43 protein-coding genes and 2 pseudogenes (1 of these 45 running past the window's edge) are annotated in these 57,671 nt (G+C 75.7%); 13 read left to right on the forward strand and 32 right to left on the reverse strand.

Annotated elements, in window-relative coordinates; all coding sequences use genetic code 11:
• Nucleotides 1-24: 24 nt before the first annotated feature.
• The 5 genes from C593_RS0113370 to C593_RS0113390 form a co-directional block, all read right to left on the reverse strand.
• Nucleotides 25-1,176, reverse strand: coding sequence for an XdhC/CoxI family protein (locus C593_RS0113370; RefSeq protein WP_018847796.1), 1,152 nt, complete (start codon nucleotides 1,174-1,176; stop codon nucleotides 25-27).
• Between the two features lie 105 nt (nucleotides 1,177-1,281).
• Nucleotides 1,282-2,763, reverse strand: coding sequence for an NCS2 family permease (locus C593_RS0113375; RefSeq protein ID WP_018847797.1), 1,482 nt, complete (start codon nucleotides 2,761-2,763; stop codon nucleotides 1,282-1,284).
• Between the two features lie 250 nt (nucleotides 2,764-3,013).
• Nucleotides 3,014-5,419, reverse strand: coding sequence for a molybdopterin cofactor-binding domain-containing protein (locus C593_RS0113380; protein WP_018847798.1), 2,406 nt, complete (start codon nucleotides 5,417-5,419; stop codon nucleotides 3,014-3,016).
• A gap of 5 nt (nucleotides 5,420-5,424) precedes the next feature.
• A complete protein-coding gene (locus tag C593_RS0113385; RefSeq protein ID WP_018847799.1) occupies nucleotides 5,425-6,051 on the reverse strand; it encodes a (2Fe-2S)-binding protein in 627 nt (208 codons plus the stop codon).
• 2 nt (nucleotides 6,052-6,053) lie between these two features.
• A complete protein-coding gene (locus tag C593_RS0113390; protein WP_026277657.1) occupies nucleotides 6,054-6,944 on the reverse strand; it encodes an FAD binding domain-containing protein in 891 nt (296 codons plus the stop codon).
• A 380-nt stretch (nucleotides 6,945-7,324) separates the two neighbouring features.
• Between C593_RS0113390 and C593_RS0113395 the strand changes: the two genes are divergently transcribed.
• Nucleotides 7,325-9,055, forward strand: a complete 1,731-nt coding sequence (locus C593_RS0113395) for a PucR family transcriptional regulator (RefSeq protein ID WP_018847801.1) — start codon at nucleotides 7,325-7,327, stop codon at nucleotides 9,053-9,055.
• A gap of 218 nt (nucleotides 9,056-9,273) precedes the next feature.
• On the opposite strand, the gene C593_RS0113400 is transcribed toward C593_RS0113395, so the two are convergent.
• Entirely contained in the window at nucleotides 9,274-9,525 is a 252-nt protein-coding gene (locus C593_RS0113400) for a hypothetical protein (RefSeq protein ID WP_026277658.1), read from the reverse strand.
• Between the two features lie 802 nt (nucleotides 9,526-10,327).
• Between C593_RS0113400 and C593_RS0113405 the strand changes: the two genes are divergently transcribed.
• Nucleotides 10,328-12,646 carry an ATP-binding protein gene (locus C593_RS0113405; protein WP_018847802.1) on the forward strand — a complete coding sequence of 773 codons (2,319 nt, stop codon included), beginning with the start codon at nucleotides 10,328-10,330 and terminating at the stop codon, nucleotides 12,644-12,646.
• Here the strand turns inward: C593_RS0113405 and C593_RS0113410 are convergent.
• The 13 genes and pseudogenes from C593_RS0113410 to C593_RS0113470 all read right to left on the reverse strand — a co-directional run bounded on the left by C593_RS0113410 (nucleotide 12,606) and on the right by C593_RS0113470 (nucleotide 30,117).
• A complete protein-coding gene (locus C593_RS0113410) occupies nucleotides 12,606-13,037 on the reverse strand; it encodes a response regulator (protein WP_018847803.1) in 432 nt (143 codons plus the stop codon). The genes C593_RS0113405 and C593_RS0113410 overlap by 41 nt on opposite strands.
• Nucleotides 13,034-14,974 (reverse strand): SpoIIE family protein phosphatase, encoded by a 1,941-nt coding sequence (locus tag C593_RS29595; RefSeq protein ID WP_018847804.1) that lies wholly within the window; start codon nucleotides 14,972-14,974, stop codon nucleotides 13,034-13,036. The genes C593_RS0113410 and C593_RS29595 overlap by 4 nt, the downstream gene beginning before the upstream one ends.
• 538 nt (nucleotides 14,975-15,512) lie before the next feature.
• Nucleotides 15,513-17,174 (reverse strand): ABC transporter ATP-binding protein, encoded by a 1,662-nt coding sequence (locus C593_RS29600; protein ID WP_106434655.1) that lies wholly within the window; start codon nucleotides 17,172-17,174, stop codon nucleotides 15,513-15,515.
• Between the two features lie 680 nt (nucleotides 17,175-17,854).
• Nucleotides 17,855-19,591, reverse strand: coding sequence for an ATP-binding cassette domain-containing protein (locus tag C593_RS0113425; protein ID WP_018847806.1), 1,737 nt, complete (start codon nucleotides 19,589-19,591; stop codon nucleotides 17,855-17,857).
• A complete protein-coding gene (locus tag C593_RS29605) occupies nucleotides 19,591-21,135 on the reverse strand; it encodes a hypothetical protein (protein WP_018847807.1) in 1,545 nt (514 codons plus the stop codon). The genes C593_RS0113425 and C593_RS29605 overlap by 1 nt, the downstream gene beginning before the upstream one ends.
• A 17-nt stretch (nucleotides 21,136-21,152) precedes the next feature.
• Nucleotides 21,153-22,556: a YcaO-like family protein gene (locus C593_RS0113435; protein WP_018847808.1), complete on the reverse strand. Its 1,404-nt coding sequence runs from the start codon at nucleotides 22,554-22,556 to the stop codon at nucleotides 21,153-21,155.
• Nucleotides 22,553-24,172, reverse strand: a complete 1,620-nt coding sequence (locus tag C593_RS0113440) for a CocE/NonD family hydrolase (RefSeq protein WP_018847809.1) — start codon at nucleotides 24,170-24,172, stop codon at nucleotides 22,553-22,555. Before C593_RS0113440 ends, C593_RS0113435 begins: the two co-directional genes overlap by 4 nt.
• Entirely contained in the window at nucleotides 24,169-25,089 is a 921-nt protein-coding gene (locus C593_RS0113445) for a hypothetical protein (RefSeq protein WP_018847810.1), read from the reverse strand. Before C593_RS0113445 ends, C593_RS0113440 begins: the two co-directional genes overlap by 4 nt.
• Nucleotides 25,090-25,193: 104 nt before the next feature.
• The gene (gene amiA, locus C593_RS33755) at nucleotides 25,194-25,328 is read right to left on the reverse strand and encodes a streptamidine family RiPP (RefSeq protein ID WP_018847811.1); all 135 of its coding nucleotides are present in this window, start codon (nucleotides 25,326-25,328) and stop codon (nucleotides 25,194-25,196) included.
• Between the two features lie 69 nt (nucleotides 25,329-25,397).
• Nucleotides 25,398-26,211: pseudogene (locus tag C593_RS29610) on the reverse strand (ABC transporter ATP-binding protein).
• Nucleotides 26,212-26,468: 257 nt separating this feature from the next.
• A complete protein-coding gene (locus C593_RS0113460) occupies nucleotides 26,469-27,458 on the reverse strand; it encodes an iron chelate uptake ABC transporter family permease subunit (protein ID WP_018847813.1) in 990 nt (329 codons plus the stop codon).
• A 569-nt stretch (nucleotides 27,459-28,027) separates the two neighbouring features.
• Nucleotides 28,028-28,981 (reverse strand): iron ABC transporter permease, encoded by a 954-nt coding sequence (locus C593_RS29615; RefSeq protein WP_037745809.1) that lies wholly within the window; start codon nucleotides 28,979-28,981, stop codon nucleotides 28,028-28,030.
• Nucleotides 28,982-29,127: 146 nt separating this feature from the next.
• Nucleotides 29,128-30,117 carry an ABC transporter substrate-binding protein gene (locus C593_RS0113470; protein WP_018847815.1) on the reverse strand — a complete coding sequence of 330 codons (990 nt, stop codon included), beginning with the start codon at nucleotides 30,115-30,117 and terminating at the stop codon, nucleotides 29,128-29,130.
• A gap of 124 nt (nucleotides 30,118-30,241) precedes the next feature.
• Between C593_RS0113470 and C593_RS0113475 the strand changes: the two genes are divergently transcribed.
• From C593_RS0113475 to C593_RS0113485, 3 genes and pseudogenes are all read left to right on the forward strand, one after another.
• Nucleotides 30,242-31,621: a hypothetical protein gene (locus tag C593_RS0113475; protein WP_018847816.1), complete on the forward strand. Its 1,380-nt coding sequence runs from the start codon at nucleotides 30,242-30,244 to the stop codon at nucleotides 31,619-31,621.
• A gap of 113 nt (nucleotides 31,622-31,734) precedes the next feature.
• Nucleotides 31,735-32,508, forward strand: a pseudogene (locus tag C593_RS29620) (hypothetical protein); the annotation flags it as partial.
• A gap of 125 nt (nucleotides 32,509-32,633) precedes the next feature.
• Nucleotides 32,634-33,149 carry a dual specificity protein phosphatase family protein gene (locus tag C593_RS0113485; protein ID WP_018847818.1) on the forward strand — a complete coding sequence of 172 codons (516 nt, stop codon included), beginning with the start codon at nucleotides 32,634-32,636 and terminating at the stop codon, nucleotides 33,147-33,149.
• Nucleotides 33,150-33,248: 99 nt separating this feature from the next.
• Here the strand turns inward: C593_RS0113485 and C593_RS0113490 are convergent, their stop codons facing one another.
• The 3 genes from C593_RS0113490 to C593_RS0113500 all read right to left on the reverse strand — a co-directional run bounded on the left by C593_RS0113490 (nucleotide 33,249) and on the right by C593_RS0113500 (nucleotide 35,937).
• The gene (locus C593_RS0113490; protein ID WP_018847819.1) at nucleotides 33,249-33,623 is read right to left on the reverse strand and encodes a hypothetical protein; all 375 of its coding nucleotides are present in this window, start codon (nucleotides 33,621-33,623) and stop codon (nucleotides 33,249-33,251) included.
• Nucleotides 33,624-33,771: 148 nt separating this feature from the next.
• Complete coding sequence (locus C593_RS29625; protein WP_158686841.1) at nucleotides 33,772-35,007, reverse strand: hypothetical protein; 1,236 nt, start codon at nucleotides 35,005-35,007, stop codon at nucleotides 33,772-33,774.
• Nucleotides 35,008-35,010: 3 nt separating this feature from the next.
• Nucleotides 35,011-35,937, reverse strand: coding sequence for a GntR family transcriptional regulator (locus C593_RS0113500; protein WP_018847821.1), 927 nt, complete (start codon nucleotides 35,935-35,937; stop codon nucleotides 35,011-35,013).
• A gap of 153 nt (nucleotides 35,938-36,090) precedes the next feature.
• On the opposite strand from C593_RS0113500, the gene C593_RS0113505 reads away from it, so the two are divergent.
• Both C593_RS0113505 and C593_RS0113510 read left to right on the forward strand, forming a co-directional pair.
• Entirely contained in the window at nucleotides 36,091-36,936 is an 846-nt protein-coding gene (locus C593_RS0113505) for a (2Fe-2S)-binding protein (protein WP_026277661.1), read from the forward strand.
• A 348-nt stretch (nucleotides 36,937-37,284) separates the two neighbouring features.
• Entirely contained in the window at nucleotides 37,285-38,376 is a 1,092-nt protein-coding gene (locus C593_RS0113510) for a DUF2637 domain-containing protein (protein WP_018847823.1), read from the forward strand.
• Nucleotides 38,377-38,420: 44 nt separating this feature from the next.
• On the opposite strand, the gene C593_RS0113515 is transcribed toward C593_RS0113510, so the two are convergent.
• The 3 genes from C593_RS0113515 to C593_RS32470 all read right to left on the reverse strand — a co-directional run bounded on the left by C593_RS0113515 (nucleotide 38,421) and on the right by C593_RS32470 (nucleotide 43,097).
• Nucleotides 38,421-38,933, reverse strand: a complete 513-nt coding sequence (locus C593_RS0113515; RefSeq protein WP_078521485.1) for an ATP-binding protein — start codon at nucleotides 38,931-38,933, stop codon at nucleotides 38,421-38,423.
• 112 nt (nucleotides 38,934-39,045) lie between these two features.
• Nucleotides 39,046-40,788: a pyruvate dehydrogenase gene (locus C593_RS0113520; protein ID WP_018847825.1), complete on the reverse strand. Its 1,743-nt coding sequence runs from the start codon at nucleotides 40,786-40,788 to the stop codon at nucleotides 39,046-39,048.
• Nucleotides 40,789-40,859: 71 nt separating this feature from the next.
• Nucleotides 40,860-43,097, reverse strand: coding sequence for a protein phosphatase 2C domain-containing protein (locus C593_RS32470; protein WP_018847826.1), 2,238 nt, complete (start codon nucleotides 43,095-43,097; stop codon nucleotides 40,860-40,862).
• A gap of 1,005 nt (nucleotides 43,098-44,102) precedes the next feature.
• Here C593_RS32470 and C593_RS0113540 point away from each other — a divergent pair.
• The 4 genes from C593_RS0113540 to C593_RS0113555 all read left to right on the forward strand — a co-directional run bounded on the left by C593_RS0113540 (nucleotide 44,103) and on the right by C593_RS0113555 (nucleotide 48,586).
• Complete coding sequence (locus C593_RS0113540; RefSeq protein WP_018847829.1) at nucleotides 44,103-45,104, forward strand: helix-turn-helix transcriptional regulator; 1,002 nt, start codon at nucleotides 44,103-44,105, stop codon at nucleotides 45,102-45,104.
• Nucleotides 45,105-45,225: 121 nt separating this feature from the next.
• Nucleotides 45,226-45,708, forward strand: coding sequence for a DUF456 domain-containing protein (locus tag C593_RS0113545; RefSeq protein WP_018847830.1), 483 nt, complete (start codon nucleotides 45,226-45,228; stop codon nucleotides 45,706-45,708).
• A 119-nt stretch (nucleotides 45,709-45,827) separates the two neighbouring features.
• Nucleotides 45,828-47,711, forward strand: coding sequence for a choice-of-anchor A family protein (locus tag C593_RS29630; RefSeq protein ID WP_051093683.1), 1,884 nt, complete (start codon nucleotides 45,828-45,830; stop codon nucleotides 47,709-47,711).
• A 197-nt stretch (nucleotides 47,712-47,908) separates the two neighbouring features.
• Nucleotides 47,909-48,586, forward strand: coding sequence for a L,D-transpeptidase family protein (locus C593_RS0113555; protein ID WP_018847831.1), 678 nt, complete (start codon nucleotides 47,909-47,911; stop codon nucleotides 48,584-48,586).
• A gap of 45 nt (nucleotides 48,587-48,631) precedes the next feature.
• Here C593_RS0113555 and rsgA read toward each other — a convergent pair whose 3' ends face one another.
• On the reverse strand, nucleotides 48,632-49,744 hold the full coding sequence (gene rsgA, locus C593_RS0113560; RefSeq protein WP_018847832.1) for a ribosome small subunit-dependent GTPase A: 1,113 nt from the start codon (nucleotides 49,742-49,744) through the stop codon (nucleotides 48,632-48,634).
• A 353-nt stretch (nucleotides 49,745-50,097) separates the two neighbouring features.
• A complete protein-coding gene (locus C593_RS0113565; RefSeq protein WP_018847833.1) occupies nucleotides 50,098-51,138 on the reverse strand; it encodes a PHP domain-containing protein in 1,041 nt (346 codons plus the stop codon).
• A gap of 356 nt (nucleotides 51,139-51,494) precedes the next feature.
• Here C593_RS0113565 and C593_RS0113570 point away from each other — a divergent pair, with 356 nt between their 5' ends.
• Nucleotides 51,495-51,929, forward strand: coding sequence for a subtilase-type protease inhibitor (locus tag C593_RS0113570; protein WP_018847834.1), 435 nt, complete (start codon nucleotides 51,495-51,497; stop codon nucleotides 51,927-51,929).
• Between the two features lie 157 nt (nucleotides 51,930-52,086).
• Here the strand turns inward: C593_RS0113570 and C593_RS0113575 are convergent, their stop codons facing one another.
• From C593_RS0113575 to C593_RS0113585, 3 genes are all read right to left on the reverse strand, one after another.
• The gene (locus C593_RS0113575) at nucleotides 52,087-52,887 is read right to left on the reverse strand and encodes a hypothetical protein (RefSeq protein WP_018847835.1); all 801 of its coding nucleotides are present in this window, start codon (nucleotides 52,885-52,887) and stop codon (nucleotides 52,087-52,089) included.
• Complete coding sequence (locus C593_RS0113580; RefSeq protein ID WP_018847836.1) at nucleotides 52,887-54,167, reverse strand: VWA domain-containing protein; 1,281 nt, start codon at nucleotides 54,165-54,167, stop codon at nucleotides 52,887-52,889. The genes C593_RS0113575 and C593_RS0113580 overlap by 1 nt, the downstream gene beginning before the upstream one ends.
• Before the next feature lie 178 nt (nucleotides 54,168-54,345).
• Nucleotides 54,346-55,218 (reverse strand): ABC transporter substrate-binding protein, encoded by an 873-nt coding sequence (locus tag C593_RS0113585; protein ID WP_018847837.1) that lies wholly within the window; start codon nucleotides 55,216-55,218, stop codon nucleotides 54,346-54,348.
• Between the two features lie 221 nt (nucleotides 55,219-55,439).
• Here C593_RS0113585 and C593_RS0113590 point away from each other — a divergent pair, with 221 nt between their 5' ends.
• Nucleotides 55,440-55,868 carry a VOC family protein gene (locus C593_RS0113590; RefSeq protein WP_018847838.1) on the forward strand — a complete coding sequence of 143 codons (429 nt, stop codon included), beginning with the start codon at nucleotides 55,440-55,442 and terminating at the stop codon, nucleotides 55,866-55,868.
• On the opposite strand, the gene C593_RS0113595 is transcribed toward C593_RS0113590, so the two are convergent.
• Both C593_RS0113595 and C593_RS29640 read right to left on the reverse strand, forming a co-directional pair.
• Complete coding sequence (locus C593_RS0113595; RefSeq protein ID WP_018847839.1) at nucleotides 55,805-56,548, reverse strand: helix-turn-helix domain-containing protein; 744 nt, start codon at nucleotides 56,546-56,548, stop codon at nucleotides 55,805-55,807. The two genes, C593_RS0113590 and C593_RS0113595, sit on opposite strands and share 64 nt — an antisense overlap.
• A 10-nt stretch (nucleotides 56,549-56,558) precedes the next feature.
• On the reverse strand, nucleotides 56,559-57,671 hold the 3' portion of the coding sequence (locus C593_RS29640) for a YihY/virulence factor BrkB family protein (protein WP_078521534.1). 153 nt of this gene lie beyond the right edge of the window; 1,113 of the gene's 1,266 nt are visible here — the last part of the coding sequence; its start codon lies beyond the right edge, outside the window; it ends in the stop codon at nucleotides 56,559-56,561.

Here is a 57,671-nt window from a genome sequence, read left to right on the forward strand (position 1 = left end):
GCGCGTCGCCCGGCCCGGCCGGGCTCAGGCCACCGACCCGATGCGCCCCGCCACCGTGTCCGGCCCGTCGTGGTGGATCGGCGTGTGTGCCCCGGTGAGGGAGACGCCCGACCCCCCGCGCCGGGTCGCGACGATCTCCGCCGCGATGGAGACCGCGGTCTCCTCCGGGGTGCGCGCCCCCAGGTCGAGCCCGATCGGGGAACGCAGCCGGGCGAGTTCGAGTTCGGTGACGCCGACCTCCCGCAGGCGCCGGTTGCGGTCCTCGTGGGTGCGGCGGGAGCCCATCGCGCCGACGTAGGCGACGGGCAGCCGCAGCGCGCGTTCCAGCAGCGGGACGTCGAACTTGGCGTCGTGGGTGAGGACGCACAGCACGGTGCGTCCGTCCACGGCGGTGGCGTCCAGGTAGCGGTGGGGCCAGTCGACGACGATCTCGTCCGCGTCGGGGAAGCGGGTCGGGGTCGCGAAGACGGGCCGGGCGTCGCAGACGGTGACGTGGTAGCCGAGGAACTTGCCGGCGCGCACCAGCGCGGAGGCGAAGTCGATGGCCCCGAAGACGATCATGCGAGGCGGTGGGACGCTGGACTCGACCAGCAGGGTCAGGGGCTGTCCGCAGCGGGAGCCGTCCGCGCCGATGGCGACGGTGCCGGTGCGGCCGGCGTCCAGCAGGGCCGCGGCCTCCCCGGCGGCGGTCCGGTCCAGCTCGGGGTGGCCGCCGAGGGTGCCCTCGAATCCTCCGCCCGGCCGGACGAGCAGGGCCCGGCCGGCCAGGTCGGCGGGTCCGTCGGTGATCCGGGCGACCGCCGCCGCCTCCCCGCGGGCGGCGGCGGCCAGCGCGGCCGCGAACACCCCCCGGGCGGGGGCGTCGGCGGGGACCGGGGTGACGAGGACGTCGATCACGCCGCCGCAGGTCAGGCCCACGGCGAAGGCGTCCTCGTCGCTGTAGCCGAAGCGTTCCAGGACGGTCCGGCCGTCCTGGAGCGCCTGGGTGCACAGCTCGTACACCGCGCCTTCCACGCATCCGCCGGAGACCGAGCCGATCGCGGTGCCCTCGCTGTCGACGGCGAGCGCGGCCCCGGGCTGCCGGGGCGCGCTGCCGCCGACCGCGACGACCGTGGCGACGGCGAAGGCGCGTCCCTGCTCGACCCACCGGTGGAGTTCTTCGGCGATGTCCAGCATCTGGGTCTCTCCTCGGGTTTCGGGTGTCGGAATCGGTGTCGGTGTCGGTGTCGGTGTCGGTGTCGGTGTCGGTGTGGGAGTGGGCTGTGCGGGGGGCGGTGCCGGTCAGCCGACCCCGAGCCAGCCCTCGATCGGACTGAGGGCGAAGTAGGCCAGGAAGACGGCCGTGAGCACCCACATCAGCCAGCCGATCTCGCGGATCTTGCCCTGGGCCGCCTTGATGACGACGTGGGCGATGACACCGGCCGCGATACCGGCGGTGATCGAGTAGGTGAACGGCATCAGCACGGTCGTCAGGAAGACCGGGATGGAGGTCGCCGAGTCGGTCCAGTCGATGTGCCGGGCGTTGGTCAGCATCATCGCGCCGATGACGACCAGCGCGGCCGCCGCGACCTGCGAGGGGATGAGCTGGGCCAGCGGGGTGAAGAACAGGCAGAGGGTGAAGCCGAGGCCGGTGACCACGCTGGCGAGGCCGGTGCGCGCGCCGTCGCCGACGCCCGCGGTGGACTCGATGAACACGGTCTGCCCGGACGCGCCGGCGATACCGCCGATCGCGCCGCCCGCGCCGTCCACGGCCAGGGCCCGGTTGAGGCCCGGCATCTTGCCCTTCTCGTCGGCGAGGTTGGCCTGCTGGCCGATGCCGATGATGGTGCCCATGGCGTCGAAGAAGCCGGCCAGGACCAGGGTGAAGACGATGACGCCGACGGTGATGCCGCCGATGTCGCCGATGCCGCTGAAGGAGACGTTGCCGAACAGCCCGAAGTCGGGGGCGCTGATGATGGAGCCGTTCAGCTCGGGCGCGTTGAGCCCGCCCCAGGCGTCGCGGTCCAGCCCGGCGAACTGGTGGACCAGGGCGGCGAAGACGGTGCCGCCGACGATGCCGATGAGGATGGCGCCGGGGACCCTGCGGACCTGGAGGACGAAGATCAGCAGCACGGTCACCGAGAAGCAGAGGACCGGCCAGCCGGTGAGCATGTCATGGGTGCCGAGCTGGATGGGCTTGGCCCCGGCGACGCCGCCCGGTCCGGGCATGGAGGTGACGAACCCGGCGGAGACCAGGCCGATGAGGCAGACGAAGAGGCCGATGCCCATCGTGATGGCGTGCTTCAGGGCGAGCGGTATCGCGTTCATGATCAGTTCGCGCAGGCCGGTGACGACCAGGAGCACGATGACCAGACCGTAGATCACGCACATGCCCATCGCGTTCGCCCAGGTCATCTCGGGTGCGACCTGGAAGGCGATGACGGCGGAGACGCTGAGTCCCGCGGCGAGGGCGAGCGGCACATTGCCGACGAGGCCCATGACGATCGTGGTGGCGGCCGCGGCGAACGCGGTGGCGGTGGTGAGCTGGTCGCCGTCGAGGCGACCGCCGTTGACGTCGGGGACCGAGAGGATCACCGGGTTGAGCAGGATGATGTACGCCATCGCCATGAAGGTGGTGATGCCGCCGCGGACTTCGCGCCCGACGGTGGAACCGCGCCGGGTGATGTGGAAGTACCGGTCGAGCCAGGATCTTCCGGCGGGCGGGCGCGTGCCGGCGCCGGCGTCTTCCGCCGTCGTCCGGGGCTCGGTGGACTGCTGGGTCATGGTGCCTACTCCCAAGGTTCACAGGGGCACCCGCCGTGGAGATTGTGGATGGCGGGATTTGGGAAGGTGCTTCGGCTGCACGACCCGGGGGACGGCCCGAGATGAACGTGCTCTGCGGGGTCTTGCGGTGACTGCGGTGGTGCGGTCGTACGGGTTCTGCGGTGGTGCGGTCGTACGGGTTCTGCGGTGGTGCGGACCGGTTCCGTCGCGGGCCCGGGAGCGGCCCGGGGGCCGCGACGGAACCGGGCGATCAGGTGCCGGTGAGGTGCTCGGGGCGTACCGGCGTCCGGTTGAGCTCCAGCCCGGTCGCGTTCCGGATCGCCGCGAGGACGGCCGGGGTGGACGACAGGGTGGGGGCCTCGCCGATGCCGCGCAGCCCGTAGGGAGCGTGCTCGTCGGCGAGTTCGAGCACATCGACCGGGATGGTCGGCGTGTCGAGGATGGTGGGGATCAGGTAGTCGGTGAACGACGGGTTCCTGACCTTGGCCGTCTTGGGGTCGACGATGATCTCCTCCATGACCGCCACACCCAGGCCCTGGGTGGTGCCGCCCTGGATCTGGCCGACGACGGACAGCGGGTTGAGCGCCTTGCCGACGTCCTGGGCGCAGGCCAGTTCGATCACCTTGACCAGGCCGAGTTCGGTGTCGACCTCGACGACGGCCCGGTGGGCGGCGAAGGAGTACTGGACGTGGCCGTTGCCCTGGCCGGTGCGCAGGTCGAACGCCTCGGTGGGGCGGTGGCGCCACTCGGCCTCGATCTCGACGGCCTCGTCCTCCAGCACGTCCGCCAGGGAGGCCAGTACCTCGCCGCCGTCGGTGACGACCTTGCCGCCCTCCAGGAGGAGTTCGGCGGTGGCCCAGGCCGGGTGGTAGGAGCCGAACTTGCGGCGCCCGATCTCCAGGACCTTCTCGCGGACCAGCTCACAGGAGTTCTTGACCGCGCCGCCGGTGACATAGGTCTGGCGGGAGGCCGAGGTGGAGCCGGCGGAGCCGACCTGGGTGTCGGCGGGGTGGATGGTCACCTGGGTGACGCCGAGTTCGGTGCGGGCGATCTGCGCGTGGACGGTGATGCCGCCCTGGCCGACCTCGGCCATCGCGGTGTGCACCACGGCGACGGGCTCGCCGCCGATGACCTCGATGCGCACCTTGGCGGTGGAGTAGTCGTCGAAGCCCTCGGAGAAGCCGACGTTCTTGATGCCGACCGCGTAGCCGACGCCGCGGACGACGCCCTCGCCGTGGGTGGTGTTGGAGAGGCCACCGGGCAGCGCGCGGACGTCGGCGCCCTCGGTGGTCTCCCACTGGCGCTCGGGCGGCAGCGGTCGGGACTTGACGCGGCGCAGCAGCTCGGCGACGGGCGCGGGCGAGTCCACCGGCTGGCCGGTGGGCAGCAGGGTGCCCTGCTCCATGGCGTTGAGCTGCCGGAGGGCGACCGGGTCCATGTCGAGGGCCTTGGCGAGCTTGTCCATCTGCGCCTCGTAGGCGAAGCACGCCTGGACCGCGCCGAAGCCGCGCATGGCGCCGCAGGGCGGGTTGTTGGTGTAGAGGGCGATCGCCTCGATGTCCACGTCCTCGACCACGTAGGGGCCGACGGAGAGGGAGGAGGCGTTGCCGACGACGGCCGGGGAGGCGGAGGCGTAGGCGCCGCCGTCCAGCACGATCCGGCAGCGCATGTGCGTGAGCTTGCCGTCCTTGGTCGCGCCGTGCTCGTACCAGAGCTTCGCCGGGTGGCGGTGGACATGGCCGAAGAAGGACTCGAAGCGGTTGTAGACGATCTTGACGGGCTTGCCGGTGCGCAGCGCCAGCAGGCAGGCGTGGATCTGCATGGACAGGTCCTCGCGGCCGCCGAAGGCGCCGCCGACGCCGGAGAGCGTCATCCGGACCTTCTCCTCGGGCAGGCCGAGGACGGGGGCGATCTGCTTCAGGTCGGAGTGCAGCCACTGGGTGGCCACGTACAGGTCGACGCCGCCGTCCTCGCCGGGCACCGCGAGGCCGGACTCGGGGCCGAGGAAGGCCTGGTCCTGCATGCCGAAGACGTACTCGCCGGTGACGATCACATCGGCGCGCTTCGCGGCCTCGTCGGCGTCGCCCCGGACGATGGGCTGGCGGTGGACGATGTTGGGGTGCGGGACGTGGCCCACGTGGTGGTCGTCGCGGCCGGGGTGCAGAAGCGGCGCGCCGGGGGCGGTGGCGGACGCCTCGTCGGTGACGACGGGCAGCTCCCGGTACTCCACCTTGATCTTGGCGGCGGCGCGGCGGGCGGTCTCGGGGTGGTCGGCGGCCACGAGGGCGACCGGCTCACCGTGGTGGCGGACCACACCGTTGGCGAGGACGGGGGTGTCCTGGATCTCCAGGCCGTAGTTCTTCACCTCGGTGGGCAGGTCCTCGTAGGTGAGGACCGCGTAGACGCCGGCCTGGGCCAGGGCCTCGGAGGTGTCGATGGAGACGATCTCGGCGTGCGCGACGGTGGAGCGCAGGATCTGGCCCCACAGCATGTCCTCGTGCCACATGTCGGAGGAGTACGCGAACTCTCCGGTGACCTTGAGGGTGCCGTCGGGGCGGAGGGTGGACTCGCCGATGCCGCCCCGGGTCTGCGAGCCCTGGGTGACCTCGGTCGGGGTGCCGGCGGGGGCCGTGGCGGCCCGTGGATTCAGCGCCATGATGGTCAGACCGCCTCTCCCTGGCGTTCCTGGCGGGCGGCCGCGAGGCGGACGGCGTCCAGGATCTTCTCGTAGCCCGTGCAGCGGCAGAGGTTGCCGGACAGGGCCTCGCGGATGTCCTCGTCGGTGGGCGAGGGGTTGTGCTCCAGCATCTCGTCGGCGGCGACCAGCAGGCCGGGGGTGCAGAAGCCGCACTGGACGGCGCCGGCGTCGATGAACGCCTGCTGGATCGGGGAGAGTTCGGTGCCCTCGCCGGTCTGCGAGTCGGTGCCCCTGGCCTGCCACTGCTGGGCGTCCTGGAGGCTGGTGCCCCCGGCGGCGGGCGCGCCGGAGCCGCAGGCGCCGGTGGCGCAGCCGCCGTGCTCGGCGCGCTGCTCACGCTGCCTGGCGAAGTCGGCGAGGCCCTCGACGGTCACGACCTCGCGGCCCTCGACCTGGCCCGCGGCGACGAGACAGGAGCAGACCGGGACGCCGTCCAGGCGGACGGTGCAGGAGCCGCACTCGCCCTGCTCGCAGGCGTTCTTGGAGCCGGGCAGGCCGAGGCGCTCGCGCAGCACGTAGAGGAGGCTCTCGCCCTCCCAGACGTCGTCCGCCTCCTGGCGGCGTCCGTTGACGGTGAAGTTGACGCGCATGCTTATGCCGCTCCTTCCAGCGTGCGGGCGGTGCCGCGGTACTGCTCCCAGGTCCAGCCGAGGGTGCGGCGGGCCATGATGCCGACGGCGTGGCGGCGGTACTTCGCCGTGCCCCGCACGTCGTCGATCGGGTTGCAGGCGCCGGAGGCCAGCTCCGCGAACTGCTTGGCGATCGAGGGGGTGATGATGGCGCCGCTGTCCCAGAAGCCGCCCTCGTCCAGGGCGGCGTTGAGGAAGTCCTCCGCCTCGCGGGCGCGGACCGGGGTGGGCGCGGCGGAGCCGATGCCGGTGCGCACGGTCCGGGTCTCGGGGTGCAGGGCCAGGCCGAACGCGCAGACCGCGATGACCATGGCGTTGCGGGTGCCGACCTTGGAGTACTGCTGCGGCCCGTCGGCCTTCCTGATGTGCACGGCGCGGATCAGCTCGTCCGGGGCGAGGGCGTTGCGCTTCACCCCGGTGTAGAACTCGTCGATCGGGATGAGCCGGGAGCCGCGCACCGACTCGGCCTCGACCTCGGCGCCCGCGGCGAGCAGCGCCGGGTGCGCGTCACCGGCCGGGGAGGCGGTGCCGAGGTTGCCGCCCACGCCGCCGCGGTTGCGGATCTGCGGGGAGGCGACGGTGTGCGAGGCGAGCGCCAGACCGGGCAGCTCGGCGCGCAGGTGCTCCATGATCTTCGTGTACGGGACGGAGGCACCCAGCCGGACGCTCTCGCCGCCGACCTCCCACTCGGTGAGCTCGCCGATGCGGTTGAGGTCCAGGAGGTACTCGGGCCGGCGGTGGTCGAAGTTGATCTCGACCATCACATCGGTGCCGCCCGCGATGGGCACTGCTGTGGGGTGCTCCGCCTTCGCGGCGAGCGCCTCCTCCCAGCTTGCGGGACGAAGGAAGTCCATGAATGGCTCTCTTCTGCTTGAGCTGCTGCTTGAGCGCTTCTGCTGAGCGTTCTGACGGGGTCCGTCGCAACGGGCCCGGGACGGCCGGCCCTCGACTGGATGTTCATGTGCTGTTCATGCGATGTGGTCCAGTACACAAGCGCCGACCGGCGGGGTGCAGTCACCGAAACCATGAAGGAGTTGGCTGGCCGCCTTCCTCGTCTTGTAGATTCGAACGAAAGACGGAGATCGGCAACCTCGCCGTTTCTTCCCGGAAACCGTGGCCATGCCTTCCGTCCGGTATCAGCCACGGGGCGAGCCTTCCCCGTCCGGTCCGGGCGAGCCCCACGGCCACCACGACGACCACCACGACGACGACACGACAGATCGGCGGCGACGACATGCGGCTGCGCGCACTCCTGGACACCGAGGCCCTGGGGCTGCGGCTGCTCGGCGGCGAGGACGAGCTCGACCGCGGGGTACGCGGGGTGATGACCACCGACCTCAAGGACCCGAGCCGCTATCTCTCCGGCGGCGAGCTGGTGCTCACGGGCCTGGCCTGGCGGCGCGGCCCGGAGGACTCGGAGCCCTTCGTACGCATCCTGGCGGGCGCGCAGGTGGCCGGGCTGGCGGCGGGCGAGGCGGAGCTGGGCGACATCCCGGACGATCTCGTCGAGGCGTGTTCGCGCCACCGGCTGCCGCTCTTCGCGGTGAACGAATCCGTTGCGTTCGCAACCATCACGGAGTACGTGGTCCGGCAGGTGTCGGGCGAGCGGGCCGGGGACCTCGCCGCCGTCGTCGACAGGCACAGGAGGCTGATGACCTCCGGTCCGGCGGGCGGCGGTCCGGACGCCGTCCTGGACCTCCTCGGCTCCGACCTGGACCTGCGGGCCTGGGTCCTCTCCCCCACCGGCCGGCAGATCGCAGGGGCCGGCGCGGACCTGCCGCCCGCCGCCGGGGCGGCCCTCGCCGGCGAGCACCTGGCCGCGGTCCGCGCGGGCCGCCGCGCCCCGCACCGGGTCTTGCTCGACGGCACCGCGTACTCCCTGTTCCCGGTCCGCAACACCGCGCGGGGCACGGCGCTTGCCGTCCGGGACGTGCGCGAGAGCGTCCTCGCGGACTGGCTGCTCGCCGTGGAGGCGGACGCCGGGGACTGGCCGGCCGCGCGGCTGGACCTGCTCCAGGGCGTCACCCAGCTGATCGCGGTGGAACGCGACCGGCGGGAGGCGGCGCGCACGGTGCGGCGGCGGCTGGCGCAGGAGGTGCTGGAGCTGGTCCAGGCGGGCGCCCCGCCCGCCGAGATCGCGGCCCGGCTGCGGGTGGCCGCGCCGGTGCTGCTGCCCGGCCTGGGCACGGCCCCGCACTGGCAGGTGGTGGTCGCCAGGGTGGACTGGGCCGCCGAACCGGAGGGCGGGTCCGGGGCGATGGCCCAGGCCCTGCTGGAGGAGGTCCTCGTCGACCCGGCCACCGGGGGCCCCGACCCGGCGGACCGGATCGCCGTCGCGCACACCGGCGAGGAGGCGATCGCGCTGGTGCCGCTGCCGGCGCTGGGCCCGGCGGGCCCGGAGTCCCCGGGCGCCCCCGGCGACGAGGGCACGGACGGCGCGGCGACCGGCGGGGCGCCGCCCGTCCACGCGGGGCTGCACGCGGACGCCCTGCTGGAGTCGGTGCGCGCCCCGCTGTCGGCGGGCCTCGCGGACGACGGGCGCCTCACCCTGGGCGTCAGCGCGACCGTGCACTCGGCGGAGGCGCTGCGCGGCGCGCTGGAGGAGGCCCGGCACGCCCGCCGGGTGGCGGCCGCCCGGCCCGGCCGGGTCTGCGCGGCGGGCCACCACGAGCTGGCCTCCCACGTGCTGCTGCTGCCGTTCGTCCCGGACGATGTGCGGCGCGCGTTCACGGCCCGGCTGCTGGACCCGCTGCGCGACTACGACCGGCGCCACCGGGCGGAGCTGATCCCCACCCTGGAGGCCTTCCTCGACTGCGACGGCTCCTGGACGCGCTGCGCGGCCCGGCTGCATCTGCACGTCAACACCCTGCGCTACCGGGTCGGCCGGATCGAGCAGCTGACCGGCCGCGATCTGTCCCGGCTGGAGGACAAGCTGGACTTCTTCCTCGCCCTGCGGATGTCCTGACGCCGATGCCCGGACGCCGTGTACCGGTGTCGGCCGCACGTCGCGGCGGGCTCGGGAGCGGCCCGTCGCGGCGGGCGATCCGGGAACACCGCGGACCGCGCGGCCAAGGCGGTGGCCATGCCGCCGGGCCGGGCCGTCCGCCACGGTCCGGTGGGGGGCGGTGACCCGGGGCCCGGGCCGCGACGGGTCCGGGCCCGGGCCCGGCCGTCAGCGGCGCGTCACAGCCGCGTCCGGCGGCGCACGGCGGCGACGCGGACGACGACGGCGGCGGCGAGCAGCAGGCATGCCACGGCGGAGTAGACCCACGCCGAGGTCCCACGCACCGCCCCGACCGCGCTCCACACCGCCCAGAGGGCGAGGAGCAGGCACAGCGCCGTCCAGGCGATCGTCTGCCAGCGCGCCTGCAACTGGGCGAGCTGCCGGGTGCCGGGCAGCAGCGGGTCCCGCCGCGGGTCCTGCCCGGGGTCCATCTCGGCACTCCGGGCGGGCCCGGGGGCGGTCCGCGGCCCGGGGGCGCGAACCGGGGCGGAGTGCTCGCCGGTGCTGTGGCCCGTGCCGGGGACGCTGTGGCGAGAGGAGGGGCCGGGCCCGGTGTCCGGGGCGGGGCCCGACCCGGCGTGCTCGGCGGTGCTGTGGCCCGTGCCGGAGGTGCTGCGGCCCGCGCCGGAGCCGCCGCCGCGAGAAGAGGGGCCGGGCACGGGGTCCGGGGCAGGGCCGAGCCCGGCCCCCTCGGCGCTGCGGGGGCCCCGGGCGCTGCGGGCGGGCCCGGGAGCGGAGCCCGTGCCCGGGCCCGGCCCGGCGGGCTCGGGGGCGCTGTGCCCCGCGCCGGAGGTGCTGCGGCCCGCGCCGGAGCCGCCGCCGCGAGAAGAGGCACCGGGTACGAGGTCCGGGCGGGAGGCCGTGCCGGGGCCGGAGCCCGGGCCCCGCCGACGGTCCGGGCCCGGCACACGGTCCGCCGCGCGGGGGGCGCCCGCCGCGGGGCCGGTATCCGGGCCGGTGTCCGGGCCGGGCCCCGGGGCCGGGGCTCCGGTGGGGCCCGTCGCCGTCTGCCGGTCCGTGCCGTGTCGATGCATCTCGTCGCCTCTCGCCGTTCCTCCGCCGCACCGGAGGCGGAGGAGTCCGCCGGGCCGGGCGGCCGGTGCGGCCCGTGTACCCCGGCCCACCGCGGGTACGCGGCCGCCCGCGACCGGTCGCGGCGGGCGGCTGGCAGGATGGCGGACGGCCCCGCCCGCCGCACGGGTGGCCGCGGGCCCTACGGAAGGCGGCGCACACGTGGATCCCTGGCTGTCCGAACGGGCCCGGTCGGCCGAGGCCTCGGTGCCCGGCGGCTTCGACCTGACCGCTTGCGTCCGTGAGCCGATCCACCTCCTGGGCGGGGTCCAGGCCCACGGCACCCTGCTGGCCGTGGACGCCGCCACCGGCCTCGTGGACACGGCCGCGCGCAACACCGGCCGGCTCCTCGGCGCGGCCGCCGAGGACCTGGTCGGCGGCCCGGTGACCCGGGTGATGGCCGGGACGGACTGGCGGGAGGCCCTGGAGACCGCCACCGAGGCGGGCCGGGCGGGCGCCTCCCTCCCGGTCACCGCCGGCGCAAACGGCCACCGGCGCCACTTCGACCTCTCGGCGCACCGCGTCGGCGAGTTGATGGTGCTGGAGTTCGAACCCCGCGACGACACCGGGCCGTTCCGGTTCACCAGCTTCTACCAGGGCGTCCGCGCCGCCCTGGCCCGGCTGCGCTCGGCGCGGACCGTCACCGAGTGCTGCGCCCGGGCCGTCCGCGAAGTACGCGCCCTGACGGGCTACGAGCGGGTGGTGGCCTACCGGTTCGACGGCGCCGACGGCCCGGGCGAGGTCGTCGCCGAGGACGTGGCCGAGGGCTGGGAGCCCTGGCTCGGCCTGTGGTTCCCGGCGACCGACATCCCACCGCAGGCGCGCCGCCTCTACCGCGAGAACTGGATCCGGGTCATCGCCGACGTGGACGGCGAGAACGTCCCCCTGCACCCGCCTGCCCGCCCGGCCACCGGCGAGCCGCTCGACCTGTCCGGCGCAGCCCTGCGCACCGTGTCGGGCTTCCATCTGGAGTACCTGCGCAACATCGCGGTGCGGTCCTCGATGTCGGTGTCGGTCCTGCGCGACGGGGAGCTGTGGGGGCTGATCGCCTGCCACGGCGCCGCCCCGGCCCCGCTGGCCCCCGAGGTCCGCGCGGCCTGCGAACTCTTCGGCACGGCCTTCTCGTTGCAGCTCACGGTCATCGAGGAGCGGGAGCGCACCGAGGCCCTGCACACCGCGGTGGAGCGGACCGCGGAGTTCGCCGACCTGCTGGACGGCGGGCCGTCCGAGTCGCTGGCCGCGCACACGGACGCCGTGCGCGAACTGGTGGGCGCCGACGGCCTGGTGCTGCTGCACGGCGGGCGGGCCACCGTCTCCGGGACCCCGTCCCCGGACGCCCTGGTCGGGGCCCTGTCGGAGCTGGCGGCCGGGCTGACCCCCGGCGAGCCGTGGATCACCGACCGGCTGCCGGAGATCGCCGCGGAGCGGCTCGGCGTCGACGCGGAGACCGTCCCGGACTGCCCGGCGGGCGTGCTGCTGGTGCCGCTGACCCGGTCCGGCGAGTTCCTGGCCTGGACGCGCCGGGAGCGGCCCGAGCCCCGGGTCTGGGCGGCCGACCCGGCCGAGCCGGTCCGGCTCGGCCCGCACGGCGAACGGCTCACCCCGCGCGGCTCCTCGGCGGTGTTCCGCTCGGTGATGCGAGGCCGCAGCGCACCGTGGAGCGCGTACGACCGCTCGGCGGCGCTGGAGCTGTGGCGGCTGCTCACGGGCCTGGTCCTGCGGCACGCGGAGACCCTGACGCGGCTCAACGAGGAGCTGCGGACGACCAATGCGGACCTGGACTCCTTCGCACACGCCGCCGCCCACGACCTGAAGGAGCCGCTGCGCGGGATCTCCAACGCGGCGCTCTTCCTGCACGAGGACGCGGGCGGGGACCTGGACGCGACGAGCCTGCGCCGGCTGGAGACCATGCAGCGCCTCGCGGGCCGGATGGACGAACTCCTCAACTCCCTGCTGGACTACGCCCGTCTGGGGCGGGCGGGGCTCCAGGTGCGCGAGGTGCCGCTGGCCCAGGTGCTGGACGCGGCCCTGGAGGTCGCCGGGCCGCGGCTGGCCGAGGAGCGGGTGACGGTGCTGCGCGGGGAGCTGCCGGTGGTCCGCGCGGACGGCGACCGGCTCTACGAGATCCTGGTCAACCTGCTGGTGAACGCCGCCAAGTACGCGGGCGACCACGACCGGCGCACGGTCGAGGTGGGCACCGGGTCCGTGGTCCCGCCCGGCGCGGACGCGGCGGAGACGGCGATCGTCGTACGGGACAACGGCATCGGCATCCCGGCCGACCAGCACGAGGCGGTGTTCGCCCTGTTCCACCGGCTGCACGGCCCGGCCGAACGGGGCGGCGGCACGGGCGTGGGGCTGGCGGTCGTCAAGCGGATCGTGGAACGCCACGGCGGGCGGCTGTGGCTGGAGAGCGTGCCGGGCGAGGGCACGGCGTTCTGGTTCACTCTCGGGTCTGGCGCCAGTAGTCGACCGCGCCCTTGAGGACGGTGCGGAAGAGGGTGAAGTTGATGGGCTTGTAGATGTAGCTGTCGGCTCCCTCCTCGTAGCAGCGCTCGACCTCGGCCGGTGTCGTGGAGGAGGTGAAGACCACCACCCGGATCCCGGCGAGCCGGGGCTCCGCGCGCAGGGCGCGCAGCAGCTTGTGGCCGCCGGTGCCGGGCATGTTCAGGTCCAGCAGGATCAGTCCGGGCAGGGTCGGCGAGGCCAGCAGTGTGCCGACCACCTTCTCTCCCCGGCGCACGAACTCCAGCCGCAGGTCGGGGTGGGTGTGCGCGAGGGCGCGTTCGATGGCCTCCGCGTCCTCGTCGGAGTCCTCGACCACCAGGACGCGGTCGTGGTCGGTCACGGTCTCGCCGCCGAACACCGGGCTCACGGTCTCTCCTCCACATGTGCCACCAGCACGGCGGTGTCGTCGTCGCCGCGTGCCCTGAAGTCCGCCGCCATGTCGATCAGCCGCTCGGCGGCCGTTTTCGGTTCCCGGCCGCAGCGGCGGACCGCGTCCGACAGCCGGTCCTCGAACATACTCCCGTCGGCTCCCCGGGCCTCGGTCAGGCCGTCGGTGAACAGGACGAGGGTGTCCCCGCGGGCCAGGCGCGCCACGGTGTGCGGGTGTTCGGCGTCCGGCACGACCCCGAGGAGCATCCCGGGCACCCGGACCGTCTCCACGGTGCCGTCGGCGCGCAGCACCAGGGGGTGCGGGTGCCCGCCGCCCGCGCTGGTGACGCGGTAGCCGCCGTCGTCCTCCGGTTCGAGGACGCAGACCAGCGCGGTGACGAAGCGGGAGGCCGCGTCGCGCACCAGGGCGGTGTTCAGGCGCTCCATCGCGCGGCCGGGCGGCACTCCGTCCTCCAGGAGGGTGCGCAGGGTGTGCCGGGCCAGGCCGGTCATCGCGGCGGCCTCCGCGCCGCGGCCGCACACATCGCCGATGAACAGGGCCAGCCGGTCCTCGTGGAGGACGGCGTCGTAGAAGTCGCCGCCGACGTCGAGGGAGGCGTCGCCGACCGCGTAGCCGGAGCTGAGCAGGACGCCGGGGTGGGTGGGGAGGGCGGGCGGCAGCAGATGGCGCTGGAGCTGCTCGACGTGCCGGCGCCGCTGGTCGTGGACGATGCTCGTGTGGATCGCCAGGGCCGCCCGGTGGGCGAGGTCGTCCAGCATCTGCGGGTCGGCCAGGCCGTCGTCGACGCGCTCGTAGAGGAAGGTCAGGGTGCCCAGGGTGCGTCCGCGGGCGCGCAGGGGGCTGACGCTGACGGCGCGGACCGCGGCGCCCGGCCCGTCCCCGCCGGGCCCGAAGGGGCTCCCGGCCAGCGCCTCGCCCCGCAGCAGCAGGCCCTCCCGCCGGGCGACGACGCCCCGGAGCACGCCGCCCAGCCAGAGGTCGTCCCGGGCGACACCGGCGAGCCAGTCCTGGCCGGTCGCCGCGACGTGCGCCCAGGCGACCGGTTCCGGTCCGGCGCCGGGCTCGGCGAGGTGCACCACGCAGCCCTCCGCGACGGCCGGCACGGCGAGCCGGGCGACCCGGCTGAGGGTGTCGGTGACGTCCAGGCTCTCGTCCATCTGGAGCGAGGCCTCGGCGAGGAGGGCGTCCTGGACCTGGCGCCGCTCGTGGGCGCGGGTGGCGAGGATGCGGCTGTTGATCGCCACCAGCACGTCGGCGACCTGGGTCAGCCGCTCGCGCAGCTCGGGCGTGAGGTCGGCGGGGCCGGCGACCCCGACCGAGAGGGCGGCCCAGTCGTCGCCGCCGAGGACGAAGCGCGACTCCAGCACCACGCGGGCGCCGGCCTCGGCGCAGAGCCGCGCCTCGGGTTCGAAGGAGGCGGCGGGTCCGGCCGGCCCCGGGTCGGCGGCGGTCCCCGGCTCGGAGGCGGCGGTTGTCCCGGGGGCGACGGCGGGGTCGGGCTCGGAGGCGGCGGTTGTCCCGGGCCCGGGGGCGGGACTGAGGGCGTGGTCGGAGAGGACCGGGCCGGTGCGGCCGGGGTCCGCGTACAGCTCCCGGGCGCGGGCCGTGCCGTCGGCCGGGCCCGCGGTGGCGGGCGTGCCCGTGACCGGCATGGCGTCCGCGGCGCCCTCGGTCAGTCTTCGGTAGTACGTCAGGGACGCGCCGCGCCAGCGCGTGCCGACCACGGCGACGACGCCCGGCTCGTCGATCAGGAGCCCGTAGACGTGGTCGGCCATGGCCGTGACGTCGTCGATGCGCTCCGTGGCCATCCACAGGGCGTGCAGGCGCGCACCCCAGGAGCCCGCGGAGGACTGCTCCGCGGCTCCCTCTGCCCGGGCGGCCCCGCGCCCCGGCTCCGAGTGACGACCTGCCACGTGACCTCCTCATTTCCGTTCCGGACTCACAGCATGCTGCCCGCACGGTGGGCTGTGTCAATCGCGTGCGGAATCCCGCGGGGATTCCGTCCCTGATCCACCCCTTGATCTCAAGTGCGCTTGAGGTTCTACGTTCTCTCTGACGGCCGCGACGCGTGAAGCCCTCCGACCGCCGTGCGGCTGCGAGACATCGAGGCGCCGGGCACAGGGCCGTCCATGCACCGCGGAAAACAACGAGCACGGCACCCTCGCGAATCCACGAGCCCGACGGACTCCAGGATTCGCGAGGGTGCCGTGCTCGCGGCATGTCCGGGCGCCGCTCACCCCCGTCCGGCCGCCTGCCGTCCGGGAAGCCGGAACCGGCGTGCCCCTGCTTCCCCGCACCCGGGGGCGACTCCCGCAGTTCGCACCCGTCCCCGAGGCGATCCGGGTTCCCCGTGCCGGCGCTCGGCCGGCCGTCCAAGCGCCGGGCCGGGCCGCGCCGACCGGCGCGTCAGGGCCGGGGGTGGCCCGTCCCCGACCCCGGCCCGGGCCGGGGTCAGGGGGCGCGGTGGGTCACACGGGTGAACTCGCCGCCTTCACGGGTCAGTTCGTCCCAGGTGCCCGTCTGCACCACCCGCCCCGACGCCAGGACCGCGATCCGGTCGGCGCGGCGGATCGTGGCGGGCCGGTGGGCGATGAGGATGGTCGTCCGGGTGCCCGCCCCCGCCCGCAGGGCCGCCGCGACGGCCGCGTCCGCCTCCGCGTCGAGGTTGGCCGTCGTCTCGTCCAGGACCAGCACCCGCGGGTCGGCCAGGAGCGCCCGGGCCAGGGCGACGCGGGCCCGTTGCCCGCCGGACAGGGTCGTGCCGCGTTCCCCGACGGGGGTGGCCCAGCCGTCCGGCAGCTCCGCCGCCAGCCGGTCGACGCCCGCGACCCGGGCCGCCTCCGCGAGCCGTTCGGCCGGGGCACCGGGTGCGGCGAGGCGCAGGTTCTCCTCCAGCGAGCCGTGGAACAGCGGTGCCTCCTGCCCGACGACGGCGACCGCCCGGCGCAGCTCCTGGTCCGCCAGCTCGCGCAGGTCCACCGCCTCGCCCGCGTCCGTCCGGAGCAGCACGTTCCCCTGGTGCGGGTCCCAGAAGCGGGCGAGCAGGTGCGCGCAGGTGGACTTGCCCGCGCCGGACGCCCCGATCAGCGCCAGGGTCTCGCCGGGCCGGACGGTCAGGTCGAGGCCGTCCAGCACGGGCGCGCCGCCGTAGTCGAAGCGGACGCCCCGCATCCGCACCCCGAGGGGCCCCTCGGGCGGCGCGACGGGGGCCGCGGGGGCGGGCGCGACGGCCGGGGCGCGCACCGCCGCCCCGACCCGGGACGCGGCCGCCCGCAGCCCGCCCGCCTGTGCGAGGGCGGCGGCGGAGTCGGCGACGGGCGCGAGGACGCCGAGGGCGAGCGCCATCGCCGCCGGGGCCCACGCTCCCGAGAGGGTGTGCGCGGCGGCCACGACGACTCCGACGACGGCCGCGACGACGAGCAGGTCCCGCACGGCCGCCGCGTCCGCCTCGCGGGACGCCTCGGCGCGCTGGGCCTCGCCGAGGCGCGCGCCCAGCGCGCGGAGCCGGGCCCGGCGGCCGTCGACGGCGTCGAAGGCGAGCAGCTCGCGGAGCCCGTCGACGGTCTCGACGGTCTCCGCCGACAGCTCCGCCGCAGCGGCCCTGGTCCTGGCCCCGCGCCGGGCGCGGCCGGGCGCCTCCAGGGCCGGGGCGAGCAGGAGCAGCGCGGCGACCGGCAGCACGGCGGCGAGCAGCCACGGGTCGAGGACGGCGAGCACGACGCTCCCGGCGCCGAACGCGGCTCCGGTGGCGAGGAGTTGGGCCACCGCGTGCGCGTAGAAGAACTCCAGCGCCTCGACGTCCCCGAGCGCGGCCGACGCCAGGTCACCGCTGCGACGGCCCCCGACCCGCGCGGGGGCGCTGCGGGCAAGACCGTCGAAGACGCGGACGCGGAGTTCGGCGAGGACCCGGTAGGCGAGGTCGTGGGAGAGGTCCATCTCCCGCCAGGTCGTCCACGCGCGCAGCAGCACCAGCCCGATGAGGGCGGCCATCGTCCCGGGCGCGGGCGGGTCGCCGTCCACGACGGCCGTGCCGACCGTGTGCGCGGCGAGCGTGACGAGCACGACCAGCGCGAGCTGCCCGGCGAACGTCGCGCCGAAGGTCCGCACGGTCATCCCCCGATGCGCCCCGAGCACGGGCAACAGCGCCCGCAGGGACCCTCGTTGGGGCGGCGTGACGTCCGAGGGCTCGCCTCCGGGCGCGGCGGCGGGGGCGGTGCCGGGGGCCGTGCGGGGCGCGTCCGGGACGGCGGGGGCCGGGGCTCCCCCGGTCGCGCCGACACCGGCGAGCTCCGGGGCGGCCTCCGGGCCGCACCCGGGCAGGCCGGGGGCGGGCGGAGGCCCGCCTCCGGGTGGGGCGGCGGGAGGTACGGGGGCGACGAGGCCCGGGGACGCGGGGACGGCGGGGCCCGGGGACGCCGGATCGGCGGAGCCCCGGGGCGCGGTGCGGTCCGGTGGAGTCGCACCGGGCGTGCCGGGCCCGGGGCGGGCCGGGTCGGGTGCCGGACCGCACCCGGGCAGGCCGGGGCCGGTACCGGGTCCGGACGGCGCTCCGCCTTCAGACGGGGCGGCGGGACGCGCTCGATCGGCGGAGCCCGAGGGCGCGGGGACGGGCAGGCCCCCGGGCGCGGTGCGGCCCGGTGGAGTCGCACCCGGCGTGCCGGGCCCGGGGCGGGCCGGGTCGGGTGCCGGACCGCACCCGGGCAGGCCGGGACCGGGACCGGGGCGGGCGGGCTCCCCGGAAGGCCCGGGGCGGGCCGGGTCCACGGCGGGGCGGCGCGGGTCGGGGGTCGCGTTCATGCCGCGCGCCCCCGCTCCGGCGCGCCCGCGCCGATCAGACGGGCGTAGACACCGTCCGCCGCGGCGAGGCGGGTGTGGTCGCCGACCGCGTCCACCCGGCCGTCGTCGAGGACGACGATCCGGTCCGCGTGGCGGACCGAGTCCAGGCGGTGGGCGACCACCAGACAGGTCCGCCCCCGCGCCGCGCGCATCAGTTCGCGGACGATCTCCGCCTCACGGCGCTCGTCGACCGCGCTCGTCGCCTCGTCGAGGACGAGGACCGGCGCGTTGGACAGCAACGCCCGTGCCAGGGCGAGCCGTTGGCGCTGGCCGCCGGAGAGGTTGGCGCCACGCTCGCCGACGAGCGTCGCGTACCCCTCGGGCAGCCGCAGGATCTCGTCGTGCACGCCCGCCGCGCGCGCCGCCGCGTGCAGCGCGGTGTCCTCGGCGTCCGGCGCGCCCAGGCGAAGGTTGTCGGCGACGCTGCCGTGGAAGAGGTAGGTCTCCTGGGAGACGACGGCCGTCGAACGGCGCAGCGAGGCGAGTGCGTAGGAGGCCGCGTCGTGGCCGCCTATCAGCACCCGGCCGGCGTCCGGGTCCGCGTTGCGCAGCAGCAGCCCCAGCAGCGTGGACTTGCCCGCGCCGGACGGCCCGACGACCGCCGTGACGCATCCGGCCGGGGCCGTGAAGTCCACGCCGCGCAGGGCGGGCCGGGCGGCGCCGGGGTGGGTGAACCGGACGTCCTCGAACCGGATCTCGGGCGGGGTGCGCCACTCGGCGGGGCGGGTCCCGTCGTCCGGCACACCGCCCTGCGCCGTGCGCAGCTCCGCGATGCCGTCCGCGGCGGAGACGCCGAGATAGCCCGCGTGCCACTCGCGCGACAGGTCCCGCACGGGCCGGAAGCACTCGGAGGCGAGCATCAGCACCAGGTAGGTGCCCGTGGGGGCGGCGCTCCCGGACACGGCGGACCCGCAGGCGACCAGCACCGCGGCGACCGTGCCGCCCTGGACGGCGAGATCGGTGATGCCGGTGTCGACCAGCGAGACGCGCAGTTTGGCGACGGTCGCCCGGTGCAGCGCGGCCGAACGCTCCTCCAGCCGTTCGCGCACCCGGCCCACCGCGCCGGCGGCCCGCAGGGCGGGCATCCCCTGGAGGGCCTCCAGGTAGTCGGCGGACAGGGCCTCGTACGCACCCCAGTGCTGCTGCCCCCGGCGCTCCAGGAGCTTGTCCCACCAGCGCGGCGCGAACAGCGCGAGCAGCAGGGCGGGGCCGAGCGCGAGCAGGGCGAGGGGTTCGACGAGGGCGACGGCGGCGAGCAGCACCGGCGGCAGGGCGCAGGTGACCAGCAGTTGGGGCAGGTAGCGCGAGACGTACGCGTCCACGCCCTCGACGCCGTCGACCAGCGTCGCCCGGACCGCGCCCGCGCGGGTGTGCGCGTCCCGCGGCGGCCCCGTGCGGGCGAGCCGCGCGAGGAGGTCGTCGCGCAGCCGGGTCCGCACGGCCGAACCGGCGCGGACGGCGGTACGCCGCTGGGCGCGGGCGAGAAGCACCCGCACCAGGACGGCGGCGAGCACCCCGCCGAGCAGGGGCGGCAGCGCGGCGGTGTCGCCGCGTGCGATCCGGGCGAGCGCCAGGGCGAGCAGTACGGCCTGGGCGAGGTGGGTGAGCGCGACGGCGGCGAGCAGGGCGCTCGCCCCGAGCAGCGGCGCACGGGCCGTGCGCGCGGCGCGCAGCAGTTCGGGGTGCAGCATCATCAGGCGTCGTCTCCAGGGCGCGGTGCGGGTGGTGTATGCGGGGCGGACATGGGTGGTGGGCACATGTGCGGCCCCGAGGTGGGTGGTGGGGACATCCGGCGCCGCGACATGTGCGCCGCCGACATGTGCGCCGCCGACGTGGGCGGCTCGGACCTGTGTGGCGCGAACATGCGGCCGAGGGCGAGCCCGTGGAGGACCCGGTCCCGGCCCGGTGCGTCCCCCAACGCCGCTCCCAGGTCCGCGTCCTGCCAGGAGCCGACGGGCCGGGACGGCAGCCCCCGCGCCGTGGCCAGGGCCTGGGCGACGCCCACCCCGTACCCGGCGGCCAGGTGCTCGCGTCGCACCCGCTCGGGCGGGGCGTCGTCGGGGCAGCCGTGGGCGAGCAGGACCGCCCCCGCCGCCGCGATCCACCCCTGGCGCGCGCCCCAGCGGGCCAGCGTGGGCAGTACCTCCCCGTGCGCGACCCGGACCAGCCCGCCGTCCGGGCCGCCCGGTGCGAGCGCCAGCAGACCGGGTTCGGGTCCCCCGACGGCGAGGCACCACCCCAGGCCCCGGCCCGGGCCCGAACCCGCCGCCGCCAGGAGGCAGGCCAGGTCATCGGCGTCCGGCACCCCCGTGAAGCCCGGCTCGGCGCTGCGCCGTCCAAGCAGCACATGCCCGGGCAGCGGCGCCGGGGCCGCGCTCCACGCCGGCCGCCCGGACCCGCCCGCCGCCGCCAGCACGGCCAGCACCGCCCGCGCGGTCTCCAGGTCACGTGGGTCCCCGGCCGCCGGAACGCCCACGCCCCCGACCGCGCCCGGGTCCGCACCGCCCGCCGCCCACTCCAGCAGCGCGTCCGCGTCCGACCCCGGGGTCAACCGGGCGGCGACGAAAGCCGGTTCGGTCACCTCGCCGCCCAGCGCGGCCGACAGCAGCGCCCCCGGCGCGTCCAGGGACACGGCCGGTGCGTCCGCCAGGGCGAGCGCGGCGGCCGCGTGGCCGAGGTCCAGGAGGACCAGCGGCCAGGCCCGGTGCCCGTAGTGGGAGACGGTCCTGCGCGCCACGGCCGTGAGCACGGCCACGGCCCCGTCCGGCGGGGCCCCGGCCTGCGCCGCGCCACCGCGACGCCCGTGCAGACGGTGCGGGCCGTGCAGACGGTGCCGGGCCGGGTCGTACGCGTAACGCCCCGGTGGCAGACCGCACCCCGACCCCAGCAGCAGATGGGTGTCGACGGGGTGCAGCCCTCCGGCCGAGGCCGCCGGGCGAAGCCGGGTCCCGGCCAGCGCGTGCCGCAGCGCCCGGTCGAGACGGGCGGGCACCGGCAGCAGCGGGCCCGGCAGTCCGGGGCGAGCCCGTCCGGCCGGGGTGTCCGGGCCGGGGGTCTCGCCCGAGCGGGCCCGCGCCAGCGCCTCCCGGACCAGCCGCCGCGCGCCGTCCGCGTCCTCCGCCGCGGCTGCTCCGTCCGCACCTTCCGCCCCGGCGGAGTCGGCCCCGGGCGTCCGCCCATTCGTCGCGGTCGTCCCCGTCATCCGGTTCGCCCCCGTCATCCGGTTCTTCCCCGCCATGCCCGTCGTCCCCGCCCTCACATGTGCGGCGGCGGTACGAGCGTGAAGTCGCCCGCCGCCGACGGCGTTTCGGTGCGCCAGCCCCGGGCGAGCGCCGCCCGGCCGAAGCGCGGGCACCCCAGGTAGGCGAAGGCCGCGGGCGCGTTCGGCACCAGACCGGAGACGAGGACCCGGGCCACCCGCAGCGGGGTCTCAGCGACGTCCTCCGTCGTCAGGTCGGCCGTCAGGACGCGGTGGCCGCCCTCCGCCAGGCGCCGGTGCAGCAGGTCCCGGCTGCCGTGCGCCACCGCCGTGACCGGCACGGTGCCCAGGGCGGGGCGGGTGAACCGTTCCGCCAGCGGCGCGGTCCGACGGTCGAGCCACACCTGCACATGGGCGCCCAGGTCCCGGACGGCGGCGAAGTCGGGCCCGCAGTCGTCGAGATAGCGGCGGTCGGCCCGGTGGTCGAGGTAGAGGCCCCGGGCGAGCATGCCCGCCTCGATCGCGCGGAAGACCCAGCCGTCGGCGTCCACCGCGCCCTGGGTGAACACCCAGGTGTGCACGGCCTCCAGGACCGCCTTGCGGACCGCGTCCGCCGGGTCGTACCGGCAGGCGAAGCCGGCCGCGTGGATACCGCGCTCCCGGTCGTGCACGAGCGCGGCCATGCAGGGCGCGAACTCCGAGGGCATCTCGACGACCGACACCTCCAGGGCACAGCCGTCCAGGTCGTGGGCGAGGCCGGGCACGGAGTCGACGTCGATACCCCGGGTGGGGCCGTCGAGATGCCACCACAGTTCCAGGGCGTCCCGCTCCACGATCTCCAGGAGCCCGCGCTCGGTGGCGTCGTCCAGACCCTGGCCGGTGGCGATGCCCGCGTAGTTGAGGTGGTGGGTGCGGGGCAGCTCGCGCAACTCGCCCTGACGCCAGTTGAGATGGGTGAGCGCGACCGGCGCCCACACCTCCCGGCCCTCCCCCGCCGCCCGGACACCGGCCTCCCGGACACCCACTTCCCGGACGGGCGTCCAGAGGGCGGGGGTGTCGGGGGTGAGAGGGCGGTACGGGAAGCCGGGGCGGGCGTACTGCCAGTCGGCGTAGGCGGGGAGTTCGCCCGGCCCGTACACCTCGTGACCCTCGGCGGTGAGTTCGGCGGCCGTGGCGCGGCGGGGCGCGCCGGGGGTGCCGGGCGGAGGGAGCCTGTTGCCGCAGTACCGTTCCACCGCCTCGGCGACGGCGGCGACGCGGGCCCCGTCGGGGTCGCCGAAGGTCGTGCCCAGGGACACCCGGTCGGCGGGCCACGCCCCGAACCGGCGGGCGTCCGCCACATCGGCGGTCATCGCCGTGTAGCGCGGCGGCGCGCCGGACGGGTGCGGGACGGGGGCGACGGCGCGGATGAGCCCGCAGACGGGGTCGACGAGCGCGTCGAGTGGGAGCGGGCCGGTCATGTGCAGGTCTCCTGTACGGGGTCGGCCGGGCTGCGCCGGGCGGTGACGGGCAGCACCAGGGCGCTGCCGTTCTCGCGCACGGCGCGCCGGGACGGGTCGAGCCGTTTGGCGCGCACCGGGTCGGCGCCGGTGTGCGGGTTGCGGGCGTGGGCGGGGAAGTGGTGTCCGGCGACCTCGACGCGCAGCCGGGTCCCGGCGGGCAGGCGTCGGGCGGTGAGGCCGAGCGGGACGCGGAACCGGGCCTCGGTGCCCGGCGGGTCGTGGCGGCGCACGATCCCGGTGGCGAGGTGGTCGGCGCGGCCGTCCGGGTCGAGGGCGACCAGTCGCACGGCCCAGTCGGCACTCGGCGTGGACGCGGTGGCGCGGAGCCGGACGTACGGGGTGCCGACGACGTCGAGCGGGCGGTCCAGCGGGAGTGTGACCAGTACGGTCCGGTCGGGCGCCGATGCCTTCCCGGGCGCCGCCCCGCCGGCGGGCACGTCGAGGGTGTCGCTGCGCACGGGGGCAGCCGGGTCGGCGGTGAACTCCGCGCCGTGCAGGGTCCGGAGACCGGCGGGGCGGCCGAACTCCCGGACGTGGTCCCGGGTGAGCGCGTCCACGGGGCACCAGTGTCCGGCGCCACCGAGGGCGACGGCACCGCGCCGACCGGGGCCGAGGGCGCCGGAGAGCGCGGCCCGGGCCCAACGCACATACAAATCACCGAGGTTGATCCGGTGGCCGGTCGTCGCGCCGGGCGCGGGATCGGCGGTCAGGCCGTGCCCCCAGGGGCCGACGAGCAGCCGCGCCGGGCCGGGCCAGTCCCGCCAGAGGCGCAGGGCGTCGTCGGCGAAGGGGTCGTGGGTGCCGCCGACGACGAGGAGGGGTGGCGCACCGGCCCCGCCGGTCACCGTGGTGCGGCGGGACGTCTCCCACACCCGGGGCCAGGAGGGGAGGTCACGTCCGAGTCGACGCGGGAGGTCGATCAGCGGCAGGCGTTCCAGCAGCCGGGGGTCGGCGGCCAGGGCGCGGGCGAGGGCGTGCTCGTCCGCGTCGGGCCGGTCGCCGTGCGCGGCCCACCAGCCGGCGCGGGCGTAGAGGCGTTCGGGGCCGGTGGGTTCGCGTCCGGTCTCGGCGAGACCCAGCGCGGGCACGGCGGCGATCACGGCGTCGGGGCGGCCGGAGGGCGGGGCCCCGGCTCCGGGCCCGGCCGTCGCGGTGGCGAGGGCGCAGTGGGCGGCGTAGGAGGCGCCGACGGCGACCACCCGACCGTCCGACCAGGGCTGTTCGCGCACCCGGCGCAGGGTGGCGGCGCTGTCGGCGGCCTCGTCGCGGTAGGGGTGCCAGTCGCCGCCGGAGCCGTACCGGCCGCGGACGTCCTGCACGACGGCGGCGAAGCCGCGCGCGGCCCAGGCGGCCGCCTCGGCACGGTGGTTGCGGCGGTCGTAGGGGGTGCGCAGGACGACGGCGGGGAACGGGCCGGGTCCGGCGGGCAGCCGCACCTCGGTGGCGAGCGGCACACCGTCCCCGGTGACGACGCGCAGCGCCTCGGGCGCGGGGCGCGGGGCCGGGAGCCCGGCGGCCGGGGCCGGGAGCGCGGTGGCCGATCCCGGCGTCGGTGCGGTCCCGTGGGGACTCATCGGCGTATGGGCGCGACCTCGGGCACCGGCAGCACGGTGTGCTCCGTGACCGTGAGGTCGCGCAGGTCGATCCGCCGCAGGGTGCGTGCGCCGCCACCGGTGCCGTCGGCCGCCGCCCATTCCAGGAGCGCGGCGGTCAGCAGCGCGGCGGTGAGAGCCGCGGAGGCGGCCCCGTGGCGCGGCCCGGTGTCCTCGGTGCGCGATCCGGCCCAGTAGGCGTCGAGTTCACGGTGCGCGGGCGTGGCGGCGAGGCGGCGCAGGCGGACATGGCGGGCGGTGACGTCGCCGGGGCGGGCGGCCAGGGGCTCGATCCAGGCGGTGGCGCCCTCCCGGTGGCAGCGGAGCCAGGCGACGCCGCGGCCGGGCAGCCGGTCGGCCGCGTCCCACGCGCCGGGCGGGACGGGCGCGTCGAGGCACCACACGACGGCCGTGCCGGGCCCGGCCGCGTCCACCGCGTCCACCGCGTCCGTCAGCTCGGCCTCCCGGGCGAAGCGGGCGTCGGCGCCCTCGTCGCGGAGGAGGTGGAGCAGTGGTGCGGTGAGGACGGGGTCGCCGACCACCAGCACGGTCCGCCCGGCGAGACGGGGCGGACCGGCCACGGGCGGGGCAGCCACGGACTGGGCGGTGGGTTCGCCGGCCGTGGGTTCGGCCGACCCTTCGGCGGGCGCGGCGGGCGCGGACGCGGCAGCGGGCCCGGACACGGGACCGGGCTCCGAGAGGTAGCCGGCCTCGGCGAACGCCTGGGTGAGCGCGTCGAGTCCGGGGGCGTGATCGGTGTCCCAGGTGAGGCCGAGCGCGTCCGCGGGGACGTCCCCCGTGTCGACGCGCAGGAACTCCCCGTCGGGGGTGCGGACGGCGAGGCCCCGGCCGGGGACGGTGACAAGGGCGACGCCGGGGGCGAGCCGGGCGATGGGCACGGTGGTCTCTCCTGGGATTCCGGTGGGACTCCGGCACGGACGCCGAAGGGACGCGGGAACGGGACGGGCCCGCCCGGACGGCTGTCCGGGCGGGCCCTCGGGACTTACTTGTCGCCGTCCGCAGCGGTGTCGGCGGCGTCCTCGAAGGGGTTCTCGACGAGGGCGTTGGAGTGGGTGGCCGACAGGTGGGCGAGCTGGCCCTGCTCGGCGATCGGGCTGAACACCTTGTGCTGCTCCATGAGTTGAACCTCCGTCAGTTCGGATGGATGGTTGCGTCCCGCCGGCGGACCGGCGACACACCCCGCACTCTAATGAATATGATTTTCATTTCGCAAGGGGCTGGGTGTCCGGCAGTGGGTGATCCGGGTAACACACCGGCCAGCCACCCTCCGGATCCCGGCCCACCCGGCCCGCTACACCGAGGACTTCGGCGAGCAGACGAGGCGTCACCACCTCCTCGGGCGGGCCGTCGGCGGCCACGACGCCGTCCCGGAGCGCCACGATCCGGTCGGCGTAGCGGGCCGCGTGCCCGAGGTCGTGCAGCACCATCACGACGGTCAGCCCGCGCTCCTCCCGCAGCCGGGCGACGGTGGCCATGACCTCCAGCTGGTGCCGCAGGTCGAGGTAGGTCGTCGGCTCGTCGAGAAGCAGCAGCCGGGTGTCCTGGGCGAGGGCCATGGCCAGGCGCACCCGCTGCCGTTCGCCGCCGGAGAGGGAGTCGACGGGCCGCGAGGCCCATGCCTCGACCCCGACGTCCGCCATGGCGCGGGCGCACACGGTGTCGTCACCGTCGCGCAGCATCCCGAGCGGGCCCCGGGCGGCGTAGCGGCCCTGGCGGACGAGCTGACGCACCGTCATGCCCGGTACGGGCGGCGCGGACTGGTGGAGCAGCGCGACCCGGCGCGCGGCGGCCCGCCGGGACAGCCGGGCGAGGTCGTCGCCCTCCAGGACCACCCGGCCGGCGGCGGGGCGCAGCAGCCCGGCGCAGAGCCGCAGCAGGGTGCTCTTGCCGCAGCCGTTGAGCCCGACGAGGGCGACGGACTCGCCCGCGCCGATCCCCAGGTCGACGCCGCGCAGCACCTCCCGCCCCGGGTAGCCGAACCGCAGTCCCTGGACCCGCAGGCTGCCGGCACCGGTGCCGGGGCGGGCGTCGGTACCGGGACGGGCTTCGGCGCCGGGACGGACGTCGGTACCGGAACGGACGTCGGTACCGGAACGGACGTCGGTACCGGAACGGACGTCGGTACCCGGGCCGGGACCTTCGGGGTGCTCCGGGGGCGCGGACGAGGCCGGGGAAGGGGGTTGTGCGGGTACGGCGGTCACAGGGTGTCTCCAGGTCTCGGGGAACGTGCGGTCGGGGGACGGGCCGGCGCGGCCGGTCATGACAGGACACGCCCTCGCCGCGCGACGACGAGCAGCAGCGCCGCGCCGACCAGGGTCGTGAGCGCGCCCGTCGGGACGCTGAGCCGGTCCATCGCGAGGGCGTCCGCCAGCGCCCGGGAGACCCACTGGGCCCCGGCGTCCGCCCCGCAGACCACCAGGGCCCCGACGAGGGCCGCGCCGGGGAGCGCGCGGCGCAGATCGGCGCCGAACACGGCGAACGCCAGATGCGGCACCAGCAGCCCGACGAAGCCGAGGGCGCCCACCGCGGACACGGCCCCGGCGGTCAGCGCGACCGCGCACACCAGGGCGGCGGCACGGGCCCGGCCGGTCGCGAGCCCGGCGGCCGCGGCCTGTTCGTCGCCGCAGCGCAGCAGGGTGAGCGGCACGGCGAGGGCGCAGGCGGCGAGCCCCCAGACGGCGGCCCAGGGCCAGAGCAGGTTCCAGTGCGCCCACACCCGGCCTTCGGTGGAGCCCACCAACCACTGGACGACACTGCCCAGTTCGCCCGGTGCGACGAGCAGCACCATCGCGGTGAGCCCGGACAGCACGGCGGACACCAGGACGCCGTGGACGGCGGTCCGCTCCGGGTCGGACTGCTCGCGCCCCGCCAGCAGCCACAGCAGCCCCGCGCCCGCGAAGCCGCCCGCGCAGGCGGCGGCGACCACGGCGGCCGGGGACTGCCAGCCGGCGACGCCGAGGCCGGTGGCCGCGACCGCGCCGAGCACGGCGCCCGGGGTCACACCGGTGACCTCGGGACCGGCGAGCGGGTTGCGCAGCGCGGACTGGAGGACGATCCCGGCGAGCCCCAGACTCGCGCCGGCCGCGAGCGCGACCAGGGCACGGGGCAGCCGGAGTTGGAAGACGATATGGCGGGCGTCGGCCGGGCCGTCGCCGGTGAGGACCCCCCAGACCTCGGCGGGGCCGAGCGACCGCCCGGCGACGAGGTCGGCGCAGGCGACGGCGAGCACCGCGAGCGCGAGCGGCACCAGGAGCAGGCCGCGACGGTCGGCCGCGCGGGGGCGGGTACGGGAAGCGGCGGCGGGCTGCGCAGGGGCGGCCTCGGGCGCCTGCGCGGCGGGCTCCGTAGAGGCGGGCTCCGTGGGGGCGGCCTCCGCGGGAGCGCGTGTGGTGGCGCGCGTGGTGGAGTCGCCCGCCTCCTGCGCAGGGGCGGGCGCCCCAGGGGGAGAGCAGTGCTCCGGATGGGTATCAGTGCTCACGTTGTTGTCCACCTCTCTGATGCGAGATCACCGCTCACTCACCGGATCGCTGCTCACGCGGCACCTCACCGTTCACTTTCCGGAGCACCGTTCACTTTCGGGAGCACCGCTCCCGCGGTGGACCGCCGCTCCCGCGCCGGATCCCCGTCCACTCGCCGGAGCACCGCTTCCACACACGAGCACCGCTCTGGCAGGCGAGCACCGCTCGCTCGCCAGAGCACCGTTCACACCCCAGAGCACCGTTCACACCCCGGAGCACCGTTCACACCCCGGAGCACCGTTCACACCCCGGAGCACCGTTCACACCCCAGAGCACCGTTCACGCCCCGGAGCACTGTTCACGCCCCGGAGCACCGCTCCCGCGCCCGGGTCTTCAGCAGGGCCGCCCCCGCCGGCACCCCCAGCAACGCCGTCCACGCGCCGACCGGCGTCTCCACCGGCGCCAGCGCCAGCCGCGCCGGCAGATCCGCGCAGGCCACGACGACCGCGCCCCACACCGCCGCCCACGGCAGCCACCCCACCGCGTCCGAGTCGGGTCGCAGCCGGCGCGCGAGCGCCGGCGCGAGGAAGCCGACCCAGGCAACCGGCCCGCACACCGCCACCACGGGGGCGATCAGCACCACCACGATGGCGAGCGCCGCGAGCCGGGCCCGCCGGACGCGTACACCGAGGGCCCGCGCGTCGTCGTCGCCGAGCCGCAGCACGGAGAGGACCGGCGCGCAGAGCACCAGGGCGGGCACCGCGGCGGCGAGCCACAGCCAGAGGCCGTGCACGTCCGGCCAGGTGCGGGCGGACAGACTGCCCAGCAGATAGCGGTAGATGAGCTGGAGGTCGAGTTGGTCGGCCAGCACCATCAGGACCAGCAGCGCCGCCTGGAGGGCGGCCGCCACCGCGGCCCCCGTGAGCAGCACCGCCGACGGGCTGCGCCCGAACCCCGCCGCCAGCAGCGTCAGTACGCCCCCGAGCGCCGCCCCGCCGATGGCGAGCACCGGCTGGACCGCGAGCGGTACGGACACGGCGAGGACCAGGGGCGCGGCCACGCCGAGGGCCGCGCCGGAGGAGACACCGAGGAGTTCGGGCACGGCGAGCGGGTTGCGCAGGGCCTCCTGGAGGACGAGCCCCGCCGCGCCCAGACAGGCCCCGGCGACCAGGGCCAGCACCAGCCGGGGCAGCCGCAGTTCGGTGACCACGATCCCGGCCAGGCCCTCGCCGCCGATCACCCCGGGCAGCTCCCACGGGGGCACGACCGGCGTGCCCAGACAGAGCGCGCCCAGCACCGCGACCACGAGCAGCCCGCCCGCGAGGACGGCCTGCCCCGTGCGGGCCTGCCCGGTCCGGCCCGGCCCGACGCCCCGCTCGCGCCCGGCCTCCCGGCCGCGCTCGCCGGCCCCGACTGGCCCGGGGGCCCGCCCGGGCCCCCCGGCGTCTCCCCGCCCCCTCAACGGAGTTCGGCCGTCGCCTCGTCGAGGACGATGCCGAGCGAACGCGTCCCCCGCCCCTTGGCCCAGACCTCGGCGTCGACCTCGAAGACCTTCTTGTTCTTCACGGCGGGGATCTGCGCCCAGAGCGGGTTCTTCGCCAGCTTGTCGGAGAGCTTCTCCTCCGCCGGGCCGCCGAACGAGAGCGTCTCCACGAACAGGACGTCCACGTCCTGGGCGAGGATCTCCTCCATGCTGTACGCGCCCTCGACCCCGCGGCTCTGCCAGGGGTAGTCGGCGATCTTCGGGAACAGACCGGCGGCAACGTCGTTGCCGGGGGTGGCGACGCCGAAGTTCTCGTCGCTGCCGAAGATGACGAGCGCGGTCTGCGGGCTGCGCCGGGACTCCGCGTCGGCGAGCTTGGTACGGAAGGCGCGTTCCGCCTTCTCGCCCTCCCCGGTGCGGCCGGTCAGCGCGGCGAGGTCGCGCAGATAGCCCACGCTGTCCTCCCAGGTGCCGGGCTGCACCGGCCAGAAGGTCGTGGCCCCCTTGAGCGCGGGAGCCAGCTTGCCGTGGGTGTCCTCCAGGCCGATGACCAGGTCCGGCTTGTGGGACAGGATCGCCTCGACCTCGGGGCTCAGGAAGCCGCCGGGCACCACGGGGATGCGCGCGGCCTGCTCCTTGCCGAGGAAGTCGGGGTGCGCGAGGAGCGCCGAGTTGGTGGCGACGGGCTTCATGCCGAGTTCGGCCAGCATGTCGTCGCAGAGGGCGACCAGGCAGACGATCCTGGCCGGCGGCTGCTCGGTCGCGACCTTCACGCCCCGGGCGTCGGTGATCGAGCGGGCGGCGGATATGGGGTCCACGGAGACCTCGGTGCGGGACTCGGGCCGTTCGCCCTTGCCCGCCTCGCTCCCGGAGTCGGTGGCGGTGGTTCCGCAGCCGGTGAGCAGGGCTCCCATGACGGCGGCGGCCGCCCATCGTCGGACGGTGATCAGGGCACGGCGGGACATCGCGTTCTTCTCTCTACTTTTTCGCTGCTTCTCTTCGCTGCGATTCGCTGCGTTTCGCTGACACAGAGTTCCACATGATAATCATTGCCAACAAGCCCATGACCCCCTCCCCCCGGAGCCCGCCATGCCCGCACCGCCGCCCATCTCCGCCCCGCCCCGGCTCCTCGTCGCCGACCAGGTCGCCGGGAACGTCCGGGTGCTGGACCTCCCCGACGGCCGGGAACGCGGTCTCGTCGAGGGCCGTCATCTCGCCGAGCACGCGGGCTTCCTGGCCCTGCCCGGGGGCCGGGCCGCGTTCGTGGACGAGGCGGCGGGCGAACTCGTCGTCCTCGACGTCTACGGCCCGGACCACGGCCGTCCGCTGGTGGAGACGACCGTGCCGGTGGCCGTACCCGCCGAGCACCTGGCCGTCGACCCGACCGGCCGGCTGGTCGCCGTGACCACGGGGCTCGGCCGCAACTGGGAGCCCTGGAGCGACCTGTTGACGGCCGTCGACCTCGCCGCCCCGCCCGGCCGCCCCCGCGCGGTCCGGGTCCGCACCCGGACCGGCGAACCGGGCGTCACCGTCCTCGGCCCCGGGCCCCACCCCGGGCCCGGACAGGGCAGCCCAGCCCCCGACACCTCCGGCACCCCGGACGCACTCGCCACGCCCCCCGCCCCCCACACCCCCGACGCCCTCGTCGTCCTCCGCCACCGCGAACCCGGCTCCTTCGCCGTCTACCGCCACGCCGACTTGATGGCATCGCCCCCCTCCTGCCCGCCCGCGGTCCCGGCCGCCGTGCTCCCGCTGCCCGACGACGACGCGCACGGCGACGCCCACGACCCGCGTACCGGGCGGCTGTTCGCCGCCGCGGGCTCCGGGGTGCACCGCCTCCGCCGCGACCACCGCGCCGACGGCAGCCCGACCGCCGAAGCCCCGCTGCCGTGGGGCGGCCCGGGCCGCGGCTACTACCTGCGGCTGGACCCGGTCCGCCGACTGCTGTGGTCCTGCGTACGGGGCGGGCCGGCGGACCCGGGCCGCTGGCCGGAATGGACCAACGACGCCTGGTGGCACGACCTGGACTCGCCGTCCGACGCCCCGCCCCGCACCGGCCGCGTCCCGCTCGGCCCCGGACTCGTCTTCCGGCTCGCGGTCGCCGCGCACCATGTCGCGTACGCACGCGTCCACCCGGACGGCGACGAACTCGTTCTGCTCACTGCGCATTCCGGCGTACCCCGTGTCTCCGCGCGGGTCCCGCTGCCCCCGATGGACCAGGCGCCCCGGGCCGGGGGCACCCCGTGGGACGGTGTGCAGCGCCGGGCGATCGCCGCGTCACCCGGTTCGCCACTGGTGGCGGTCACCCGTGGGGGTCACGGTGAGATCCACCTGATTGACGCCGTCCGGGCCTCGGCGGGCGAGCCGGGCACGGCCGTCCTGGCCGTGCCGACCCCGCTCAACGACGGGGGTCACCTCGCTCTGATCACCCCCGGCGACGGCTCCGAGGCGGACCCGGTCGGCCGCTGAAAGTTTGTGAACGAATTCACTCGACCTCTTGGCCGCGCACGCCGATCCATGCTGAGATGCCGTCCTACTCAACAGCTCACTCAACAGCGCAATGGCGTGCTCGGGGAGGGCAAGTGGCGCATACCGCCATGTCTGGTTCCGGAACCACAGCAGGTGACGATCCCCTCCAGACCGCGGTATGGCGGCTGCGCTCGCGCGGCTGCTGGACCGACGCGGCGGCGCTGCTCACCTGCCGGACAGCCGAACCCGCGGTCGCCCTGGAACGGGCCGGACTCCTCGTCGAGCGCTGCCTGTTCACCTGCGACGGGTGGGCCGAGGCCGAGGACGCGCTGCGCACGGCCGAGGCGGTGGCCGGTGACGACGAGGAGCGCGGCGGGGCCGCGAGCGAACGCGGCAGGCTGGCGTACGCGGCGACCCGGCTGGGTGTGCGGGACCGGGCCGACGAGGCACGCTCCGCCCTCGGCCGGGCGGCGGCCCTCCTCTCGCCGGCCTCGCCCCGCCGGCCGCTGCTCGACTTCCGGCGCGGACTCGTCGCGGAGCACATCGCGGACTCCCCGCAGGCGGCGCGCGCGGCCTACGAGCGGGCGCACGCGGGCGCGAGCGCCCAGGAGGACCCGCTGCTGCTGTCCTTCACCTGGCAGCAGCTCGCCGGGATCGCCCTGCGCGAAGGCGACGTGGCGGCCGCCCGCAACGGCTTCGCACAGTGCCTGCGCCTGCGCGAGGAACTCGGCTATCTGATCGGGACCGCGCCGGCGCTCGCCGGGCTCGCGGACTGCGAGGAGGAACCGGAGGCGGGTCGGCTGCGGGCCGAGGCACGGCGGCTCTTCCGGCTGCTCGGCGGGGTGCCGGTGTGGCTGGGCTCCCAGCTCTCGGCGGGGGTCCCGGCCCAGCCCTCCCCCGCCGGAACGACGGCTTCCACCGGAACGACGGCTTCCACCGGGACGACGGCTTCCACCGGGACGACGGCCCCCGCCGGAACGCCCTCCACCGAGTCCACCGCGCCAGCCGCGCCGTGAGGAGCCGCCGCAGGGAGGGCGACGTCCCGGAACCGCGGACCCGGTGGGACGAGGTCACGACCGGCCTGTGGATGGGCGGCCACGTCTGGACGGACGGCGTCCGCAAGCACCAGGACGTCGTGGTGGGGCGGGAGTTCGACCTCGTCGTCAGTCTGTGGACGCGGAACGGGCACGGCCCGGCGCCCGGTGTGGAGCACCATGTCGCGCCGATCCCGGACGACTGGCTGACCGCGGCCGAGATCGACAGTGTGCGGCGGCTGGCGGTGGTCGCGGCGGACGCGGTGCGCGCGGGCCGGAAGGTCCTGGTGCGCTGCTACTCCGGTTACAACCGGTCCGGTCTGGTCGCGGCGCAGGCCCTGATCGAGCTGGGCCACGACAACGAGGGCGCCATCGACCGGGTGCGGCTGAGGCGTTCGCCGTGGGCGCTGCACAACCCGGCCTTCGAGCAGTACCTGTTGACCGGGCTGGACGTCGCGTCCCTGCTGTCCGGCCTCGAACCGCCGCCGCCGTGAGCCGCCGTGGCCGGTCCGCACGAGTGAGCGCCGCCGTGACCACCGCCGCGCCCGGGACGTGACCGGGACGTGACCGGGTGGCCCGTCGGAGAGAAGCCGTCAGAAGAGGAACGGCAGGACACGGCCCGGCGCGATCAGCGCCAGCAGGAAGCCGACCGCGACCGCGATCCAGATGAACAGCCATACTCCGTTCCTCCGCACCCGGGTCCGGCCGGGCGCGCTCCAGGCGCGCCAGGCGTCCGGCTCGGCGCGCTCACGGCGGCCCCGCCGGGTGAGCCGGCGGATCCGGCCCCGGCGCCGGGCGGCCAGCTCGTCCGCCTGCCTGAACCGCTCGGCGACCATGCGCGCCCGCGCGGACGGCTCCTTGGGGGCGTCGAGCCGGGCGGGACCCTCGCTCTCGGCCTGGAAGCGCGCCCACTCCTCGTCGGAGAACGACGTGCGGGGCTCTTCGCCGGACCGGTCGCCGGTGGTCATTGGGGCCCCCTGTGCTGCGCATGGTGCGGTGGACGACTGGGCCGTCCAGGGTAGTCGACCCATGGCCAGGATGTCGCCGAACGTGATCACTTCGTGCCCCCGCGCGGACACTTCAGCCCGCTTCGCCCTACGGTCCGGTCCGGTCGAGTCATTCCGGTCCGGTCCCGTCGTTCCGGTGCGGCCTGAGCCGGACCAGGTTCTCGTCCGTCCCCACGACCAGGCTCCCGTCCGGGACGGCGGCGACGGCGCGGACGGCGGGCCCGGGCCGGAAGCCGAGCGGCGCGGCGCCGGGGCGGTGCAGTTCGGCGAGCCCGTCGGCCCAGGCGACGGCGTACGCGGTGCCGGACCGCGGCCCGGACCCCGCGTCGGCCTCCATGGCGTGCAGCGCGGTGACCGGGAAGGGCCGCCGGGCCAGCGGCACACCGGAATCGGTCCGCCCGGGGCGCCAGCGGCGGACGGTGCCGTCCGCTCCCCCGCTCACGACGACCGGCGCGGCGGAGCCCGTCGCGGCCAGGGCGGTGACCCGGCCCGTGTGCAGGGCCGCCTGGTGGAGCCCGGCCGGGCCGAAGGCGTGCACGCTGCCGGTGCGGTCGCCCACCAGAACCGAACCGGCGGCCGCGGCGAGCGCGGTCCCCGGGTGCGCGTCGAGGGTGGCGGCGACGGCCTCGGTCAGCGCGGTACCGGGACCGTGGACGCGCAGCCGCCCGCGCTCGTCGAGCAGCAGGAGCGCGCCGTTCCCGGCCGTGGCGAGGGCGCGGACGCGGACGCCGGTGGCGACGGTGACGGGCCGGCGCGCGTCCAGCCCGCGCACCGTGCCGGCCCGGTCCGCGACGAGCAGCCGCCCGGCGAAAACGCCCAGCGCGGCGACGGGCACGGGTGCGGGACCCGCCTCCCCCTCGAGCGGGACCACGGTCCACGGGGCGCCCGACGACAGCGCGGTGAGCGCGACGCGCACCGCCGGTTCGGCGTCGGCGGGGAGGGCGGCGAGCAGCGCCAGGGCGCGCAGGGGCGGCGCGTCCCCGCGGATGAGCGCCTGACCGGCGCGCAGCCACGCGGTGCGCAGCCCGCCGTGCTCGTCGGCGGGCGCCGTGTGCGCGTACGCGGCGGTGACCGCGTACACGTCGGCGCGGATCACGGCCGAGGGGTCGGAGAGGTCCGCGGGCCCGGGCCGTGGAGCGGTGTGGGTGAGGGCGAGCCCGGCGTGACCGAAGTCCCTGAGCAGGCAGTCGAGTTCGGCGACGTCGTCCGCGTCGTGCCCGGGCAGGGCGACCCGGACGGGGCCGGGCGGGAGAGGCGGCCCGGCGAGCAGGGCGGCGCGGAGCTCGGCGGGTGTTCCGGCGGTCACCCCGAGCCGGTTGGCCACCGTCCACACTGCCGCGCGCACCCGTCAGACGTCCGCTCCGGCGAAGTGCTCGCGCACCAGTGACTGCACGACCGTCAGATCCCGGGCGATCAGCGCCTCCAGCAGGGCCATGTGCTCGGCGGCGTCCGCGACCAGGACGGCCCGGTCGGGAACGGCGCTCGCGGGCCGGGCGCCGGCCACGGCGGACAGCGGCCACTGGGAGCGGCGGTGCAGGTCGTCGGCGACGGCGAGCAGTTGCTCGTTCCCTGCGTGGGCGAGTACGGCGCGGTGGAAGGCCCGGTCGGAGTCGGCGTAGCTCGCGCGGTCACCGTGCGCCGCCGCGACGACGGTCGCCTCGGCGAGGGGGCGCAGGGCGGTCCAGCGGTCGGCGGGGACGGTACGTGCGAGCCGCAGCATCACGGGCACCTCGATCAGGGCCCGCACCTCGGCGAGCTCGGCGAGCTCCCGGCCGGTGCGCACGCACACGCGGAAGCCGCGGTTGGGCACGACCTCGACCGCGCCCTCGACGGCGAGCTGCTGCATCGCCTCGCGCACGGGCGTGGCGGAGACGCCGTAGCGCTCGCCGAGCGCGGGAGCGGAGTAGACGGCTCCGGGCGCCAGCTCCCCGTCGACGAGCGCGGCCCGCAACGCCTGAAGCACCTGCTCCCGCACGGAATGCCGCCGCACGCCCCGTGTCCGGGCCGGGCCGGGCGACGGGAGCCACGCGTCCCCCGCCCCGGTGGCGGGACTGCCCCCGTCACGGTCGTCCCGCGCCCGGTGGGGCGCGGCCGTGCCCTCGGCGCCGCGCGCGGGCCGTGCCCCGCCCGCCGTGGTGCCGTCGCGCGGCGCGCCCGCCGTCGGCGAGGCCCCGCCCGCGGGGGCCCGCCCGTCACCCACCGACGACCCCTGCGCGGGCACGCGCAGGGGTGCCGGGGCGCCCGGCGCGGACGCGCGGGGGCGGGCCTGCTCCACTCGGGTCTCCTCGGTCGGCCGGGTACGGACCCGGCTGGCGTGTGCGAGGCCCGGTGTGCACGATAGGCGGGCAGGGCCGCGGTTCAAACACGGCGGGAGATCAGGTAAGGTAAGGCTTACCTGCTAACGATCGTCGATTCGGTGGTCCCCGGCATGACCGTTCCCGCCCTGCTCCCCGCCCTCGCCTCCCCGGTGAGCGGGTCCTACGCGCGCCTGACCGAGGTGTTCTCCGGTCTGCGCGTGACCGAGCTGAGCCCCGGCGAGCCCTTCCCCGAGGACGCCGGCTGGGTGCGCGCGGACGAGCTCGCGGCGGGCGGCGAGGCCCTCGACACCTTCCTGGCCTGGGACGACGCCCAGGTCCTGCGGGACTACGGACAGCAGGCCCGCCCCGATGTGACCGCCAGCTTCGGTCTCCACCGCTACGCCTGGCCCGCCTGCCTGCTGGTCACCGTGCCCTGGTTCCTGCACCGCCGGGTGCCCCGCGTCCCCCCGGAGCAGGTCGCCTTCCAGCGCACCCTCGGGCGGATGGCCGTGAGGATCGACACGTTCTCCTGCCTGCCGGGCGATCCGGGCGCCGATCTGCCCGGCGCCCGGGTCGTCCCGGACGAGGAGGCCCTGCGGGCCGAGGTCCGCGCGGCCGTCGCCGAGCACCTCGGTCCCGTGCTGGAAGGATTCGGCCCCCGGATGCGCCGCCGGGGCCGGGCCCTGTGGGGCATGGCGACCGACGAGATCGTCGAAGGGCTCTGGTACGTCGCCCACCTCCTCGGCGAGGAGCAGCGCGCCGTGACCGAACTGGAGCTGCTGCTCCCGGGCGCCACCAAGCCGTACGTGGGGACGGCCGGCTTCCGCGAGCTGACCGGCCCGGACGGGGAGGTGCTGCCCACCCGCGACCGGGCGAGCTGCTGCCTGTTCTACACACTGCGCCCCGAGGACACCTGCGCGACCTGCCCGCGCACCTGTGACGCCGAGCGCGTCGAACGGCTTCGGCAAGGGGCCTGACCCCGACCGGCGCCGCACCGACCCGCGCGGGACCGCACCGACCCGCGCCCGACCGCCACCGGCCACCCGGGGCCCGCGCCGGACCGACCGCCTGCCACCGGGGGCCCGCGCCGGACCGCCCGCCGTCCACAGCGGGACCAATCGGACTCCCACGACTCCACGCCACCCCTTCGGGCGGCCTCGAATCGAACACAACCTCCCTTCCCCGTAGTTCAGTTCGACCAGATCACGCCCAACTCCGCTCCCGAGCGCCCCGATGGCGTGGTCTTGCGCGGAAACCCCCTGAGCGGGTCGCACGGTCGGCCACTATGGCCGCCGAAACGCCTCACGCGATGCAAGGGACACCGCATGCGACTGACCGACATATCGCTGGACTGGCTGCTTCCCGGCGGCGTGATGCTCCTGGGAGTCCTGGCGGCGGTTGCGGTGCTCACCCGCGGCAAGCGCGCCGGGAACTCCGACGCCAAGGGCGCGGCCGACGACTCCTGGGAACGCAGCGAGGAGCGCCGCCGGCGCAAGGAGGCCGTGTACGGCACGGCCTCGTACGTCCTGCTGTTCTGCTGCGCGGCGGTGGCCGCCGCGCTCTCCTTCCACGGCCTGGTCGGCTTCGGCCGCCAGAACCTGAACCTCTCCGGCGGCTGGGAGTACCTGGTCCCGTTCGGCCTCGACGGGGCGGCCATGTTCTGCTCCGTCCTCGCCGTGCGCGAGGCCAGCCACGGTGACGCGGCCCTCGGGTCCCGGCTCCTGGTGTGGCTGTTCGCCGGGGCGGCGGCCTGGTTCAACTGGGTGCACGCGCCGCGCGGCCTCGGGCACGACGGCGCGCCGCAGTTCTTCGCGGGGATGTCGCTGTCGGCCGCGGTGCTGTTCGACCGTGCCCTGAAGCAGACCCGCCGGGCCGCCCTGCGTGAGCAGGGCCTGGTGCCGCGCCCGTTGCCCCAGATCCGGATCGTGCGCTGGCTGCGGGCACCCCGGGAGACCTTCGCCGCCTGGTCGCTGATGCTGCTGGAGGGCGTGCGGACGCTGGACGAGGCGGTCGACGAGGTCCGCGAGGACAGGCGGGAGAAGCAGGAGAACCGGATGCGCCGCCGGGACCAGGAGAAGCTGGACCGGGCCCGGATCAAGGCGTACAACCGCCAGCACCGTTCCTGGGGGTTGGGGAGGGGCCGCGCGACGCAGCTTCCCGCGCTCGGCCCAGCTCCTGGCGGGCAGGGGCAGGCATCGCAGGCTTCCGCGGTGGAGCCGGCGGGGTCCGTCGTGGAGCCCGCCATAGCCGAGCCGGGACAGCTGCCCGTGCGCGCCCGGCCCTCGCTCCAGGCGGTGGGCACCCGGGGGGCTGACCCGGTCACCGTCGACCTGACGGCCGAGGACGACACCCAGACCCTGCCGCGGCTCGACTCCCTGGAGCGCAAACTCAAGGACCTGGAGCAGCAGTTCGGCTGAGCCGAGTGTCTTCCCGCCCCCGGCGGGAAGACACTCGTGCCGTGCTACGCGGCGGCCTCCGCGTGCAGTTCGAACCAGATCACCTTGCCGACGCCCTGCGCGGTCCGCACGCCCCAGGCGTCGGCGAGGCGGTCCACCAGGAACAGGCCCCGGCCCGAGGTGCCGAGGCCGGCGCCGTCCGCCCCCTCGGAGCCGTCGCCCGACGCCCCGTCCGAACCGGCCTCCTCCGCAGCGGTGCCGGGTGCCTCGCGGACCGGGAGGACGGCGACGAAGTCCCGTACCTCGACATGGAGCCGGGCGTCCTCCACGGTCGCCGTGACCACCGCGCCCCGGTCGGTGTGGACGAGGGCGTTGGTCACCAGTTCGCTGGCCAGCAGCTCGGCCACGTCGACCGCGTCACCCGCTCCCTCGCGCGCGGAGCCGGTCCCCGGGTCGGGCCACTTGCCGAGCAGGTCCCGTAAGGCGTGCCGGACCTCGGGCACGGCCGTCAGATCGCCGTGGCCCAGCCTGCGGTGGAGCCGCCCCCGTACGCCGGCTCCCCCGTGACGTGCAGTCATTTTCCCCCCACTCGCAGCGAGTTCACACCTGCCGGCCGCGTACGCCGTGTACGCGCCCACGGGATGCATGCCCCACTCGGTGAGCACCACTCATCCGGATCGGCCCGGAGCGTCAGGGGCGGGGCACGTTGCGCAGGTTGGACCGGGCCATCTGGGCCATCCGGCCCACCCCGCCCTCCAGGACCATTCTGCTCGCCGACAGTGCGAAGCCGGTGACCATCTGGGCCTTGATCTTCGGCGGGATGGACAGCGCGTTGGGGTCGGTGACCACGTCGACGAGAGCCGGACCCTTGTGCTTGAACGCGTCCTTCAGCGCGCCCGCGAGCTGCTTCGGCTTCTCCACCCGCACCCCGTGGGCGCCGCAGGCGCGGGCCACGGCGGCGAAATCCGGGTTCTGGTTGGCCGTGCCGAACGAGGGGAGCCCGGCGACCAGCATCTCCAGTTCCACCATCGACAGCGCGGAGTTGTTGAAGAGGACCACCTTCACGGGCAGGTCGTACTGGACCAGGGTGAGGAAGTCGCCCATCAGCATGGTGAACCCGCCGTCCCCGGACATGGACACCACCTGTCGGTCCCGGTCGAGGAGTTGCGCCCCGATCGCCTGGGGCAGCGCGTTCGCCATCGAGCCGTGGCTGAAGGAACCGATGATCCGGCGGCGGCCGTTGGGCGAGATGTAACGCGCGGCCCAGACGTTGTTCATCCCGGTGTCGACGGTGAACACCGCGTCGTCGTCGGCGAGTTCGTCGAGGACGGAGGCCACGTACTCGGGGTGGATCGGGGTCCGCTTCTCCACCTTGCGGGTGTAGGCGCGGACCACGCCCTCCAGGGCGTCGGCGTGCTTCTTCAGCATCTTGTCCAGGAAGCGCCGGTCGGACTTGGCGCGCACCCGGGGGATCAGACAGCGCAGGGTCTCGCGCACATCGCCCCAGACCGCGAGGTCCAGCTTGGAGCGGCGCCCCAGGTGTTCGGGCCGGACGTCGACCTGCACGATCTTCACATCGTCCGGGAGGAAGGCGTTGTACGGGAAGTCGGTGCCGAGCAGGATCAGCAGATCGCACTCATGGGTGGCCTCGTAGGCGGCGCCGTAGCCGAGGAGACCGCTCATACCGACGTCGTACGGATTGTCGTACTGGATCCACTCTTTGCCGCGGAGCGCATGCCCGACGGGGGACTTGACGCGCTCCGCGAACTGCATGACCTCGGCGTGCGCGCCGGCGGTGCCGCTGCCGCAGAAGAGGGTGATCCGCCTGGCCTTGTCGATCATGCCGACCAGTTCGTCCAGCTCCGTGTCGCCTGGGCGGACGGTGGGGCGGCTGGTGACGAGGGCGTGCTCGGCGGTCTTCGCCGGGGCGGGCCGGTCGGCGATGTCTCCGGGCAGGGTCACGACGGAGACCCCGCCGCGGCCGACGGCGTGCTGGATCGCCGTCTGGAGGAGGCGGGGCATCTGCTGCGGGCTGGAGATCATCTCGCAGTAGTGGCTGCACTCGCGGAACAGCAGCTCCGGGTGGGTCTCCTGGAAGTAGCCGAGACCGATCTCGGAGGAGGGGATGTGCGAGGCGAGGGCCAGCACGGGGGCCATGGAGCGGTGGGCGTCGTAGAGGCCGTTGATCAGGTGCAGATTGCCGGGGCCGCAGGAGCCGGCGCAGGCCGCGAGCCGGCCGGTGAGCTGCGCCTCGGCGCCCGCGGCGAAGGCGGCGGCCTCCTCGTGCCGCACATGCACCCAGTCGATGCCGGGGGTCCGGCGGACGGCGTCGACGACGGGGTTGAGGCTGTCGCCCACCACCCCGTACAGGCGTTCGACACCGGCGCGGACGAGGATCTCGACGAACTGCTCCGCCACGTTCTGCTTGGCCATGGGATTGCGAGCCCTTCCCGTGTTCCGGACGTACCTCGGCCCCGACGTCCATCAATGCACGGGCACGCCGCTCACGCCTCCCAGACGGCCACCGCCGTACGGTCGTCGGCGTACCCCTTGACCCTGATCTGGGTGTCCGCCAGGAACGCGGCCATGCCCGGGGCGGGCGATCCGTTCCAGCGGTCCGCCAGTTCACCGGCGAGGGCGGGCTCGCCGCGCAGGGGTTCGGCCAGGCCGGCGCCGCAGAGCAGCAGGGTGTCCCCCGGGCGGGCCACGGACGCCCGGAAGCGGAACGGTTCGGCCGGCGGGGGCACGGGGTCCTCGATGTACGGGGCGCGGGGCGTGACGATGTCGAGGTCCATGGTGAGCCGGTCGCCTTCCGGGCCGGCCTCGGGAGGCGACGAGCCGTAGCCGACGACGGGCTCGCCGGTGACGTCGGCCGGGGCGGGGTCCGGGGGCTCCAGGTCCTGCCAGTCGCCGTCGCGCAGCCGGAACAACCCGCCGGGACCGACGCCGAAGAACACCCGGGTGCGGCAGTCGGGGTCGGCGGGGAGCAGCAGGCAGCGCAGGCCGACGCGGTACTCCTCCGGTTCGACGCCGAGTTCGGCGGCGCGGGCCCGGAGTTTGCCGAAGCTGCGGTCGGTGAGGCGGTGCAGGCCGGACTTGAGGTCGCCGCGGCGGCCCGCCCTTATGTCGTCGCCGAGGCGGGCGTGGCTGCGGCCGACGGCGGAGCCGATCCAGCGGCAGGCGTCGGCCGCGGCGAGGTGGGCGTGCTCGGTGCGGCGGCTGCCGCTGGCGACGGCGACGAGCACGAGGGCGGTGGGGCCGGTGCCGAAGCGGGCCGTGAGCAGCGCGTCGCGGCGGGGCTCGCCGCGGAAGCGCGCGGAGTCGCCCCGCACGGAGGCGGCGCGCAGGGTGTACGTGCCGTACCGGGCGCCGTCGAGCACGGTGTCGGGCACCAGCGCCGCGAGTTCGAGCGCGTCGGTGGCGGGCAGTGCGGTGGGCTCGGGGTCGTACGTGGGCGGCCCGTCCCCCACGACGCCGCCCCGGGGGCGGGGCACGAGGTGGGGCGGGTCGCCGGCCGCGTCCCGGTCGGGTGGTTCGCCGGGGCCGCGGGCGTCGGGCCCTGTCGCGCCGGGTCCTGTCGCGCCCGGCCTCGTCGCGCCGGGTTCTGTCGCGCCGGGTTCTGTCGCGCCGGGGGTGGCCTCGGCACGGGCGCTCTCCGGCGCGGAGGGACTGGCGGCCTCCGGGGCGGGCGCGGGCGGCAGGGTGGGGCCGGTGTAGTGGCGGCGCTGCGGCAGCTCGCCGTCACGGCTCGCGGGCGGGACGTCCCGGAAACCACCGGCGGGCGGCGCGGCGGGCGGCAGCCAGGGCGGCTCCGCGGGGACCTCGGGCGGCCCCGCCGGCCGGGGTGGCGGCTCCTGCGCCCGCTCGGGCGGGGCCACGGCGGCGGCCCGCGGGTCGGCCACGCCGGGGCCGTCGGCACGCGGCGCGCCCGGCTCCGGGCCGACGGCCCGCCCGGCCCGATCCGGGGCCCGGTCCGGCGGGTGGCCGGGGGGCCCGCCCAACGGGGCCTGGGTCGTGAGGTCCGCGTCCGCCGGGTCCACCCCGGCCGGCGGGGCGGAGCCGGGAGGCTCCTCCGCCCGGTCCGGCGGCATCTCCGCGCGGTCCGGGGCCCCGCCCACCTCCGCCGGGGCCGTGAAGTCCGCCGTGTCCACCCGGTCCGGAGCGGGGGTCCCGCCCGCCTGGGCCGGGGCCGTGAGGCCCACCGGAGCCCGGTCCGGGGCGAGGGCCCCACCCACCGGGGCCCGGTCCGAAGGCGCGGACCGGTCCGCGCCGGAGGCCTCGGTCGCCGGAGCCCGGCCCGGCGGGGAGCCGGTGGCCGGACCCGGCCCGGTCCCGTCCGCCGGGGCCGCCCCGGCGTCGGCCGGAGGCGCCGCCCCGCCCACCCGGGCGGAGCCGGGAGCCCGGTCGGCCGGGGCCGCCCCGGCCCCCCGCGGGAAACCGGGAGGTTCCTCCACCCGGTCCGGAGGTGCCATCCCGTCCCCGGGGTCCACCCGGTCCGGAGGCACGTCCCCGTCCACCCGGTCCGGGGCGGACGGCCCGGACGCGGGGGCCGCCTCCGACGGAGGGTCCCACCAGGCGCGGGTGAGGGCGCCCGACGCCGAGGCGAAGCGGTCGTCGACCGTGTCGCCCGTCGGGGCGGGCGGTGCGCCCGTGTCCGGGGCGGTGTCGTCGTAGAGGCGTTGCCACCAGTCGTCCTCGGACCGCTGTCGTCGGGCCGGCGGCCTCTCCCCCTGCTCGCTCATGCCCCTATTGTCCACCGCGGGGCCCCGCGGAAAACGGTGTCGCCCGAAAAATGGCAATGCGACAAATCGCCGCCACCGCGCACGAAGCAGCGCGCAAAGCCGCGAACGAAGCCGCGAACGAAGTGGTCCGCCGGGCGGCCCAACCCCCCACGGGAAAGACGCCCGGCGGACCGGTCGTGATCAGCGCACGGCGTATGCGCCGACCACGAGCTGGGTGACGGAGTCGCCGTCGGCGTCCGTCAGTTCGGTGCGCAGCGTGACCTGTTCGCCCCCGGCGCCCGTGTGGTCCACGGTCGCGGTCCAGGTGCCGCCGTCGTCGTAGGACGGGGACGAGGACGGGTCAAGGACGGCTTCGCGGCGGTCAGGGCCCGGGGGCGGTAGCCCGCGTGACCCATGACGCCCGGCGTGATCCGCCGGCCGTCTCGCGCCGGGACGGTCCTGAGACCGTCCTGCGGAAGACCGTAACCCGGCAACAGCAGGGGATGCCCTGCGAGGACGCGCTCTCGTCAAGACGGGGGCGGAACTTCCAGGTCGTCCGCAGCTCGGTGGAGCGCTTCCGGACCGCGGCGGGTGAGCCGGTCTTCCGCTGTTCCAGTACCAGTTCGCACGCGGCCTCGTCGGCGGGAACCTCGAAGACCCCGAACGGGACTCCAGTCTGCCCTATCTCCTTGCCCGACTCCAGGCGCTTGGGCAGCGGGGCCTCTTCGCCGGCGTCGCGGGTCACCAGGAAGCGGCCGGCGGCGGTGGCCGCTCCCCGTGCCGTACGCGATATCGGGCGCATCGCCCTCCACATCCGAAACCGGCGTCGAACGGGCGCAAGAGCCCTGTCGCCGGGAGCCGTTGGTGCCGCGGTGGCGCGGTGGCGCGGTGGCGCGGTGGCGCCACATTGGCAGAGGAACGGCTGATGCGGCGATGATGTCCGGCGGCGGGTTCACGCCGTGGCCGTTTTCCGCCACGGCGGTGCCGTCTCAGGGGATGAAACGCACGTCAGGGGAGGTCCGGAGGGTGCTGGGAGCGATAGGACTGGACGAACGGCAGGAGACCGCGTACCGGGTGCTGGTCGCGATGGGGGCGGCGGAGATCGGCGATCTCGCGCACCGCCTGTCGCTGACCGAGCCGGAGACCGAGCGGGCGCTGCGCCGCTTGGAGCAGCAAGGTCTAGCGGCGCAGTCCTCGGCACGGACGGGACGCTGGGTCGCGGCCCCGCCCGGGGTGGCGCTGGGGGCGCTGCTGACACAGCAGCGGCACGAGCTGGACCAGGCGGAGCTGGCGGCGGCGCTGCTGGCGGAGGAGTACCGCGCGGAGTCGGCGCAGCCGTCGGTGCACGATCTGGTGGAGGTGGTGACGGGCGCGAGCGCGGTCACGCACCGTTTCACGCAGTTGCAGCTCGGCGCGGTGGAGGAGGTGTGCGCGCTGGTGACCGGGAAGCCGGTGGCGGTGAGCGGGACGGACAACGAGGCGGAGGAGAAGGCGGCCGTCCGCGGGGTGCGCTACCGGGTGGTCGTGGAGCGGGAGGTGCTGTCGGTCCCGGACGGGATCACGGAGCTGTCGGCGGCGCTGGGCCGGAACGAGCGGGTCCGGGTGGTGGGCCGGGTGCCGACGAAGCTGGTGATCGCGGACCGGGCGCTGGCGATGGTCCCGCTGACCGGCCGGGGCGCCGAGCCCGCTGCCCTGGTGGTGCACGCGAGCGGGCTGCTGGAGTCGCTGTCGGGTCTGTTCGAGTCGGTGTGGCGGGACGCCCTGCCGCTGCGCCTGGCCCGGGTCGGTGACACCGTCGTCGAGGAGACGGCCGCCGGGCCGGACGCGGTGGACCTCCAGGTGCTGTCGCTGCTGCTGGCGGGGATGACGGACGCGAGCGTGGCCAAGCAGCTCGACCTGGGGTTGCGCACGGTGCAGCGCCGGGTGAAGGGGCTGATGGAGCTGACCGGGGTCACCACCCGGCTCCAGCTCGGCTGGCACGCGTACGCCCGGGGCTGGGTCGCCCGGGATCTGCGCCGGCCGGGCTGAGCCGCGGCCGTCCCGGGGCCGCCCGCCCGCACCGGCGGCCCCGGCGGCCCGGCTGACCTGCGCGAACGGTGCCCGCGCCGCGCGATCTGCGGGGAGGCGGCCCATCCTGCACTCTGGGCAGATGGGCGTATGGCAGCAGGTGCTGGTGGGCGGGGTGATGCTGCTGGGTCTGCTGGGCGTGCTGGTTCCTGGGGTGCCGGGGCCCTGGCTGGTGTGGGCCGCCGTCCTGTGGTGGGCGGTGCAGGAGCTGTCCGGCGCCGCGTGGGGGCTGCTGGTGGGTGCCACCGCCGTGCTGCTGGTCGTCCAGGTGGTGGTGTGGCTGCTGCCGCCCCGCAGACTGCGCGGTCTGGGCATCACCCGCCGGATGGCGGTGTACGCGGGGGCGGGGGCGCTGCTCGGCTTCGTGCTGCTGCCGGTGGTGGGTGCGGTGCCCGGGTTCATCGGCGGGATCTATCTGTGCGAGCGCCGGCGGCTCGGCGGGCACGCCCCGGCGAAGGCATCCACCCGGGCGGTGATGCGGTCGGCGGGCACGAGTGTGCTGGTGGAGCTGTTCGGCTGCCTGCTGGTGGTGGGCGCCTGGGTGGGGGTGACGGTCGGAGCCTGAGCCCGGAGCAGCAGGCCGCAACCGGGGCGACCCGTTCGGGTGGGATCGCTCGGGTGAACAGAGGAAGGTCGTGCGTCGCGCACCGGCCCCTTGCGAGCGGGTGCTCGAACATGCCCCGCATGAGACCCATCTCCCAGCGCCTGGCAGCGCTGCGTTCCCGCGCCGGCGCGACCGGTGCCGCGTGCGCCGTCCTCGCGACGGCCGTCCCCGTGCTCGCCTTCGGACCGGGTGCGGCCCCCGCGGTCGCCGCACCTCTTCCGGGCGGTCTCGGTCCGTGCGTGCCCGGCGACTGCCCGGACCCGTTCCCCGGGATCAACAACGGCCCGTTCGCCGGGCGGGACGACGCGATCAACATCTTCGTCGGCGACGACTTCCTCGTCCGGGGCCGGGCGGCGGAGGCCGAGGGCCGCGTCGTCGTCCTCGACAGCTTCGACCAGAACAAGGACCCGGCCGCGGGCGGGAACTACAACCTCGGGATCGTGGGCGTCGGCTCCCGCGTGCCGCCGCCCGTCGACTCCGACTTCCTCACGACCGGCGGCGACGTGACGGTCGCGGCCGGGCAGACCCTGGACACCACAGGCGGTCTGACGACCGAGCGGGGCATCGTGCGGCACGCCGGCACGGTGACCGGCACCGTGACCGGCGAGCTGATCCAGGACGACGCCGCGGTGGAGCCCTACGCGGGACTCCGGGACGAGCTCACCGACGCCAGCCGCTGCTACGCCCGGGTGGACGGGCAGCCGCGAACCCCCACGGGCACGGCCGTCAACGAGGTCTTCCAGACCACGTTCACCGGGGACGGCACCTCGGCCCTCCAGGTCTTCAACGTCGACTTCGACCTGGTCAACCCCAACACGGGGGGTCAGCAGGGCATCGTCTTCGACAACATCCCGGCCAATGCGACGATCCTCGTCAACCTCCTCGGGGCGAACCGCACCATCAGCACCTTCAGCGGCGGCATCGACGAGTCCGACCCGCTGAACGGCTACCGCGAGCGCCTGCTGTGGAACTTCCCCGACGCCACCGAGGTGGACCTGGCGGGCACCGGCCAGTTCCAGGGCAGCGTCCTGGTCGGCGAGCAGTCCTCGATGACGACGGTGACCCTGCCGGGCGTCAACGGCCGCTTCTTCACGACCGGTTCGCTGACCCACACCAGTGCGGCGACGGGCGGCGGCGGTCAGGAACTTCACGCCTACCCGTTCGACGGCGACCTGCCCGACTGCGGCGACCCCCAGCCCACCACCGGGTCCGTCGAGGTGGTCAAGACCGACGCGGAAACCGGCGACCCCCTCGCCGGAGCCGACTTCGAACTGTGGCAGGAGACCAACAACACCCCCGGCCTCCAGACCGACGGCACCAACCCCGACACCCTCACCGACACCTGCACCACCCCCGCCACCGGCACCTGCACCACCGACAACCTCCCCCTCGGCACCTACTACTGGCGCGAAACCGGCGCCCCCGACGGCTACGAACTCCCCGACCCCGCCGTCTTCGGCCCCCTCACCCTCACCGAGGACAACGCGGCCGAAGGCGTCACCATCACCGCCGTCAACACCCCCACACCCACCCCGGCCACAGGGTCCCTGCGGCTGCTGAAGACGGACGCGAAGAACGGCGACCCGCTGGCGGGCGCGGTGTTCGAGCTGTGGCGCGAGACCAACAACATCCCCGGCCTCCAGACCGGCGGCGCCGCCCCGGACACCCGGGCCGACGACTGCGCCACCGACAGCGCGGGCACCTGCTCCTTCGAGGATCTGCCCCTCGGCACCTACTACCTGCGTGAGACGGCCGTCCCGGAGGGCTACGTACTCCCCGGCAACCCGGTATCCGGACCGTACGAGGTGACGGAGGAGAACAGCACCGGCGGTGTGACCGTCGAGCTGGACAACGAGCGCGGAGAGCCCTGCAAGGACAAGGACTGCAAGGACCGTCCGGGCAAGGACCGTCCCGGGAAGGACCGGCCGGGTAAGGACCGCCCGCGCGTGACCGCCGGTCTCTGACCCGTCCGTGCGCCGCACCGGACCGGTGCGGCGCACGCCGGCTCGTACCCCGGGGCGCTCACCGGTTCGGCCGCTCAGGAGTGGGCGGCCGAACCCGGTCGCTGGTCGACTGGCGGGACCGAACCGCGCTCCCGCCAGGAGGTCGTGACGTGCCCCGCCCTGACCGCAGACACCGCATACCCCGCATACCTCGTGCCGTGGCCGCAGCAGCGGCCACGGCACTGCTCTGCACTCTCGCCGCCACCGGACCCGCGCTCGCGGCGGCCCCCGCCGACGCCACCGCGTGCACCGCCCCCACCGGTCCCTACCAGCGGCCGCTGGAGAAGTACCTCGAACGGCCCGTGGACGGGCGCCAGTCGGAGGCCGACTGCCGGGCGATCCGCGGCTTCCAGCGCGAGTACGGCGCGCCCCGCACCGACGGGTACGCGGACCTCGGCACCTACCGGACTATGGTCGCCGCCGAGGCGTCGGCCGACCCGAACGCCGCCGGGCACTGCCCGGTCCGCTCCCACCGGGTGACCTGCGTGGACATGGACCGCCAGCTGCTGTGGGTGCAGACCGGCGACCGGGTGGACTTCGGACCCGTCCCCGTCCGCACCGGGCGGGACGCGCAGGAGACCCGGCCCGGCTGGCACACGGTGTACTGGCGCAGCCGGGACCACGTCTCCACCCTCTACGACAACGCGCCCATGCCGTACGCCCAGTTCTTCGACGGCGGGCAGGCCTTGCACGGGCGCCCCGGGGACCTGTACGACGGCGGCGGCTCGGCGGGCTGTGTGAACCTGTCGCTCGACGACGCGGCCACCCTCTGGAACCTGCTCGGCCTCGACGACCGCCTCTATGTGTGGGGCGTCAAGCCGGGCACCGCCGACTGACGGCGCGGGTCCGCACCCCGGCCGGGGTGCGGACCCGCGGCCTTGTCACCGGAGGCGGCCGCGCTTGGCCTCCATCGCCGCGCGGCCCTGGGCGCCGCGCAGCTTCCAGTCCCGGCGCAGCTCCGCCCGCAGCCGGGCGTCGGTCTTGGCGACGATGCGGCGGTTCTCGCGGAGGAGCTTGCGGTAGCTGTCCAGCCGGCGTTCGTGCAGGCTGCCGTCCTCGACGGCGGCGAGGACCGCGCAGCCGGGCTCCGCCTCGTGGGCGCAGTCGTGGAAGCGGCAGCCGGCGGCCAGGTCCTCGATCTCGGCGAAGACCTGGCCGACGCCGTCGCCCGCGTCCCACAGGCCGACGCCCCGGACGCCGGGGGTGTCGATGAGGACTCCCCCGCCCGGCATGACCAGGAGGTTGCGGGTGGTGGTGGTGTGCCGGCCCTTGCCGTCCGTCTCCCGGGTCGCGCCGGTCTCCATCACCTCCTCGCCGAGCAGCCGGTTGGCGAGGGTGGACTTGCCCGCGCCGGAGACGCCGAGCAGGACGCCGGTGCCGCCGGCCAGGATCGCGGTGAGCTCCTCCATCCCTTCGCCCGTGGTGGCGCTGACGGGCAGCACCGTGACGCCGGGGGCGACCGTCTCCACGTCCTGGACGAGGTGGGACAGGCCGGTGGCGTCGGGCACCAGGTCGGCCTTGGTGAGGACGACCAGCGGGGTGGCGCCGCTCTCCCAGGCGAGGGCGAGGAAGCGCTCGATGCGGCCGAGGTCGAGCTCGACGGCGAGCGAGACGCAGACCACGGCGTGGTCCACGTTGGCCGCGAGGATCTGCCCCTCGGACCGCTGGGAGGAGGTGGACCGCACGAACGCGGTCCGGCGGGGCAGCACGGCACGTGCGTACTGCGGGTCGCCGTCGGGGTCGACGGCGACCCAGTCACCGGTGCAGACGACCCGCAGCGGGTCGTGCGGGGTGACGAACTCGGTGTCGGCGTGCACGGTGCCGACGGGGGTGATCACGTCGCAGCGGCCCCGGTCGACACGGACGACCCGGCCGGGCAGCAGACCGCGCCCGGCGTAAGGGGCGAACGCGTCGGCCCAGGCGTCGTCCCAGCCGTGGGCGGCGAGGGGGTGTGCGGACGCGTCGGAGGACGCGGACGGTACGGAGAGGTTCAACGGGAGCCCTTCGCAGGGTGGCCCCGGCGGGCGCCGTTACGGCGCGGGAGAGGTGTGTGGTCAGCCGGAGGCCACGGAGGAGGTGCGGTGGATGCGTCGGATGCGGGCAGTGCCCGTCGCCATGACAGCCATCGGTCACACCTCCTGTTCGCGTCTGCGCGGGCGCCGGTGCGGCGTCGCGTACGGGTTCGGCTCGGGGGCCGCGTGGCGGCCGTCCCTTCGACGGGGTCAGCGTAGAGGGAGGTGTCACGCGGGGGCCACTGGTTTTCCCCGCCGGCGGCTTTCCACCGCCGGTGGCCTCTCCACCGGTGGTATTCCACCGCTGGAGAGGCCACCGGTGGCCCATGGCCCGTTCAGGAGGCGGACGGCGTGCGGCCCGTGCCGGTCCAGCGGGTGAGCTGTGCGGCACTCCAGGTGTTGACGACCCGTTCCGCGGGGACCCCGCAGCGTTCGGCGCGGTCGCAGCCGATGAGCTGCCAGTCGAGCTGTCCGGGCGCGTGGGCGTCGGTGTCGATCGCGAAGAGGACGCCCGCGTCGACGGCCTTGCGCAGCAGCCGCAGGGGTGGGTCCCTGCGCTCGGGGCGGGAGTTGATCTCGACGGCGGTTCCGTGTTCGGCGCATGCGGCGAAGACCCGGTCCGCGTCGAAGCTCGATTCGGGGCGGGTGCCGCGTTCGCCCGTGACCAGGCGGCCGGTGCAGTGGCCGAGGACGTCGGTGAGCGGGTTCTCGACGGCCCGGACCATGCGGCGGGTCATCGCGGGGGCGTCCATGCGCAGCTTGGAGTGGACGGAGGCGACCACCAGGTCGAGCCGCTCGAGGAGTTCGGGTTCCTGGTCCAGGGTGCCGTCCGGGAGGATGTCGCACTCGATGCCGGTGAGCAGCCGGAACGGCTTCCAGGAGGCGTTGAGTTCCTCGATCAGGTCGAGCTGTTCGCGCAGCCGGTCGGGGCTGAGGCCGCGGGCGACCCTGAGGCTGGGCGAGTGGTCGGTGAGGACGGCCCAGTCGTGGCCGAGGGCGCGGGCGGTGCGCCCCATCTCCTCGATCGGGCTGCCGCCGTCGGACCAGTCGGAGTGCAGATGGCAGTCCCCGCGCAGGGCGGCGCGGAGTTCGGTACCGCCGTCGGCGAGCGGTCCGGCGGCCTCGGCCTCGTCCTCCAGTTTCCGCAGATAGCCGGGGATTTCGCCGGCCAGGGCCTCGCGGGCGACCTTGGCGGTCTTGGGCCCGACGCCCTTGATCCGCTCCAGGTCGCCGCTGCCGGTCCGGCGGGCGAGGTCGTCGGGGTCGAGGGCGGCGAGTGCCGCGGCGGCGGTGCGGAAGGCCCGCACCCGGTAGGTCTCGGCGCGGGAGCGTTCCAGCAGGAACGCCACGCGGTCCAGCGCTTCGACGGGTTCCATCGGCAGGCTCCTCCCGGCCCGGGGCCTCTCGTTGCCAGTGAACCCCGGCGGGCCGGTGACGACCACTGGTGGGATGTGCGGGCATCGATGGGGCCCCGAGAGGGCACTCCACCTTTCAATCAATGATTCAAGGGTCCATTCACCTTATGTTTGCGCGCCGAATCACCTCTAACGTCTTTCTTTGGCCAAACATTCGCACTACTGAACGGCTGGTCAGTACCCGGAGGCCGGTCACCGCCTGGCCCCGGAGCATCACCACCGGTGACCTGATCCCGCCCCAGCGGCGGGCGTTCGCCCGGGGAATCGGCAAGACTCCGGTCCGGATTCACACCCCCGAACCCAACGGAGTGTTCGTTATGCGGTACATCGCCAGAGGACTCGCGCTCGCCGGCCTCACCCTCGGCCTCGCGCTCGCCCCGGGCGCGGGCAGCGCCGGCGCCGCCCCGGCCGGCGCGGAGAGCCTCTACGCGCCGTCGGCCCTCGTCCTCACGGTCACCACCGGCGACGAGACCCTCGACGGCACGGTGCTGCGCGCCGTCACCCTGGACTGCGCCCCCGCCGCCCGCGGCTCCCACCCCGCGCCCCGCGCGGCCTGCGCCGAACTGCGCGCCCAGGCAGGGCGGTTCGAGGCCACGGTGACGCCCGACCCGGACGTCGCCTGCACCCGGCAGTGGGACCCGGTGACCGTCACGGCGGACGGCGTATGGGAGGGCAAGCGCGTCGCGTACCGCCACACCTTCGGCAACCCCTGTATGAAGGGGAGCGCGAAGGGCGTGCTCTTCGCCTTCTGATCCGGGCGCGGGCCACGCGCGGAAGCGGCCACGGCATCGAATGCCGTGGCCGCTTCCGCGTCCCGCGGGCGGGAAGAACGGGCCCGGCCGGGCGCCCGGGGGCGCAACCCGGTACGGGCCCGGCCGGGCAGCGGGGGAAGTCCCGGTACGAGCCCGGTCAGGCGCCGGGCGGCACCCGCGAGGGACGGCCCGCACCGCGGGTCAGGACATAGCCGCCGACGCCCGCGAGGGCGGCGAGGACAGCGCCCGCGCCGGTCCACAGCCAGCGGTCGGACCACCAGCCGGAGGAGAGGTCGAGCCCGGCCTTCTCCTCGTTGCGCCGCACCTCCGCCGAGATGCCCGGCACCAGCGGTTCGGCGAGCGCGCCGTCGACCGCGTACGCACCGCCGGCCTCGTGCGGTACGGCCTCCATCTCGGCGCGCACCGGCAGGCCCTGGTCCTGCTCGGGCAGGGCGGTGACGGTCAGCCGGACGTAGTAGCTGCCCGGCAGGGGGTCGTTCGCCCACGGGTCGGCGAGTGAGCGGACCGGGCGCAGGGTGCAGGACAACTCGGCGGTGGCCGCTTCCCGTTCGGCCGTGCGGCTCTGCATCCCGTACATGCACGCCTGGCGGCGGCGGAGTCCGTCGTACACGTCGATCCGCCAGGTGGACGCGCCGTGGCGGGCGGTGGACTCGGGGAGGGTGACCTTGGCCCGCACGGTCGGGCGGTCGCCCGCCGCGGCGGAGAACACCCAGTAGAGGTAGTCGCCGCTGGACGCGTCCGCCGTCGCCTTCTGTCCCTGCTTCACGGGCGTGGCGGTGCGGAAGGTGGTGCCCGCCTCCGTCGGCCCGGCTTCCGTGGTCCCGGCGTCCGTGGACGTGGGGCTCGGCGAGGGGGTGTCCGCGGCGGCCGGGACGGCCGGGCCGAGCAGGGCGGCGCCGGCCAGCAGGCCGGCCGTCAGGATCCTTGTGCCACGCATCAGTTGGTCCTCCAGACGGAGACGCGCCAGCGGGAGACCCAGCCCCACACCAGACCGGTCAGGAAGCCCGCGACGACCAGCAGGCCGAGCAGCCACCAGCCGCGGCCGAGGCCGAAGGAGGCCACGTCGGAGGCGGCGTCGGGCGCGTCCGTCACGTCGACGGTCAGCTCGACGGGCATACCGGGCTCGGTCTTGACCCCGGCGGCGGGCGAGAAGGAGTTGCTGACCTGGAGGCAGACCGTCTCCGCGGCCGGCTTCGCGTCGGTGTCGTCCGCGTCGTCGGAGGGCGGCTTGGGGTAGCGCAGCCCGGTGGAGATCAGGTCGGTGCGGCCGTCCCCGGCCTCGGAGCCGCGCACGATCTCGCGGCCGTGCACGGTCACGGCCCGCAGCAGGACGCCGTAGTCACGGCCCACGCGGCGGTCGGCGCCGATGCTGACGGAGGCGCGCAGTTCCTGGCCGGGCAGCACGTCGACCCGGTACCAGCGGTGCTCGCCGAACTTCTCGCGGTCGGTGTAGAGGCCGGGGGTGAGCACGGGCGCGCCGTCGCACCGTTCGGCGCCCTCGGTGGCGACGGGCACCACCACGGGGTCGGCCGCGCGTTCCACCAACTGGCTGACTCTGCCGGAGAGTTCCCTGGTGTGCTGGACGGAGGTGTAGGTGCCGCCGGTCGCCTCGGCGATGCAGCGGAGCTGGGCGCGGGTCTTGGCGTCGGGGACCAGGCCGAGGGTGTCGATGACGAGGTGGATGCCCTTGGCGGCGATCTCGCGGGCCACCTCGCACGGGTCGAGGGGGGCGCAGGTGTCCTCGCCGTCGGTGATCAGGACGATCCGGCGGGTGGCGTCGCCGCCCTCCAGGTCCTTGGCGGCGCCGAGCAGGGCGGGCCCGATCGGCGTCCAGCCGGTGGGCGCGAGGGTCGCGACGGCGGCCTTGGCCTCGGTGCGGTCGAGCGGTCCGACGGGGTAGAGCTGCCGGGTGTCCTCGCAGCCGCGCTCGCGGTCGTCGCCGGGGTAGTCCGCGCCGAGGGTGCGTATGCCGAGCCGCACCTCGTCCGGGACGGCGTCCAGGACCTCGTTGAACGCCTGCTTGGCGGCGGCCATCCGGCTCTTGCCGTCGATGTCGGAGGCCCGCATGGAACCGCTGACGTCGAGGACGAGTTCGACCTTGGGTGCTTCCTTCGCCGCCGGTTCACCGGCGGCGGCCGGTGCCGCGGGGAGCAGCCCGGCGGCCAGGGCCGCGAGCAGGGCGCAGAGCCCGGTCGCGAGCCGTTTTCTTATGATCATCCGCCGGATCGTAGTGAGCGCGGGCGCCGCGATCCAAAACGTCCGCAGGGCGGGCGGCCGGGCCCGCCCTGCGGACCGTTTCGCGGGCGGCCCGCGCGCCTCTCCCAGGCCCCTGTGCCTCTCTCGGCCCGCGCGCCTCTCCCAGGCCCCTGTGCCTCTCTCCGGCCATGCGCCTCTCTCAGGCCCGGCGCGCCGCCAGGGCCTCGGCGACCCGGTCGAAGAACGCGGCGTGGGCGGGTGCGCTGCACGGGAGTTCGGGGTTCCAGGGGACGACCGTCCTGCCGTCGGTGACGGCCCGCCAGGCCGGACTGCCGGCGAGGCGCGCCAGGGGTTCGGCGTTGACCCGGACATCGGCGAGGACCACGTCGGCTTCCAGCAGGGCGGCCGACGTCCAGTCGGTGGTGGACCAGTTGACGCCCGCGCCGGGCGCGGGGGCCGCCATCCGCACCCCGCAGTCGGCGAGCGCCCGCAGGTCCGGCCAGGCTCCCGGGCGGGCCAGGTGCACGCTGTCCGGTCCGGCGGGCGACAGGGCCAGGACGCGCGCGCCCGGGGCCCGTGCGGCCGCCGCGCGCAGCCGCTCGCGGGCCGCCTCGACCGCGGACGGCGACCGGGAGGCCGCACCGAGGGAGACGGCGAGGGCGGTGAACCGGTCGCGGACCTCGTCGAGCGAGTGTCCCTGGCCGACGTCCAGGAGGACGACGGGGACGTGCTCCTCCAGATGCTTGGCGGTGTCCGGGTCCAGCCCGTAGACCCGGTCCGTGCCGTAGCCGACGGCGACCACCAGGTCCGGGCGGTGCGCCAGGAACGCGTCGACGCCGACGCCCGGGCCGGGGCCGAGGTAGGTCACCTCGCCCGGGGGCAGCGCGCCGGCCTTCGCCGGGTCCACCTCCGGGCCGTCGTGCGCCGAGCCGAACACGGCCACGGGGCGCAGCCCGTGGTCGAAGAGCGCGGCACCCGCCTGGAGGTAGGCGACCAGTCGTGCCGGGGTGCCGGGCGAAGCCGCCGTCCGGCCCCGGTCGTCCGCGAACCGCCATCCGTCTCTCTGCTCCATGCAGCCTCCGCTCGGGTCCCTCGGCCGGCGTCGACCCCGGCGCCGCCGTCGCACGCGTCGCGGTGTCCCTGCCCCGGGGCGACCCGGCGTACGCGTGCAACCGCCTTGATCCGGCCAGGAGTTCACCCCGTGCGGCGCCGGTGCCGGCGGCTGCGGGCGGGTGGCCGGCGGGTGTCCGAATCCTTCAAGACGGGGCCGTGCGCGCGCCCTACGGTGGCGGTATGACCGAGCAACCGCACACCACCCCGGGGCCCGTGCCCCCGCGTCTCGACGCGATCGGCCTGGTCGTCTCCGACATGGCCGCCTCACTCGCCTTCTACCGCCGCCTGGGTCTCGACGTGCCCGCCGGGGCGGACTCCGCCCCGCACGCCGAGGCCGTGCTGCCGGGCGGGGTCCGGGTGCTGTGGGACACCGAGGAGACGATCCGCTCCTTCGACCCGTCCTGGACCCGGCCGTCCGGCGGCGAGCGCCTGGGCCTCGCCTTCCGCTGCGCGGACCCGGCGGCCGTGGACGCCCGCTACGCGGAACTGGTCGCGGCCGGGTACCCGGCCCACATGGAGCCGTGGGACGCCGCGTGGGGGCAGCGCTACGCGGTGGTGCTCGACCCGGACGGCACGGGCGTCTCCCTCTTCGCCGACGCCTCGGTGTAGGCGCCGAGGGTCATACCGCTGAGGGCGCGCATCTCCCGCGCGAGATGCGCCTGGTCGGCGCAGCCGGCCGTGAGGGCCGCCACGGCGTACGGGGCACCGTCGTGGATCAGGGCCAGGGCGCGCCGCAGGCGCAGGATGCGGGCCAGCGTCTTGGGTCCGTAGCCGAAGAGGTCCTGGGAGCGCCGGTGGAGCTGCCGTACGCCGAGGCCCGCGTGCTCGGCGGCCGTGGCGACGCTCCCGCCCGATGCCAGGTGCCGGACCAGGGGCGTGAGCCAGGCGTCGGGGGGACGGGCGTCCGCCGCCCTGCGCAGTGCCACGGCCTCCAGGCCCGCGGCCGGGTCGGCGGGGTCCACCCGGGCGGCGAGCCGGCGCGCCTCGGCGGCTCCCCACAGATCGGCGAGCGGCACCCGCAGGTCGCGCAGTTCGCGGGCGGGGACGCCGAGGAGGGCGGGCGCGGTCCCGGGGGCGAAGCGCAGGCCCGCCCGGACGGGTGCGGGGGCGTCGGTGGCGGCGTGGGCACGGGTGTCGGGTCCGGCCACGAGGAGGCCGCCCTCGCTCCAGAGGAGGTCCATACAGCCGTCCGGCAGGACGGGACGCGGGGCGGCGGCCCCGTCGCGGGCCCCGGGGGTGAGGGTCCACAGGACGGCTCCGGTCAGGCGGGACGGCCGCTCGCGGTACACGGCTTCGAGGCTACCGGCCGTTGTCCCCGCCGTCCGCGCCACCGCCCGGGCCCGGGGCCGGTCCCGATCCGGGTCCGGGCTCGCGCCCGTTCTCCCGGCCGCCGCCTCCCCGCCCGGGCTCCCGGCCGTTGTCGCGGCCGTTGTCGCGGCCGTTGTCCCGGCCCGTGTGCAGGCGGGACTTCACATCGTCCGGCGGCAGGAACTTCGACCAGCGCTCGGGAAACTCGGACGGCATGTCCCCGCCGCCGTCGTCCTCGTCGTCCTCCCCGTCGCCGTACAGCTGGGACGCCCGGGCGCGGGCCAGAAGTTCGGCGGCGTCGGCGGCGCGGGCGCGCTCGTTCGCGGCGCGGGCCGCGGCCGTGGCGACCGAGGGCCAGACCCGGTCGATCGCGGCGTTCACGGCCGCGCCCACCAGCACGGCGAACGCGGAGATCCCTATCCAGAGGAGGAAGGCGATGGGGGCGGCGAGGGAGCCGTAGATCGTCGGTCCCTCCACCGTGCTGGTCAGGTAGATCCGCAGCAGGAAGCTGCCCAGCACCCACATGGCCAGGGCGACCAGCGCGCCGGGGATGTCCTCGACCCACGGCGAGCGCACCGGCACGGACACGTGGTACAGCGTGGTCAGGAAGGCGATCGACAGCAGGATGACGACCGGCCAGTACAGCGCCCGGACCACCTCGGTGCCCCAGGGGATCAGCTCCACGACCCGGTCCGGGCCGACCACGGCGAGCGGCAGGACCACCGCGCCGATCAGCAGGGCGATGAGGTAGAGGAGGAAGGCGAGCAGCCGGGTGGCGACGATGCCCCGGTGGCCGTCCAGTCCGTACATCACGGTGATGGTTTCGATGAAGACGTTCACCGCGAGGGACCCGGACCACAGGGCGATGGCGAAGCCGATGGAGATGACGTCGGGCCGGCCGCCCTGGGTGACGTCCTCCAGCAGGGGTTTGGCGATGTCGTTGACGCCCCGGTCCGACAGAACGGTGCCGACGGCCGCGAGGATGTTCTCCTCGATGGAGGCGACGGTGGTGGTGTTCGTCCAGTCGTCGATGTAGCCGAGGAGGCCCAGCAGGCCCAGCATCAGCGGCGGCACGGAGAGCAGGGTGAAGAAGGCCGCCTCCGC

The sequence above is a fragment of the Streptomyces sp. CNT372 genome (assembly GCF_000377145.1).

Bases quoted from the DNA above. Each gene is read 5' to 3' on its own strand.
- C593_RS0113370 (WP_018847796.1), bottom strand. From the start codon at position 1,176: ATGCTGGACATCGCCGAAGAACTCCACCGGTGGGTCGAGCAGGGACGC.
- C593_RS0113375 (WP_018847797.1), bottom strand. From the start codon at position 2,763: ATGACCCAGCAGTCCACCGAGCCCCGGACGACGGCGGAAGACGCCGGC.
- C593_RS0113380 (WP_018847798.1), bottom strand. From the start codon at position 5,419: ATGGCGCTGAATCCACGGGCCGCCACGGCCCCCGCCGGCACCCCGACC.
- C593_RS0113385 (WP_018847799.1), bottom strand. From the start codon at position 6,051: ATGCGCGTCAACTTCACCGTCAACGGACGCCGCCAGGAGGCGGACGAC.
- C593_RS0113390 (WP_026277657.1), bottom strand. From the start codon at position 6,944: ATGGACTTCCTTCGTCCCGCAAGCTGGGAGGAGGCGCTCGCCGCGAAG.
- C593_RS0113395 (WP_018847801.1), top strand. From the start codon at position 7,325: ATGCGGCTGCGCGCACTCCTGGACACCGAGGCCCTGGGGCTGCGGCTG.
- C593_RS0113400 (WP_026277658.1), bottom strand. From the start codon at position 9,525: ATGGACCCCGGGCAGGACCCGCGGCGGGACCCGCTGCTGCCCGGCACC.
- C593_RS29600 (WP_106434655.1), bottom strand. From the start codon at position 17,174: ATGACCGTGCGGACCTTCGGCGCGACGTTCGCCGGGCAGCTCGCGCTG.
- C593_RS0113425 (WP_018847806.1), bottom strand. From the start codon at position 19,591: ATGATGCTGCACCCCGAACTGCTGCGCGCCGCGCGCACGGCCCGTGCG.
- C593_RS29605 (WP_018847807.1), bottom strand. From the start codon at position 21,135: ATGGCGGGGAAGAACCGGATGACGGGGGCGAACCGGATGACGGGGACG.
- C593_RS0113435 (WP_018847808.1), bottom strand. From the start codon at position 22,556: ATGACCGGCCCGCTCCCACTCGACGCGCTCGTCGACCCCGTCTGCGGG.
- C593_RS0113440 (WP_018847809.1), bottom strand. From the start codon at position 24,172: ATGAGTCCCCACGGGACCGCACCGACGCCGGGATCGGCCACCGCGCTC.
- amiA (WP_018847811.1), bottom strand. From the start codon at position 25,328: ATGGAGCAGCACAAGGTGTTCAGCCCGATCGCCGAGCAGGGCCAGCTC.
- C593_RS0113470 (WP_018847815.1), bottom strand. From the start codon at position 30,117: ATGTCCCGCCGTGCCCTGATCACCGTCCGACGATGGGCGGCCGCCGCC.
- C593_RS0113475 (WP_018847816.1), top strand. From the start codon at position 30,242: ATGCCCGCACCGCCGCCCATCTCCGCCCCGCCCCGGCTCCTCGTCGCC.
- C593_RS0113490 (WP_018847819.1), bottom strand. From the start codon at position 33,623: ATGACCACCGGCGACCGGTCCGGCGAAGAGCCCCGCACGTCGTTCTCC.
- C593_RS0113505 (WP_026277661.1), top strand. From the start codon at position 36,091: ATGACCGTTCCCGCCCTGCTCCCCGCCCTCGCCTCCCCGGTGAGCGGG.
- C593_RS0113510 (WP_018847823.1), top strand. From the start codon at position 37,285: ATGCGACTGACCGACATATCGCTGGACTGGCTGCTTCCCGGCGGCGTG.
- C593_RS0113515 (WP_078521485.1), bottom strand. From the start codon at position 38,933: ATGACTGCACGTCACGGGGGAGCCGGCGTACGGGGGCGGCTCCACCGC.
- C593_RS0113520 (WP_018847825.1), bottom strand. From the start codon at position 40,788: ATGGCCAAGCAGAACGTGGCGGAGCAGTTCGTCGAGATCCTCGTCCGC.
- C593_RS32470 (WP_018847826.1), bottom strand. From the start codon at position 43,097: ATGAGCGAGCAGGGGGAGAGGCCGCCGGCCCGACGACAGCGGTCCGAG.
- C593_RS0113545 (WP_018847830.1), top strand. From the start codon at position 45,226: ATGGGCGTATGGCAGCAGGTGCTGGTGGGCGGGGTGATGCTGCTGGGT.
- C593_RS29630 (WP_051093683.1), top strand. From the start codon at position 45,828: ATGAGACCCATCTCCCAGCGCCTGGCAGCGCTGCGTTCCCGCGCCGGC.
- C593_RS0113565 (WP_018847833.1), bottom strand. From the start codon at position 51,138: ATGGAACCCGTCGAAGCGCTGGACCGCGTGGCGTTCCTGCTGGAACGC.
- C593_RS0113570 (WP_018847834.1), top strand. From the start codon at position 51,495: ATGCGGTACATCGCCAGAGGACTCGCGCTCGCCGGCCTCACCCTCGGC.
- C593_RS0113575 (WP_018847835.1), bottom strand. From the start codon at position 52,887: ATGCGTGGCACAAGGATCCTGACGGCCGGCCTGCTGGCCGGCGCCGCC.
- C593_RS0113580 (WP_018847836.1), bottom strand. From the start codon at position 54,167: ATGATCATAAGAAAACGGCTCGCGACCGGGCTCTGCGCCCTGCTCGCG.
- C593_RS0113585 (WP_018847837.1), bottom strand. From the start codon at position 55,218: ATGGAGCAGAGAGACGGATGGCGGTTCGCGGACGACCGGGGCCGGACG.
- C593_RS0113590 (WP_018847838.1), top strand. From the start codon at position 55,440: ATGACCGAGCAACCGCACACCACCCCGGGGCCCGTGCCCCCGCGTCTC.